Origin of the sequence: Halochromatium roseum (assembly GCF_016653315.1) — a bacterium.
Lineage (GTDB): Bacteria > Pseudomonadota > Gammaproteobacteria > Chromatiales > Chromatiaceae > Lamprobacter > Lamprobacter roseus.
Window position 1 is genome coordinate 1 of the sequence record NZ_NHSH01000081.1, and the last position, 41812, is coordinate 41812.

The 41812-nt window shown below is 62.2% G+C and carries 39 protein-coding genes, 1 rRNA gene and 1 pseudogene; 12 read left to right on the forward strand and 29 right to left on the reverse strand.

Annotation, left to right across the window (positions count from 1 at the left end):
- Together CCR96_RS22535 and tyrS are read right to left on the reverse strand one after the other, a co-directional pair.
- Window positions 1-100 (reverse strand): 16S ribosomal RNA (locus CCR96_RS22535); the annotation flags it as partial.
- A 333-nt stretch (window positions 101-433) separates the two neighbouring features.
- Window positions 434-1624, reverse strand: a complete 1191-nt coding sequence (tyrS, locus tag CCR96_RS22540) for a tyrosine--tRNA ligase (protein ID WP_201223993.1) — start codon at window positions 1622-1624, stop codon at window positions 434-436.
- A 279-nt stretch (window positions 1625-1903) separates the two neighbouring features.
- Between tyrS and CCR96_RS22545 the strand changes: the two genes are divergently transcribed.
- A complete protein-coding gene (locus CCR96_RS22545) occupies window positions 1904-2149 on the forward strand; it encodes a hypothetical protein (protein WP_201223995.1) in 246 nt (81 codons plus the stop codon).
- Window positions 2150-2535: 386 nt separating this feature from the next.
- On the opposite strand, the gene erpA is transcribed toward CCR96_RS22545, so the two are convergent.
- The 5 genes from erpA to CCR96_RS22570 all read right to left on the reverse strand — a co-directional run bounded on the left by erpA (window position 2536) and on the right by CCR96_RS22570 (window position 5463).
- Entirely contained in the window at window positions 2536-2886 is a 351-nt protein-coding gene (gene erpA / locus CCR96_RS22550; RefSeq protein ID WP_200247339.1) for an iron-sulfur cluster insertion protein ErpA, read from the reverse strand.
- A gap of 63 nt (window positions 2887-2949) precedes the next feature.
- Window positions 2950-3669 carry a DUF6776 family protein gene (locus tag CCR96_RS22555; protein WP_207192052.1) on the reverse strand — a complete coding sequence of 240 codons (720 nt, stop codon included), beginning with the start codon at window positions 3667-3669 and terminating at the stop codon, window positions 2950-2952.
- A gap of 103 nt (window positions 3670-3772) precedes the next feature.
- A complete protein-coding gene (gene argC, locus CCR96_RS22560; protein WP_201223999.1) occupies window positions 3773-4804 on the reverse strand; it encodes an N-acetyl-gamma-glutamyl-phosphate reductase in 1032 nt (343 codons plus the stop codon).
- 36 nt (window positions 4805-4840) lie between these two features.
- Window positions 4841-5203 carry a HesB/IscA family protein gene (locus CCR96_RS22565; protein ID WP_200247332.1) on the reverse strand — a complete coding sequence of 121 codons (363 nt, stop codon included), beginning with the start codon at window positions 5201-5203 and terminating at the stop codon, window positions 4841-4843.
- A gap of 95 nt (window positions 5204-5298) precedes the next feature.
- Window positions 5299-5463 carry a rubredoxin gene (locus CCR96_RS22570; RefSeq protein ID WP_200247330.1) on the reverse strand — a complete coding sequence of 55 codons (165 nt, stop codon included), beginning with the start codon at window positions 5461-5463 and terminating at the stop codon, window positions 5299-5301.
- A 277-nt stretch (window positions 5464-5740) separates the two neighbouring features.
- On the opposite strand from CCR96_RS22570, the gene hemL reads away from it, so the two are divergent.
- Window positions 5741-7027 (forward strand): glutamate-1-semialdehyde 2,1-aminomutase, encoded by a 1287-nt coding sequence (hemL, locus tag CCR96_RS22575; protein WP_201224001.1) that lies wholly within the window; start codon window positions 5741-5743, stop codon window positions 7025-7027.
- 125 nt (window positions 7028-7152) lie between these two features.
- A complete protein-coding gene (locus tag CCR96_RS22580) occupies window positions 7153-9153 on the forward strand; it encodes a bifunctional DedA family/phosphatase PAP2 family protein (protein ID WP_201224003.1) in 2001 nt (666 codons plus the stop codon).
- A gap of 117 nt (window positions 9154-9270) precedes the next feature.
- Here CCR96_RS22580 and CCR96_RS22585 read toward each other — a convergent pair whose 3' ends face one another.
- The 10 genes from CCR96_RS22585 to CCR96_RS22630 all read right to left on the reverse strand — a co-directional run bounded on the left by CCR96_RS22585 (window position 9271) and on the right by CCR96_RS22630 (window position 20505).
- Window positions 9271-9903, reverse strand: coding sequence for a flavin prenyltransferase UbiX (locus tag CCR96_RS22585; RefSeq protein ID WP_201224005.1), 633 nt, complete (start codon window positions 9901-9903; stop codon window positions 9271-9273).
- Window positions 9904-9975: 72 nt separating this feature from the next.
- Window positions 9976-11406: a UDP-N-acetylmuramate:L-alanyl-gamma-D-glutamyl-meso-diaminopimelate ligase gene (mpl, locus tag CCR96_RS22590; RefSeq protein ID WP_201224006.1), complete on the reverse strand. Its 1431-nt coding sequence runs from the start codon at window positions 11404-11406 to the stop codon at window positions 9976-9978.
- A gap of 25 nt (window positions 11407-11431) precedes the next feature.
- Window positions 11432-11995: a hypothetical protein gene (locus tag CCR96_RS22595; RefSeq protein ID WP_242519309.1), complete on the reverse strand. Its 564-nt coding sequence runs from the start codon at window positions 11993-11995 to the stop codon at window positions 11432-11434.
- Window positions 11996-12182: 187 nt separating this feature from the next.
- Window positions 12183-13766, reverse strand: coding sequence for an apolipoprotein N-acyltransferase (gene lnt / locus CCR96_RS22600; RefSeq protein WP_201224008.1), 1584 nt, complete (start codon window positions 13764-13766; stop codon window positions 12183-12185).
- Between the two features lie 54 nt (window positions 13767-13820).
- Window positions 13821-14603, reverse strand: coding sequence for a hydroxyacylglutathione hydrolase (gene gloB / locus CCR96_RS22605; protein ID WP_201224010.1), 783 nt, complete (start codon window positions 14601-14603; stop codon window positions 13821-13823).
- Between the two features lie 6 nt (window positions 14604-14609).
- Entirely contained in the window at window positions 14610-16541 is a 1932-nt protein-coding gene (gene dxs / locus CCR96_RS22610; RefSeq protein ID WP_201224012.1) for a 1-deoxy-D-xylulose-5-phosphate synthase, read from the reverse strand.
- Between the two features lie 143 nt (window positions 16542-16684).
- On the reverse strand, window positions 16685-17428 hold the full coding sequence (locus CCR96_RS22615; protein ID WP_201224014.1) for a glutaminyl-peptide cyclotransferase: 744 nt from the start codon (window positions 17426-17428) through the stop codon (window positions 16685-16687).
- Between the two features lie 126 nt (window positions 17429-17554).
- Window positions 17555-17902: a chaperone modulator CbpM gene (locus CCR96_RS22620; RefSeq protein WP_201224017.1), complete on the reverse strand. Its 348-nt coding sequence runs from the start codon at window positions 17900-17902 to the stop codon at window positions 17555-17557.
- Between the two features lie 3 nt (window positions 17903-17905).
- Entirely contained in the window at window positions 17906-18880 is a 975-nt protein-coding gene (locus tag CCR96_RS22625; RefSeq protein WP_201224024.1) for a DnaJ C-terminal domain-containing protein, read from the reverse strand.
- Between the two features lie 152 nt (window positions 18881-19032).
- Window positions 19033-20505, reverse strand: a complete 1473-nt coding sequence (locus tag CCR96_RS22630; RefSeq protein WP_201224032.1) for an AAA family ATPase — start codon at window positions 20503-20505, stop codon at window positions 19033-19035.
- Between the two features lie 342 nt (window positions 20506-20847).
- On the opposite strand from CCR96_RS22630, the gene CCR96_RS22635 reads away from it, so the two are divergent.
- From CCR96_RS22635 to CCR96_RS22645, 3 genes are all read left to right on the forward strand, one after another.
- Complete coding sequence (locus tag CCR96_RS22635) at window positions 20848-22398, forward strand: 2-isopropylmalate synthase (RefSeq protein ID WP_201224034.1); 1551 nt, start codon at window positions 20848-20850, stop codon at window positions 22396-22398.
- 221 nt (window positions 22399-22619) lie between these two features.
- The gene (locus tag CCR96_RS25695; protein WP_420827291.1) at window positions 22620-23930 is read left to right on the forward strand and encodes a uracil-DNA glycosylase family protein; all 1311 of its coding nucleotides are present in this window, start codon (window positions 22620-22622) and stop codon (window positions 23928-23930) included.
- Window positions 23931-24017: 87 nt separating this feature from the next.
- Entirely contained in the window at window positions 24018-24254 is a 237-nt protein-coding gene (locus tag CCR96_RS22645) for an AAA family ATPase (protein WP_207192053.1), read from the forward strand.
- A gap of 205 nt (window positions 24255-24459) precedes the next feature.
- Here the strand turns inward: CCR96_RS22645 and CCR96_RS22650 are convergent, their stop codons facing one another.
- Genes CCR96_RS22650 through CCR96_RS22665 form a run of 4 tightly spaced genes read right to left on the reverse strand, consistent with a single transcriptional unit; the run spans window position 24460 to window position 26724 of the window.
- Complete coding sequence (locus CCR96_RS22650) at window positions 24460-25188, reverse strand: LrgB family protein (RefSeq protein WP_201224036.1); 729 nt, start codon at window positions 25186-25188, stop codon at window positions 24460-24462.
- Window positions 25181-25546, reverse strand: coding sequence for a CidA/LrgA family protein (locus CCR96_RS22655; RefSeq protein ID WP_201224038.1), 366 nt, complete (start codon window positions 25544-25546; stop codon window positions 25181-25183). Before CCR96_RS22655 ends, CCR96_RS22650 begins: the two co-directional genes overlap by 8 nt.
- 13 nt (window positions 25547-25559) lie before the next feature.
- Window positions 25560-26102: a hypothetical protein gene (locus CCR96_RS22660; RefSeq protein WP_201224040.1), complete on the reverse strand. Its 543-nt coding sequence runs from the start codon at window positions 26100-26102 to the stop codon at window positions 25560-25562.
- A gap of 28 nt (window positions 26103-26130) precedes the next feature.
- Window positions 26131-26724: a DNA-binding protein gene (locus CCR96_RS22665; protein WP_201224042.1), complete on the reverse strand. Its 594-nt coding sequence runs from the start codon at window positions 26722-26724 to the stop codon at window positions 26131-26133.
- Window positions 26725-26843: 119 nt separating this feature from the next.
- Here CCR96_RS22665 and CCR96_RS22670 point away from each other — a divergent pair, with 119 nt between their 5' ends.
- Entirely contained in the window at window positions 26844-27674 is an 831-nt protein-coding gene (locus CCR96_RS22670; protein WP_201224044.1) for an ion transporter, read from the forward strand.
- Between the two features lie 27 nt (window positions 27675-27701).
- On the opposite strand, the gene CCR96_RS22675 is transcribed toward CCR96_RS22670, so the two are convergent.
- The 5 genes from CCR96_RS22675 to CCR96_RS22695 all read right to left on the reverse strand — a co-directional run bounded on the left by CCR96_RS22675 (window position 27702) and on the right by CCR96_RS22695 (window position 30521).
- Window positions 27702-28481 (reverse strand): phosphodiester glycosidase family protein, encoded by a 780-nt coding sequence (locus CCR96_RS22675; RefSeq protein ID WP_201224046.1) that lies wholly within the window; start codon window positions 28479-28481, stop codon window positions 27702-27704.
- Between the two features lie 150 nt (window positions 28482-28631).
- The gene (locus CCR96_RS22680) at window positions 28632-29417 is read right to left on the reverse strand and encodes a ProQ/FINO family protein (RefSeq protein WP_201224048.1); all 786 of its coding nucleotides are present in this window, start codon (window positions 29415-29417) and stop codon (window positions 28632-28634) included.
- Window positions 29404-29658 carry a PIN domain-containing protein gene (locus tag CCR96_RS22685; protein WP_201224050.1) on the reverse strand — a complete coding sequence of 85 codons (255 nt, stop codon included), beginning with the start codon at window positions 29656-29658 and terminating at the stop codon, window positions 29404-29406. Before CCR96_RS22685 ends, CCR96_RS22680 begins: the two co-directional genes overlap by 14 nt.
- A complete protein-coding gene (locus CCR96_RS22690) occupies window positions 29655-29918 on the reverse strand; it encodes an AbrB/MazE/SpoVT family DNA-binding domain-containing protein (protein ID WP_201224052.1) in 264 nt (87 codons plus the stop codon). The genes CCR96_RS22685 and CCR96_RS22690 overlap by 4 nt, the downstream gene beginning before the upstream one ends.
- Window positions 29919-30101: 183 nt before the next feature.
- On the reverse strand, window positions 30102-30521 hold the full coding sequence (locus CCR96_RS22695) for a hypothetical protein (protein WP_201224054.1): 420 nt from the start codon (window positions 30519-30521) through the stop codon (window positions 30102-30104).
- Between the two features lie 142 nt (window positions 30522-30663).
- Here CCR96_RS22695 and CCR96_RS22700 point away from each other — a divergent pair, with 142 nt between their 5' ends.
- The 4 genes from CCR96_RS22700 (at window position 30664) to CCR96_RS22715 (ending at window position 32947) form a co-directional block, all read left to right on the forward strand.
- Entirely contained in the window at window positions 30664-31320 is a 657-nt protein-coding gene (locus CCR96_RS22700; RefSeq protein WP_242519311.1) for an ankyrin repeat domain-containing protein, read from the forward strand.
- Between the two features lie 214 nt (window positions 31321-31534).
- Window positions 31535-31846: a hypothetical protein gene (locus CCR96_RS22705; RefSeq protein ID WP_201224056.1), complete on the forward strand. Its 312-nt coding sequence runs from the start codon at window positions 31535-31537 to the stop codon at window positions 31844-31846.
- 96 nt (window positions 31847-31942) lie between these two features.
- Window positions 31943-32686 carry an SDR family oxidoreductase gene (locus tag CCR96_RS22710; RefSeq protein ID WP_201224058.1) on the forward strand — a complete coding sequence of 248 codons (744 nt, stop codon included), beginning with the start codon at window positions 31943-31945 and terminating at the stop codon, window positions 32684-32686.
- 54 nt (window positions 32687-32740) lie between these two features.
- Window positions 32741-32947, forward strand: a complete 207-nt coding sequence (locus tag CCR96_RS22715; RefSeq protein WP_201224060.1) for a hypothetical protein — start codon at window positions 32741-32743, stop codon at window positions 32945-32947.
- 192 nt (window positions 32948-33139) lie between these two features.
- Here CCR96_RS22715 and ppdK read toward each other — a convergent pair whose 3' ends face one another.
- Window positions 33140-35914 (reverse strand): pyruvate, phosphate dikinase, encoded by a 2775-nt coding sequence (gene ppdK / locus CCR96_RS22720; RefSeq protein ID WP_201224068.1) that lies wholly within the window; start codon window positions 35912-35914, stop codon window positions 33140-33142.
- 502 nt (window positions 35915-36416) lie between these two features.
- Here ppdK and CCR96_RS24900 point away from each other — a divergent pair.
- A complete protein-coding gene (locus tag CCR96_RS24900) occupies window positions 36417-39635 on the forward strand; it encodes a valine--tRNA ligase (protein ID WP_242519312.1) in 3219 nt (1072 codons plus the stop codon).
- A 151-nt stretch (window positions 39636-39786) separates the two neighbouring features.
- On the opposite strand, the gene CCR96_RS22740 is transcribed toward CCR96_RS24900, so the two are convergent.
- Together CCR96_RS22740 and CCR96_RS24270 are read right to left on the reverse strand one after the other, a co-directional pair.
- Entirely contained in the window at window positions 39787-41604 is a 1818-nt protein-coding gene (locus tag CCR96_RS22740; protein WP_201224075.1) for an AAA family ATPase, read from the reverse strand.
- A 14-nt stretch (window positions 41605-41618) separates the two neighbouring features.
- Window positions 41619-41812, reverse strand: a pseudogene (locus CCR96_RS24270) (RNA-guided endonuclease TnpB family protein); the annotation flags it as partial.

Consider the following 41812-nt stretch of genomic DNA (forward strand, 5'->3'; position numbering starts at 1 on the left):
CGTCCGCCACTCTACTCACCCGAAGGCTTTCGCGTTCGACTTGCATGTGTTAGGCATGCCGCCAGCGTTCAATCTGAGCCAGGATCAAACTCTTCAGTTCATCTCTTCTCGGCCACCGAAGTGGCCCGATCCTTGGCTCGACAGGCGTCTCTTTTGTAGACGTCCGTCGAGTTGCGATTCCTCGCACTCCCACAACGGAGCATCCACACAAGCTGACTTGACGTATTGTTAAAGAACTTAACCCTCAGAGATACTTCGTCGCTTAGCAGCTCGAAGCATTTCCTCGCTGGGCAGACCGACAAGTATACGGACTTTTCGAAGACTGTCAAACTTTTTTTGCCAGAATCTTGGGAAGCCCCTAATCGGCACGACGAAGGTGCCGTTAGCGTAAAACAAGCGCGTTCTCGTCCGGAGTGACGACGCACCATGTACGTTAGCTCAGCGTCACCCGCGCAAACCGGCGCTTGCCGACCTGGACTAGATGGGTCTCACCGCGCAAAAACGACTGCTTAGCATCAGCAAGCCGCTTCCCATCGACCCGCACTGCACCTTGAGCGACAAGGCGAAGACCCTCTGAAGTACTACTCACAAGCCCAGCGTCCTTAAGCAGGCGCGACAATGTCAGTCCTTCCTGACTAACCTCCAGTGTCAGCTCAGGCATGTCCGCGGGCAACTGCCCACGCTGGAACCGGTTGAGGAAATCATCGCGCGCCGCGACAGCAGCCGAGGCACCATAAAAGCGCGTCACCAGTGTCACCCCGAGATCAATCTTGATGTCGCGTGGATTCACGCCAGCCGCAACAGAATCTCGCATCACCTGAAGTTCCGCCGGCGTACGCGACGTTAGCAGATCGAAGTAGCGCCACATCAGCTGGTCTGATATCGACATCAGTTTGCCGAACATCTCTCCCGGCGGATCATCGATGGCGATGAAATTCCCCAGCGACTTCGACATCTTTTGAACCCCGTCAAGCCCTTCCAGGATGGGCAGTGTCATCACCACCTGAGGCTCCTGGCCGGCCTGCTCTTGAAGTTGCCGACCGACCAGTAGATTGAACTTTTGATCGGTTCCGCCCAGTTCAACATCGGCCTCCAGCGCTACCGAGTCGTAACCTTGAATCAACGGGTACAGAAATTCGTGCACCGCGATCGGCTGATGCTCACGATAACGCTTTGCAAAATCATCCCGTTCGAGCATTCGAGCAACGGTGTGCTGAGCCGCAAGCCGGATCAATCCTTCCGCCCCAAGCTGGTTGATCCAGGTCGAGTTGAAAACCACATCGGTCTGCTCAGGCTCGAGCACCTTAAAGACCTGCGCCTGATAGGTCTCGGCATTGGCCACGACCTCCTCACGTGATAGCGGTTTGCGGGTCACATTCTTGCCGGTCGGATCACCGATCATGCCGGTAAAATCGCCGATCAAGAAGAGCACACGATGCCCTAGGTCTTGGAATTGGCGCAGCTTGTTGAGCAGCACCAGATGTCCAAGGTGAAGGTCAGGGGCAGTAGGATCGAATCCTGCCTTGATCCGCAAGGGCCGCCCTAGAGCGAGCTTTTTTCGGAGAGCTTGGTCAGTCAGCACCTCATCAGTGCCATGCACGAGTTGATCGAAGGAGTCGGACATTCAGCTAGACAACCGCGGTTGTGCCCCGGCCCCAAAATAGGCTTAGGCAGAAAGTGAAGAAATGTCCTGAAAGTCTGCCACGGAATCTAGGGCCGCGGCTAGGCGAGTGGAGGTTGGGCACCGGTGAGCAGCTGGCAGCACCCTCTAAGGAGACAGCCTCATAAAATTTGCACTGTCAGCTGGGTATCATCCCGACAACCCCTTCCGCCCCAACTCCGCGTTCTCTACACTTGAGCGTCTGAGAGAGAAACCCTTCGAAAACGCAACTGGGGCCAAATCATGCGAGACTACAAAGGCAGCGGGAGCTTGACCTTCAGAAAACGTCGGCGCTTTCCGAGCACACTCGTAGCATTGATCCTGCTCCTCATCGCGTCGGCGATCGTCGGGTATATCGTTTTCACCCAAGGCCCGACGGCACCCGAAGCAACCGCTCCCGCAGCAACCAAGGCCTCATCAGGACGCGACGTCATCCCACTCAAGATTCCTGGCCAGAGCCCAAGCTCGGCGCAAGAGGACGACAGCTAAGGCCAGAAGATTCTAAGTCGAATCCGAAGCTATGATCATCCCATAACCCGCCTAGCGAGACCGATCAAGACCAATGACCAGCAAGCCAACAGACTGATTTTCAATCCAAAATGAGAAAGTTGTTGGCACGGCTTGGTCATGAGAGAAGCGACGATTAGGGCCAAATCTCGTCATTCCTTGCTCCTCTCCTCCCCTGCCTTCCTGGTGGCGTCATCGGCGATAGGTCATCACACCCAGTTGTGTCCCGACGACACCTGAAGGGATATCCATCTGATAGCATCGTTCGATGCGTATCCTGTGTAAGCTCGAAACACCCGCAGGGTCAAATCGCCACATCCGAACCAGGCGGGAACAGCGCTCGCATCAGCCGCAAGCCAAACCTGATTTCAGACGCCAAACGATGAACCGCAGCCGCAGGTCGTCGTCGCGTTCGGATTGCGGATCACGAACTGTGCTCCTTGCAAGCCTTCGGTATAGTCGATCTCAGCACCAGTGAGGTATTGCAGACTCATCGGGTCGACGAGCAGCTTAACGCCATCCGTCTCGATCTCGGTATCTCCATCCTGAACCGACTCGTCAAAGGTGAAACCATACTGGAATCCTGAGCAGCCACCCCCCTGGATGTAGACTCGGAGCATCAGCCCAGGTGAGTCCTCCTGTTCAATCAAGGTCGCAACCTTCGCCGCGGCCTGTGAGGTGAAGACCAGTGGCGCATCGAGGGCAACGGCTTCTGTCATTGTTCAATACCTCAGTAAATTACTCTGTCTTAGTGTGCCAGAGAGTGGGGGCCTCAGGCCAGTTCATTCAACCGCTTCAGGCTCAACACGTTCGGTCGGCTCGACCAGCGGGCTTGGCGAACAGGCATCGCCCGGCTCATCTGGCCACAAAAAGCCCTCAGAAGATCGAGCCATCGATGCGCCCTCGGGCTGAATGTCAACGATGAACTGCTCGAACTCGGCCCCTTCAGGCAACACGATCTCCCCCGAAATGGCCTGAAAATGTTCAAAGTCAATGAGCACCTCGGCTGGTGACGACCCAGGTAGTGCATCTAACGACAGCGTTTCTTGCTCGCCATCGCGAGAGAGCACAACGCTGACACTGACTCGTCCACGTGTCCGTTCTTCCTGCGGCACAAGCTGACTGAGCAGCATCTCGAAGCGGACGCTACCCGGTTCCGAGCCCTCACGCAGCAGTAACTCCTTAACCTCGACGATCCCCGCCTGATCGTCACGCACCAAGCGCTGCAGATAAGAGACGCGCTTGATCAGGTCAAGGCGCTCTCGCTGCAGATCAGCGAGCGACGCCTGCGCCTGCCGCTTCGCCTCGCGATCCATCTGATGGGCGCGCTCCAGACGCACACGCTCCTCGCGCGCCCGAGCAACCTCCTCCGACAAGTGACCCACTTCCGCTTGCAGCGCGCCAACACCAGCGAGGGCCTTGACCGCATCGTCACGACCAAGCCAGTAGCCAAACGCAAAGGTTAATCCGATCACCAGCAGCCAACCGAGGGTGATCAGCACTCGAAACCGACGCCTTGAGCGCTGAGCCCTCAGGTTGCGGTAACCGTGAGACTCGCGATCGTTGCCGAGGTTGCCGACCCGCTGGTTACTGGCCACCGAGATCCTAGGGTGCCAATGCAGACAATGCCAAGCCGGTGGCCTCGTCCCACCCGAACATGATGTTCATATTCTGTACCGCCTGCCCCGCGGCGCCCTTGACCAGATTATCGATCACCGACTGTACCACCACGACCCCTGCTCCTTGCGGCTCCAATACCGAAAGCCGACAGAGATTGGTGCCCCGCACAGAACGCGTCTCGACGGAACAGCCCGTTGGCAGCACATCGACGAAAGGCTCGTTGCGATAACGGGTCTCGAATAACGACTGCAAGTCCAGACCAGACTGCTGAAGCGTTGCGTACAAGCTCGCCTCGATACCCCGCACCATCGGCACCAGATGCGGCACGAACGTCAGCCCAACATCCACCCCGACGGCGTGCCGCAGATTCTCGCAGATCTCCGGCTGGTGGCGATGCCCGCCGACGCTGTAGGCCTTAAAACTCTCTCCGCACTCGGCCAAGAGCAGTGCGGTCGATGGCTTTCGGCCGGCGCCACTCACGCCAGACTTAACGTCCGCAATCAAGCGCGCGGCATCAACGACTCCAGCCTCCAGCAACGGCAGCAAGCCAAGCGTGACAGCCGTCGGATAGCAACCAGGATTGGCGACCAGGCGCGCCGTCGCGATGGCCTCACGATTGACCTCGGGCAAGCCGTATACCGCCACCTCAACCAAGTCGGGCGCCGCGTGTGTCATGCCATACCAGCGTTGCCAGACATCCAAATCCTTCAGGCGAAAATCCGCAGCCAAGTCGATCACGCACACGCCAGCGTCGAGCAACGCCGCAGCCTCGCTCATCGCCGTTCCGTTCGGGGTCGCGAAGAAGACCAAATCGCAGTCCGCAAGCCCGGCCGCCTCGGGCGTTGTAAAGGCGAGATCGATCTCGCCACGCAACGCGGGATGGAATTCGGCAACACCGGTTCCGGCATCAGACCGCGACGTCACTGCGGTGATCTCAACCTGCTCGTGCCTCACCAGCAACCGCAGCAGCTCAGAGCCGGTATAACCGGTCCCCCCGACGATACCGACCTTAATCATTCGTCAGTACCCCCAAGCGCGATCAGCAATCCTGGCTCAGCCACAGCTGCCACCAGCCGAGCCACAGCTGCCGCAGCCGCCACCGACTGATGGAAGATTGTTAAAGACGAAGGTCGCATTACCATCGCCAGGGTCGACGAAGTCGATCTCGACGCCACGGATATGCTCCAAGGTCCCGTCATCGACCACGACCTTGTAGCTGTCGAAATCCCTGATACCGTCATTCGGGTTGACCACATCGGTAAAGGTCATGCCAAAGCTGACGCCACTGCAGCCACCGGAGGCCGCATAGACACGAACACCCTGGATCGCATCGTCAACATCCTTGAAGAGCTCAGCCAGTTTGGCTTGTGCTGTGGGGGTCATGGAGAGATCAGTCTCAGTGATGAGGTTTTGCATGATGATGCTCTGCTTCAAGATCGCTGGAAACCCTGCAATGTACAGCAGGCTAGGACCCCATTGCCAGGCGCTGAGGCCGTCTGCAACGAACGCTGTCAGATCTCCACCATCTCAAAATCCTCCTTTCCCGCACCGCATTCCGGGCATTTCCAGGTCAAAGGCACGTCATCCCATGCCGTTCCCGGGGCAATCCCGTCCTCGGGCCAGCCTTCTGCCTCGTCATAGATCAGCCCACAAATCACACAGATATATTGCTTCATTATCCTCAGTCCGCCCCTCTACGGATGCTCGTTTCTTGCTTAACCGTGTAGCAATCAGGGTTGAGGCCTCGATTTTCAACGCGGCACCAGGACGCCGGCCACATGGTGGTTGCCATCAGCGCCAGGTCGCCAGAAAATGGCCTATTCTCGCCAGCTGTCGCCCGCTGCTGCTCGCTGCAAGACCGATCGACTAGCTCAAGCGCGCCGCTCACAGGCAACAACAGAACCACTGCAACGCCTGCCACCCTTGTTTCAGACCCTATTCAGGAGCGAACTGATGTCCCGATCCCACGACCTCTTCACCGCGGCACAACGACACATCCCTGGCGGTGTCAACTCGCCGGTGCGTGCCTTCCGCGGCGTCGGCGGGGACCCGGTGTTCTTCGAATCAGCCTCTGGCGCCTTCGTCACCGACGCCGATGGTAAGCGCTACATCGACTATGTCGGCTCCTGGGGCCCGATGATCCTCGGCCATGCCCATCCCGAAATCCTCGCCGCAGTCACCGAGCGTGTCGCCATGGGACTGTCGTTCGGCGCCCCCACCGAACTCGAAACACTGATGGCCGATAAGGTCTGCGAGCTGGTACCGAGCATGGACCTCGTCCGCATGACCAGCTCCGGCACCGAGGCCACCATGAGCGCAATCCGGCTCGCACGTGGCTATACCGGCCGCGACAAGGTGATCAAATTCGAAGGCTGCTACCACGGCCATGTCGACTCCCTGTTGGTCAAGGCCGGCTCTGGCATGCTCACCCTGGGGGAGCCTAGCTCACCCGGCGTTCCCGCCGCCCTCGCCGAGCTGACCATCACCCTGAGCTACAACGCTATCGATCAGGTGCGCCAGACCTTCGCCGATATCGGCAATCAGATTGCCTGCATCATCGTCGAGCCCGTGGCCGGCAATATGAACTGCATCCCGCCCGTGCCCGGGTTCCTTGAGGGACTGCGCGAGGTCTGCGATGAGCACGGCGCGGTGCTGATCTTCGACGAGGTCATGACCGGATTCCGAGTCGCCCTGGGCGGCGCCCAGGAGCACTTCGGCATCACCCCGGACCTGACCGCACTCGGCAAGATCATCGGCGGCGGTATGCCGGTCGGCGCCTTCGGCGGGAAACGCGCCATCATGGAGCACATCTCCCCACTCGGACCGGTCTATCAAGCCGGCACCTTGTCCGGCAATCCGATTGCGATGACCGCGGGCCTCAAAACCCTCGAACTGATCGGCGAGCCCGGCTTTCATGACCGAGTTGCAGCCCAAACCGAGCGCCTGACCAACGGCTTGGAAGCGCAAGCACGCGCGGCCGGCATTGGCCTCAGCACCAACCGCGCCGGCGCCATGTTCGGCCTCTTCTTCACCGACGACGGCCCGGTCACCAATTACGCCCAGGCCACCGCTTGCGATCAGGAGCAGTTCCGCCGGTTCTTCCATGCCATGCTCGATCAGGGCGTCTATCTTGCGCCCTCGGCCTTCGAGGCAGGGTTTGTCTCTGGCGCCCATGGCGATGCCGAAATCGATGCAACGCTAGAGGCCGCCAGCAAGGCCTTCGCTGACCTCGCACGCTGAGCCAACCGCGTCAGCCTCAGGCCAGGCCAGTAGCGCTGCTTGCAATGAGCGCTACTGACATGAGCACTGCTGCCAATAAGCCCTCCTCGCGCAACAGCTGTCTGATGCTCGGCGTCTGATGCGCCATGGAGGCTTCACTCAACCAACTCCTCAGCTGGATCGGCACAAACCCGGCCTGGGCCTACCTGATCGTCTTCTTGGTCTCCTTCGCGGAGTCAGTCGCCGTCATCGGCGTCGTCGTGCCGGGCGTGATGATCCTATTCGGCGCCGGCGCGCTGATCGCATCCGGCGAACTCGCCTTTTGGCCCACCGTCAGCCTGGCCATTGTTGGCGCCATCAGCGGCGATAGCCTGAGCTTTTGGATTGGCTACCGCTACCGCGACCAGATTCGGGCGCACTGGCCCTTCAGCCGACATCCGAAACCCCTCGATCGTGGCATCGTCTTCTTCGAGAAGCACGGCGCCATGAGCGTCGCCTTTGGTCGTTTCGTGGGTCCAGGTCGAGCCATCATCCCGATGGTCGCTGGCATGATGCAGATGCCGCGGACACGCTTCGCCGCGGCCAATATCAGCTCCGCGATTGCTTGGGGGCCGGCCTATCTGGCGCCAGGAATTGTCTTCGGTGCCTCCCTCAAGCTCGCCGCCGAGGCCGCCACGCACCTCGCCATCCTCATCATGATCCTGCTTTCACTGCTCTGGGCGGCGGCCTGGTTGGCTTGGCGACTGTTCTTCCTGCTCAGTCCGCACGCCTCGCACGGGGTGCAAACACTGCTGCGCTGGAGCAACCTGCACCCAGTGTTCGGTCGCACCGCGCAAGCGCTCGCCGACCCTGATCATCCGGATGCTGCCACCCTCACTGCGCTCGCACTCGCGCTCGTCGCCGCGGTCGCCCTGCTGGGCATGTCGCTGAGCGCCGACCTCTTCGGCGCGCAGGATATGCGCATCAATCAGTTCGCGCTCGACCTCGGACAAAGCCTGCATACACCGCTCGCCGACCAGCTCATGGCCGGACTGAGCCGCCTCGGCGAGCCAGTGGTCACCATCCCGCTGGTCATCGCGATCCTCGTCTACCTGAGCCTTAGCGGCCAGCAGCGCGCGTTGGAATACTGGCTCGCGGCGCTTGCCTTCACGCTGTTGGTCACGCCAACGCTAGGCTGGCTGGTGCGCATCCCAAGGCCCGAGCTCGGGCTCGATCTGCGCTGGCCCTGGTCATTCCCCAGTGGACAGGTCTTGAGCGCAACCGTGCTCTACGGTTTTCTCGCACTCTCAGTCTCGCGTCCCCTCGCGCCTCGCTGGCGTTGGACGCCATACGCCCTCGCTGCCGCCCTGATTACCGCCGTCGCCCTCGCGCGGCTCTATGTCGGCGCAGCCTGGCTCACGGATATCATCGCCAGCATCGCCCTCGGGTTGCTTTGGATCGCTGCCCTCGGGCTCGCCTTTCGGCGCCATACTGAACCGTCCGAACAGGTCGCTGGTCTCGTCCTCGTCACCCTGATCGCCGCCAGCGCGGCCTTCACCGCCGCCACGCTGACACAGCAACCGCTCGACATCGCGCGTCACCAACCAACTCGGCCGCTCATCACGCTGACCCTGACCGAATGGCGTACGCGCCAGGATCTGCCCATCGCCAGGCACCGCGAAGATCTCTGGCACCGCAATCAGCGTCCCTTCGATGTCCAGTACGCCGGCCCGCTCAATCGCCTCTCCCAGATCCTTGCCGGGCAAGGTTGGGCGCCCGCCGAGAAGCTCAGTTGGAGTAATGCAATCAAGCTGCTCTCACCGTCGTTAACGCTCGCGGAGCTGCCGGTCGTCCCGCATGTTCACGATGGACATCACGATGATCTGATACTGGTTAAGGATCTACCGGATGGGAGACGCCTGGTGCTGCGGCTCTGGGGCACGCAGGTCCAGCTTACTTCTGGCGCGCCCATCTGGGCCGGCAACATCACCGAAGTGATCAAGGAGCAGATCGTTCATCTGCTGGCATTACCAATCACCGTTCCAGTTGACGCAAGCGGCCAAGCGCATTGGCTGACCGACCTAGCGCAATCGCCGGAGATGAGCATGGAGATGGGTGCGCCGACCTTGCTAGCGCCAAAAGAGCTTGATTTACTCACGGACAAGTAAGCCGGCAAGGGCGAGCCACCGAACAGCGAGTTGCTAGCAAGCAATCCAAATCGCTGCGGCTAAGGCGATGGCCGAGAAGGCCGACCCGAATGGTGCTGAACCTTCCCGAACGGCCTTTCAGGGTTCCGCGCCCCAGCGTGCCGAGAGGCGGTGCGGAACACCCAGATGATCAAGCACGCGAGCAGCCATGAAATCGATCACCTCATCGACACTCTGTGGATTGAAATAGAAACCCGGATTCGCGGGCATGATCACCACCCCAGCACGCGCCAAGCGCAGCATGTTCTCGAGATGGATGGTCGTGAAGGGGGTCTCGCGCACCACCAAGATCAGCTTACGGCCTTCCTTCATCGTCACATCGGCTGCGCGATCGATCAAATCTTCGCTCAGGCCGGCAGCAATGTTGGCCAGGGTTCCGGTGGTGCAGGGAACGATCGCCATCGCGTCTGGAGGATTGGTTCCGCTGGCCACCGGCGCCGTCCATTGCTGGCGACCAAACACGCTGAGCTGGCCCTCCTGCGCCCCCAGATAATCGCAGAAGAAGCGCTCGGCCTCTTTTGGTCGGCTCGGCACCTCGAGCCCCGCCTCCATGCGCAACACCACCTGCGCCGCCTGCGAGATCAACAAATAGACGCGCACCTCGGCGTCGATCAAGCCCTTTAACACGCGTAGCCCATAGCCCGTCCCCGAGGCTCCGGTCAGTGCGATGGCGATGGTCTGCTTCCAGCGGGGTAGGGTCGGTTGGGTCATGCGAGACTCAGGCAGTGGCGTTATCGAAGACGGATTTCGGAGAAGCGTCGCTGTGCACCGATGCGCAAACGCTCAATCGCCAGCCGCCGAGGATGCAAGGCGCTTGAGGATTCGCTGATGGATGCCCCCAAACCCACCGTTGCTCATGACCAACACATGATCCCCTGAGCGCAGCTCGGCCGTGGCAGCGGCCAAGATCTGATCGAGCTCCGTGCAGAGGCTCAAACGATCACCGAGAGGGGCCAGCGCCGAGGCCGCATCCCAGGCCAAATCTGGCGGGCTATAAACGACGACGCGATCCGCCACATCCAATGACCCTGCCAACGCCCCGGTATGCGATCCCATGCGCATGGTATTCGAGCGCGGCTCCAACACCGCGATGATCCGCGCCTGCCCCACTTGCCGCCGCAGCCCAGCCAAGGTGCTCGCGATCGCTGTTGGATGATGGGCGAAATCGTCATAGACGCGCACACCGGCCTCGGTTCCGCGCAGCTCCATCCGCCGCTTTACACCCTGAAAACGCGACAGGGCTGTGATCGCCTGCTCGGGCGCGATACCAATGTGCTGCGCCGCGGCAATGGCCGAGAGGGCATTCTGTACATTATGCAGCCCGATCTGCGACCACTCGAGCCGCCCCTGCGGCTGCCCTTGGAAAGAGAGACGAAACGCCGAGCCATCGCTAGCGCACAGCTCGGCCTGCCAATCGCAGCCGGACCAGCCCAAAGCCGCGCGATGGTGGACCTCGGGGTCCTCATCCTCGGAGCTTGCGGCCGCAATCCCAGTCGAGACACAAGGCGTCCAGCAGCCCATGTCCAAGACCTCGGCAAGCGCCACATCCTGCTGCGGATGGATCACCCTGCCGGTGCCGGGGACGGTCCGAACCAAATGATGAAACTGCCGCTGGATCTGCGCGAGATCGTCAAAGATGTCAGCGTGATCAAACTCGAGATTGTTCAGTACCAGCGTTCGTGGGCGGTAATGAACGAACTTGGAGCGCTTATCGAAGAAAGCGGTGTCGTACTCGTCCGCCTCGATCACGAAGTATGGCCCGTCGCCAAGCCGCGCCGAGAGACCAAAATCCAGCGGTACGCCGCCAATCAGGAAACCCGGTTTAACCCCGGCAGCCTCCAAAATCCAGGCCAGCATGCTCGCCGTCGTGGTCTTGCCATGGGTTCCCGCCACCGCCAGCACATGTCGGCCGCGCAGGCCCTGCTCGGCCAGCCACTGCGGTCCAGAGTTGTAGGACAGATTGCGATCGAGCATCGCCTCGACTACCGGCAGCCCACGCTTCATCGCGTTACCGACGATCACCAGATCCGGCGTTGGCTGCAGATGCTCAGCGGCATAGCCTTGCATCAGGTCGATACCAGCGGCCTCGAGCTGGGTGCTCATCGGCGGGTAGACATTGGCATCGGAACCAGTCACCCGATGGCCGAGCGCGCGGGCAATCAGCGCAAGCCCGCCCATGAAGGTACCGCAAATACCAAGGATATGGAGATGCATCGAAGGTCGAATCCTGAATCAGCCGTCAGCGGGCGCCATCGATCACGCCACCAACGATCACAAACGAGAGCAGATCGAAGCCGATGGCAATCGCTGCACCCTGCAACAGGGATAGGCTGAAGGCGTGGCGCAGGATATGACCAACCGCCAGCACACTCCAGACCACGAGTAGCAGAAATAACACGCCGGCCAGCGCCAGCAAGCCGCTCTCACTGTCGACCGGACGCGCCATCCCAACCGGCAACAAGGCCAGCAAGGTGATCAAGGTATCCACGCCCACCAACGCCGTCGCCGTCTGCAGGAAACGCTGCTGGCGCTCGACCAGCCTGAGCGCCAGCGACAAGGCCCCCAGCGTCAGCGCCAGATCCAACAGGCTTTGCAACAGGCCATCGCCAAGATCGACACCTGCGGTGATCGCCAGCAAGGAGCCCGCACCAAGACCAACGAGCAGCACCAACAGCAACAGCGCAGGCGACGCGGGCAGGTCCTGCGGCGCCCGTCGCAGCAGTGCGAGATCGATAAAGAAGTTGATGATGACCAGCACAGCGATGCGTCCGAAGCAGCAATTGAGGCCGAGCATGATAGCCATGCAGCAGCACTTAGGGAATCGCAGCAGGACCTGATAGGCGGGCGGCGAATCAGCGCTGTTAGCCCTTGAAACCAAGCAGGCGGGCTCAGGGTGAGCCTTCACAGCTCCACTCTTAAGAAAACACCGATCAACCGTCCCGCCTCGCGTGCCATTATCCGACAATCATCGGTACAGAGAAAATGAACCACTACTCAGGAATTCGCTCTGCCGAGTTTCGCGACTGTAGACGTACCCGCAGCGCCAACACCAGCCCAGCGAGCAACATCAGCGCCGCCATACTGAGCGGAACCTGACTGCCAAAGCGCACGAAAGGGGTCGATCCGACGCGCGCCTCTAAGGTTCCCGTCAGTGCCGCACGCTCGAAGAGTGGCAGCTGATCGCGCACCTGACCGTGCGAATCGATGATCGCCGAGACCCCGGTATTGGTCGCCCTGATCAGCCAACGACCAGTCTCCAACGCCCGTAAGCGCGCGAACTGCAGATGCTGATGTGGTGCCAGCGAATCACCAAACCAGGCGTCATTACTCACATTGATCAGAAACGCCGCCTCCGGTAGCGCCTGTCGGACCTCATCCGGAAACACATCTTCGTAGCAGATCGAAACCCCGACCGGCCAGACCCCAACCTGCAGCAACGGGCGCGCCGCATCGCCGCGGCTGAAATCCGACATCGGCACCTCAAACCAATCGATCAGTGGCCGCAACTGGGCCTTGAACGGCAAAAACTCACCGAACGGCACCAAATGGCGCTTGAAGTACCGATCTTTACTGCTGCCGAGGCTGACCAAGGCGTTGTAGTAGCGACCATCGGGCTCCATCACGGGCAGCCCGATAACGACCTCGGTGCCGGTCTCGCGCGCGGTCACGCCGAGCGGCTTCAGCAGCGGCTCCTCGACGCGGTCGAAAAACTCCGGAATCGCGGTCTCCGGCCAGATGATCAGGTCGCTCTCCAGGTGCGCCTTGGTGAACGTTAGATAGATATCCAAGGTCGGCAGCAGTCCATCCGCATCCCACTTCACCGCCTGCTCCACGTTACCCTGAATCACGGTCACCCGAATCGGGCGCTGCTCCGCATTCGGAGCCGGCCGCGTCCACTCGATCTGCCAAAGCATGCCGGCGCAGACCCAGGTCAGCAAGAACCCCGCCGCTGCCCGCCAGCGCGCCTCTCCGCCCCAGCGCAACAACCCCCAGAGCAGCCCCGCGGAAACGGCAACCGCCAGGCTCAACCCATGGACACCGAGCACCGGCGCCAGTCCAGCCAGGGGGCCGTCGAGTTGTCCATTGCCCGCAAACAACCAGGGAAAGCCGGTGAACAGCCAACCGCGCACCCACTCCATCAGGACCCAGATCGACGGCAGCAGCAGCAGCGGTCCTGCCCATCGCGGCATGGCATCGGCCGCCAGCCGATGCTCAATCAAACGGATCAGCCAGGCTGTCAGGCCGTAGTAGAGGGCCATGACCGCCACGAACAGGAGCATCAGCAGGTTGGCGACCGGCGCCGGCATGTTGCCGAACTCGTTCAGGCTGATCCGCACCCAGGCAACCCCAGCACCAAACAGTGCTAGCCCAAACAGCCAGCCAAGGCCAAAGGCGCCGGCACCATCACGGCCGCGCAGCACCAGATAGAACCCGAGCAGAGACACCACCGCCAGCGGGTAGAGGCCGAACGGCGCGAAAGACAGCACCATCAGGGCCCCAGACAACAGCGCTATGAGCGCCGCTAGCCAGCCGTAACGCTGCCGCCCTTGTTTCACGATAGCGCGGTGCCCCATGAGCGCAGCAGGTCCACGCAGATCTGCTGCCACCGAGCGCCTATGCGCTCAGCGTCAGTCATAGCGCTCATCTTTCCAGCGACGTAGCGCGGTAAAGACTTGCGCCTGTCCGTCCAGCGGCGCACCGGCGAAGTGCTCTGCGGCGGCAATCACCACAGGCTCCGCAGTCCGCAAAAAGGGATTCACCGCGAACTCCTCGGCCAGGGTCGTCGGCACGGTTGGCTGATCCAGCGCACGCTGTTGCTCAGCGGCGGCGATTGCTGCCGTGACAGCCGTGCTCTCAGGCTCGACCCAGCGCGCGAAACCGAGATTGGCCAAGGTATATTCATGCGCACAGTAGCAGCAGGTCTGCGCCGGCAAGGCCGCAATCCGTCGCAACGAAGCCGCAAGCTGCTCGAAGGTGCCATCAAAGACGCGTCCACAACCAGCCGCAAACAGGGTATCGCCGCAGAACAGATGCGCGTCATCGAGATAGGCGATGTGCGTCGAAGTGTGCCCCGGAACCGCCATCACCTCGAACTCAAGCTTGAGCCCAGCCAGATTAATGCGATCCCCATCACCCACCACCTGCGTCACCCCGGTGATGCGGTGATCCGCTGGCCCAAAGACCTCGGCCTGCGGCCACAGCCGCCGCAGATCCGCCACACCGCCGATATGATCGCCATGATGATGCGTGATCAGAATCGCATCCAAACGCAACCCCTCGCGTTGCAGGCGCTCGATCACCGGCCGAGCCGCGCCGGGATCGACCACCGCACAAGACGGATGGCCAGGCCGATGCAGTAGCCAGATGTAGTTGTCGTCGAAGGCTCGAATCGGCTCGATGATGAGGCTCATGTCAGCTCAGCCAGCACTCGCGTCTTTCAGTCGCGTCTGCTCCAGCCCCAGGTCGCGCATCTCTGCGCGCACCGCTTCCTCGATGCCGGCATCATCCAGTCCACAAGCGGCGAGCTGCTGCACATGACTGGCCTGCTCCTGGCAGCGATCCGGCAGGCCAAGATGCAGACAGCGCACCAATACGCCCTGCTCGGCCAACAGCTCTGATACCGCCGAGCCGGCACCACCGGCGACCGCGTTCTCCTCCACCGTCACCAGCAGTTGATGACGCTCGGCCATCTGCAGAATCAGCAGATCATCCAGCGGCTTCACAAAGCGCATGTTGACCACGGTCGCATTCAAGCGCTCGCCGACCACCTCAGCGGCGGCCACCCGACTGCCAAAGGCCAGCAACGCCACATCCTGTCCCTCGCGCCGAACCTCGCCCTTGCCGATCGGCAGCAGCGCGCCACCGGTCTTGTCGACGGCAACCCCAGGACCAGTGCCGCGCGGATAGCGCACCATCGCTGGGCCGTCGTAGGCATAAGCGGTCTCGAGCATCCACCAGCATTCATGCTCATCAGCAGGCGCCATGATGACAATATGTGGCAGCGGCCGCGTATAGCTGTAGTCGAAGGCACCTGCATGCGTCGGGCCATCCGCCCCGACCAGCCCAGCACGATCGACCGCAAAGGTCACATCCAGCCCCTGCAGACAGACATCGTGCACCAGCTGATCGTAGCCACGTTGCAGGAAGGTCGAATAGATCGCCACTACCGGCTTCATCGCCTCACAGGCCATGCCCGCGGCCAGCGTCACCGCGTGCTGTTCGGCAATGCCGACATCAAAGTAGCGCTCCGGGAAACGCTCAGAGAAGCGCACCATGCCCGAACCCTCGCGCATCGCCGGGGTGATGGCGAGCAATCGCGAATCGGCCTCGGCGCGGTCACAGAGCCAGTCACCAAAGATCTGGGTATAGCTCTTAGCGCCGCCCTTTTTCGGCACCGCGCCGGTCTTCAGATCAAAGGGCGTCACGCCGTGATAGGTGGTCGGCGCATGCTCCGCCGGCTCATAGCCGTGGCCCTTCTGGGTGATCAGGTGCAGCAGCCGTGGCCCAGGCATCTTCTTCATGTTACGCAGGGTCGCGACCACGGCATCCATGTCGTGCCCATCCACCGGGCCGATATAGTTAAAGCCGAGCTCCTCGAACAAGGTGCTCGGCATCACCATGCCTTTCACATGCTCTTCCCAGCGGCCAACCAGCTCGCGCAACTGCGGCATCCCCCGCAACGCGGTCTTACTCCCTTCACGCATCTTGGTGTAGAGGCCGCCAGACAGCAGCCTAGCCAGATGGCTACTGATGGCACCCACCGGCGGCGAGATCGACATCTCATTGTCGTTGAGGATGATCAGCAGATCCGGATCGAGCGGCCCACCGTGATTCAAGGCCTCGAAGGCCATGCCGGCACTCAGCGCGCCATCGCCGATCACGGCGATAATCTGGCGCTGCTCGCCCTTCTGTTTGGCGGCAATCGCCATTCCCAGCGCGGCGCTGATCGAGGTACTGGAATGCCCCACACCGAAGGTGTCATAGGGGCTCTCAGCGCGCTTCGGAAATCCTGAAAGCCCGCCCTGCATCCGCATCCGCGCCATCCGCTCGCGTCGGCCGGTCAGGATCTTATGCGGATAGGCCTGATGGCCAACGTCCCAAACCACACGGTCATGCGGCGTGTCGAAGACGTAGTGCAAACCGATGCTCAGTTCAACCACACCTAGGCCAGCAGCCAAATGACCACCGGTGCGGGAGACACTCTCGATCAGGAAGCCGCGCAGCTCTGCCGCCAGCTGTTTCAGATCGCTCGCGGGCAACAGCCGCAGATCATCAGGGTCATCAATGGTCGAGAGCAGTGGAAAGCTGGTCTCGGAGGCGCTGGGCGAGCCGTGGGCTGTATCGGACATACTGAGGTAACCGGATGATCAAACAGGCAGTAATGGCGGATCGGCGCACGGAAAACCCTGGCGGATTCCGTTAAGCCTGGCGGGATTCTAGTGCATCATTGCGCGCCCCGCATGTTTCGGACTCAACAGAGTCGAGATCCGGCTCAGTCGGTGGCGCTTTCGACGACCTCGATTTGATAAAGCCAAGGCCAGCGCTTGCCGGTTACAAAGAGGTCACCGGTCTGCGGATCAACGGCGATGCCGTTCAGGACCTGATCATGCCGGCGTGGTTGATCATCGGGCCAAAGACCACCGAGATCGACATAGCCGAGCACCTGCCCGGTGGCGGGATCGATCCGCACCAACCGATCCTCGTACCAGAGGTTGGCCCAGACCTCACCACCGACATATTCAAGCTCATTCAGCCGCCGCACCGGTTTGGGGCCGTCCATCACTCGCAGTCGGCGCAACTCACGACCATCAGCGGGATCGAGAAAGCGCAGCTCAGCGCTGCCATCACTCATGATCCAATGCCGACCGTCATGCGTCAGCCCCCAACCTTCACCCCTGATCGAGAACCGACCAAGCGGCTCAAGCGTTGCCTTGTCGTAACGCAGGCCAACACCCGCACGCCAGGTCAGCTGAATAAGTTCATCCTGCCAGTCGGTGATGCCCTCGCCGAACCAACGATCAGAGAGCTCGACCTGCGCTAGCACCCGCCCCGTCTTGAGGTCAACACGCCGCAACACGGACTCCCCATAACCGCCGGTGCCTTCGTAGAGCTCACCATCGGTGATCACCAGACCTTGGGTAAAGGCATTAGGATCATGCGGAAAACGCGCGACGACTCGCACCTGAGAGACCGGCGCCTGGCTCGCTTGCGCCGAACTCAAGCCCAAGCTCGCCATAAGGCCTAGCGTAACGGCGAGCACAGCGCGTGCCACAACCCAGCAGGTTGGCCACCGAACACGAAGCCCGAGCCGTTCGCCAACCCACCCGCAGCCGAGCCAATCGCCCGCCTCGCGACCGCTCACTCAGCCCGGACCTTCAGCATCAGAAAGCGCGCCGAGCTGCTGCTCGAGACAACGCACCCGGCTCCGCAGATGCTCGACTTCGTCAAGCAGATCCAAGGCCAGCGCCACACCGGCCAGATTCAGCTCCAGATCCTGCTGCAGGCGCAGCGCCCGTCGAGTGCGCCGGACCTCGACCCCGGTAAAGCGCCAATGTTCAGGCGCCCGTCCCAGCGGATGCAGCATCCCCTCGCTGACCATCAAGCGCACCTGATCGAGACTCACACCACAGACACGGGTCAGCTCGGTCAGGGTCACCACCGTGCGCTCGTCTAGGATCACGCCTTCGACTGTGATGATCGTTTCAGCCATGGCTCAGACCCCCAGCTTTGCTCGCGGATTGAAAGACTTGAAGCGCTCGGCCAATGCATCGAACGCGGCCCGCGCGTCGTCAGTGTCGGCGGGCGGATTGGTGATCTCGAGCTGGACAAAGGCATCCCCAGCCGGCTTGCCTGGCAAACCCCGCCCCTTCAACCGTAAACGCTGACCACTTTGCGAGCCGGCCGGAATCTTCAGACTCACGGTCCCACCAAGCGTCGGCACCGGCACCGTCGCGCCGCGCGCGGCCTCCCAGGGTGCGATGGGCAGCTTCAGATGGATTTCTTTGCCTTCGCTGCGAAACAGGGAATGCGGCTCAAATTCGACCTCGAGGAAGAGATCGCCCGCCGAGCCAGCCTGACCAGCGCCACCGAGCCCCGCCCCGCCTTGCCCAGCAAGACGGATCTGCTGCCCCTCGGTCACGCCCGCCGGAATGCGCACATTCAGGGTGCGAGCACGCATCTTCACCTGCCCCTGCGCATCGATCTCCGGCACTTCGAGCCGCAGCTGCCGGGTTCCACCCTTGAAGGCCTCTTCGAGCGAGATGCGGATGCGCGCGGTCTGATCGCGACCACGTCCGCTAAAGGGATCAGCATGCATACCGGGACCACCGAATCCGCTGGACCGGCTGCTGCGGCCACCGCCCATACCACCAAAAATGCTGGAGAAGAAGTCGCTGAACTGAGCCGCCTCCTCATCCGAGAAATGATCACTGCGCCGCGCGCCCGGGGGTGGACGGAAATTGTCTCCCGCATGCCAACCGCTGCCGAGCGCATCGTACTGCGCTCGTTTCTCGGCGTCTTTCAGGACCTCATTGGCCTCATTGACCTCTTTGAAGCGCGCCTCGGCATCCGGCTCCTTACTGACATCCGGATGATACTTGCGCGCAAGCTTGCGATAAGCCGCCTTGATCTCATCCGCTTTAGCGTCGCGCGAGACCCCTAGGATCTTGTAGTAATCCTTATATTCCATCGTGACTCTCGACTCGAAGAAACCTGCATCAAAAAGGTTGCACCTGGCACAATCTTAACCCGAGCATCGATCCGACCCTGACTCCGGCCCAGCTTTGTGCAACTCAGCTCGGCGCAGTCCAGATCAACACGACCCAGCTAAGGCCGGCCAGCTTAAGCGGCTACGGTACGCCCTCGCGCCCACTGCCGAAGCCCAGCGATCTGCGCTTCCATCACCACCGCAAGCGGCTGCGTCGCGCCCAACTGGCCGCGGATTGACTCCGTGCTCGGCTCCTGATTGCTGGCGCGAGCCGCATAGATGGCCGAGACAATGGCCTGCTCAATCCCAGCGCCGGTAAATCCCTCACTCGCTGCCGCCAGATCATCCAGACTAAAGCCGCTCGGGTCCAGACCGCGCTTGTGCAGATGGATCATAAAGATCTCGCGACGCACCTCGGGTTCTGGCAGATCGATAAAGAAGATCTCATCGAGACGCCCTTTTCGCAACAGCTCGGGTGGCAGTTGTGCGATATCGTTTGCAGTCGCGACCAGAAAGACAGCCGTCTTGCGCTCCGCCATCCAGGTCAATAGCGAACCGAGCAGACGCCGTCCTGGCCCCTCAGCACCGGAATCAACCGCTAACCCCTTCTCGATCTCATCACACCAGAGCACACAGGGCGCCATCACATCGGCAGTGCGAAGCGCATCGCGGAGTTTACGCTCGGTCTCACCGATATACTTGTCATAGAGCCGACCAAAATCGAGCCGTAACAACGGTACCCCAAAGCGCCCAGCCACCGCCTTTGCGGCCAGGCTCTTGCCGCCGCCTTGCACCCCAAGCAGCATCACACCCTTTGGACAATCGGCCCCTTGCTCCGCGGCCAAGAAGGGCCCGCGGCGCAGATCGACCCAGGCCTTGAGCCGCTCGAGACCGGCAACCTCGGCAAAGCTCGCGGTATCGTACTCGAACGAGACCGCACCCTCTGGACTCAGCAGTTGGTACTTGGCCCGGGTAACCTCGGTGACATCCGATTCAGTGATCGCGCCATCCTTGATGATGGCATTGCGAATCAACCGGCGCGCATCGGACTCGGCCACGCCCAGAAGGTTACGCGACAGCTGCTCAACCGCACTGCGGCTCGCGCGGAAGCTACGCTTCGGATCAGCGTACTGCCAGCGCTGCGCCTCTTCGCGGATCAATGCCAGCAGCCGCTGCCGATCGGGCAGCCGCAGTTCGAAGCGCGCACAAAGATGTCTGAGTTCCGGCGGACTCTCCAACGCATGACTGACCAGCACCAAGCGCCGCGGCGCCGACTCATTGAAGCCCTGGGCAATCTCTTTCAGCAGCCGCACATGCAGCGGATGCTCCAGAAATGGATGAAAATCCAGCAATAAATAGAGACCAGGGCGCAGGGTCGCCTTGATATGGCGCAACAGATCAGGCGGATCAGCCTGCGCCCCGCTCGGCACCGCCCGACCGCCTAGCGGCCGAAGTCCATCGGTCAGAGTCCAGCAGTACACCGGCAACTGCAGCCGCAATCCGATCTCGCCAAGCAGTTCCAGCAGTCGCGGCTCTTCCAACGACTCGATCATCAGGATCGGCGTCTCCGAGCGCAGGACCACTTCAAGATCGTGCAAGTCGTTCATGGAACGCAGCCAGTGTGTTGGTCAAGTCGCGATAAGATGCCAGGCAAGCAGACCCGGCGCTGGTAGAGCTTAGCGCAAAGCCCAGCACAAGTTGCGCCAAACTGCACCGAGAGAAGGCCATACCCAGCCGGGCCGTCCTGCAAGCGTGACCGAGTCAGTGCGAACCATAACAGCATCGGCAATGCTGCCGGGTGCGGTTAAAATCGTCGAACATAGAATCGCCGAACAAGGTTGTCGCCGATTGTCTCGAGCCGACGCAATGACTATGGTCCTAGCGCAAGCGGCAGCATTCTGACTCGCGCCGAGTTCACTTGATCCGACCCGACCCGACTGAGACCCATCATGACCGACAAAGAGCATTTGATCATCTTCGATACCACGCTGCGCGACGGCGAGCAGAGTCCGGGCGCCTCGATGACCCGCGACGAGAAGGTGCGCATCGCCACCGCTCTGGAACGACTGCGGGTCGACGTCATCGAGGCCGGCTTCCCCGCCGCCAGCAACGGCGACTTCGAGGCGGTGCAAGCGGTCGCCCGCGCCATCAAGGACAGCACCGTCTGCGGCCTCGCCCGCGCGCTCGATCGCGACATCGACCGCGCTGGCGAGGCGCTCAAGGACGCCAACGCCGGGCGCATCCACACCTTCATCGCCACCTCGCCGATCCACATGGAGAAGAAGCTCAAGATGAGCCCGGATCAGGTGGTCGAGCAGGCGATCCATGCGGTCAAGCGCGCGCGCCAATACTGCGACGATGTCGAGTTCTCGCCCGAGGACGCCGGCCGCTCCGAGATCGACTTCCTGTGTCGCATCCTCGAAGCGGTGATCGACGCCGGCGCGCGCACCATCAACATCCCAGACACCGTCGGCTATGCCGTGCCGCATCAATTCGGCAGCCTCATCGGCCAGCTCCGCGAGCGCATCCCGAATGCCGACAAGGCGATCTTCTCGGTGCACTGCCACAACGACCTTGGCCTCGCCGTCGCCAACTCGCTCGCCGCGGTACAGCACGGCGCGCGTCAGGTCGAGTGCACCATCAACGGCCTCGGCGAGCGCGCCGGCAACGCCGCGCTGGAAGAGGTCGTGATGACGGTGCGCACCCGCCAGGACAGCTTCGACTGCGACACCCGGCTCGACACCACCCAGATCGTCAACTGCTCGCGGCTGGTCTCTGGCATCACCGGCTTCCCGGTGCAACCGAACAAGGCCATCGTCGGCGCCAACGCCTTCGCCCATGAGTCCGGCATCCACCAGGACGGCGTGCTCAAGCATCGCGAGACCTACGAGATCATGCGCGCCGAGGATGTCGGCTGGCAGCAGAACCGGATGGTGCTCGGCAAGCACTCGGGCCGCAATGCCTTCCGCGCCCGCCTTGAGGAGATCGGTATCCAGTTGGGCACAGTCGAAGAGCTGAACGAGGCCTTCCGCCGCTTCAAGGATCTCGCCGACAAGAAGCACGAGATCTTCGATGAAGACCTGCAAGCACTGGTCACCGACACCACGCTCACCAGCGCCAACGAACGCGTCAAGCTGATCTCGCTGAGGGTCTGCTCCGAGACCGGCGAAACCCCACGCGCTGAACTGGTCCTGAGTGTCGACGGCGAGGAGGAGCCCGGCACCGCAATTGGCGGCGGTCCGGTCGATGCCACCTTCCGCGCCATCGAATCGATCGTGAACAGCGGCAGCACGCTCAAGCTGTATTCGGTCAACGCGATCACCAGCGGCACCGATGCGCAGGGTGAGGTCACGGTCCGGCTCGAGAAGGGCGGACGCGTGGTCAACGGCGCCGGCGCCGACACCGACATCGTCATCGCCTCCGCCAAGGCCTATCTGAACGCGCTGAACAAGCTCAGCACCGTTGCTGAGCGCGCCCATCCGCAGACCGGAGATGTCTGAGGCTGTGCGCGAGATGAGGCTGGTGCTTGCCGGGTCAGGGTCAGGGTCCGAACCCGAACTCAAGCTAGAGTTCAAGGATGAGTTCACGTTGCGACCAGGCTTGCAGGGTCGATCTGCTCGACAGCCTGCCTCGCAACCAGACCCAGGGCTGCTTGGCTGCTCCTCGCGGCACTGCCATGAGCTTCGCCGTCATGAGCATCGCCGTCATGAGCATCGCTGTCATGAGCAACCCATACACGAGCGGCAATTTCAAGCGCTGCAAACTCAAGACCGGCGTTGTCATGGATGAATCCCACCGCCTGTACTATCTGAAGGCCATGGGTATCCAGGTCTGGCAGCCGCGTATCGCTGGCGAGTCGCTTGCAACGCCAGCACCGGTCGTGCTCGCGCATAACGCGCCGCAGCCGGCGCTTACCCAGCACCCAGCGCCCGGGACCGAGTCGCAACTGGGTCCAGATCAGGGTCGCAAGCCAAGTCCGACATCGACCACAAACCCGGCAACAGCGACGAGTGCGACCGGCGCCCAAGCAGCCTTGCAAGCCATTGCGCGCGCCTCAGCAGCCCGCAAGGCAAGAGACGGGAAGGCAGCAACAGCGACAGGTTCGTCACCCGCCGTGAGCGCAAGCGCCAGCCGGCAAGCAGCGACCCGGCCCGCAACAGCGAGCACCGTGCCGCCGGCCAGTCCGCCAGCCTCAGCCCTATCAACGCTCTCGCAGCCTGCTGCGCAAACCGCAGTGCCGCTCCAGCAACCGACAGCGGCTCCGGCTTCGACAGCATTCTCGTCATCCTCTGCCGAATCCAGCCAGCCTCCGCCCTGGCTCGACGAGCCACCACCTTGGAGCGATTACGAGCAACTGCCTTGGCCAAGCGAGTCAGAGCTTCCAGACATCGCGCAGGATCTCGATCCAGGTGCCAGTATGCCGGCTCCTGACTTAGCCGCCGAACAGCACACCATCGCCAACCTCGACTGGGAGGCGCTCGCAGCCAGCGTCGCCGAATGCCGCCGCTGCAAGCTCTGCCAGACCCGCACCAAGACCGTCTTTGGCACCGGTGACCGCCAGGCCGAATTGCTCTTCGTCGGTGAAGGCCCCGGCCAAGATGAGGACCGACAGGGCGAGCCCTTCGTCGGCCGCGCCGGCCAGCTGCTGAACAAGATGCTCGCCGCGGTCGGGCTGACCCGCGAGCAGGTCTACATCGCCAACATCGTCAAATGCCGGCCACCGGGTAACCGCAATCCAGAGCCTGACGAGGCCAACGCCTGCCGCCCCTATCTGGAACGCCAGATCGCGCTGATCCAGCCCAAGCTCATCGTCAGCCTCGGCGCCGTCTCCGCCAACAACCTGCTCGGCAACACCGAAGCCGTCGGTCGCCTGCGCGGCAAGCCGCATCAGTACCAGCCCGGCCAAGGCGCCGCGCCGATCCCGCTGATCGTCACCTATCACCCGTCATATTACCTACGCAGCCCGGCCGAGAAGGCCAAGGGTTGGCAGGATCTGCAGCGGATCATTAAAGCCCTCCGACCATCTGCTTGAACCGATCGAAACCGTCCTCTTACTGCAAACTCTTACTGCAAACTCTTACTGGAACCTCTTACTGGAACAACGAACCACGGAGCAGCCATGACGATTGCGTTTCCCTACGGCCTCGCCGATTATCGCGCGCTGATCAAAGAGGGCTATCTCTACATCGATCGCAGCGACCGTCTTCCACTGATTGAGCAGACAGGTCGGCAATTGATTTTCCTGCGCCGGCGGCGATTCGGTAAAACCCTGTGGCTATCGCTGCTAGCCCGAATGCTTCATAAACCAGCTAGTCAGGGCAAGCACCGGCCACCGAGGGGCAAATATCGAGCCTGACAACGGCTATCGGCGGACACCGGAGCGCGCGACCTCACCAATCCAGCCTGGCAGGCGATCACGACCACTGGAGCACGAGCCGATTTGACGGTCTGCAGGCCAAATGTCCGGTGATCGCCGAGGACATCGGCGTGCCGACCGGCAGCGTCATCATCGAGGCGAGTGACAGGTTGCGGGCGCAGGCGGCTGTTGGCTGACCGATCGCTCAGCCCGACCCGATCCAACCGAGCAAGGGCGGCAACAACAGCGCCGTGGCAAAGGCCGAGAGCGCCATCGCCAGTCCAGCGAAGGCACCCATGGTGGCATCGACCTGAAACGCCCGGGCGGTCCCAAGACCATGGGCGCTGAGGCCGAGCGCAAAGCCCTGCACCGCCGGGTCTTGGCAGCGCAGCAGGCGCAGCACGGCGGTGCCGAACACCGCCCCGACCACGCCGGTGCTGATCACCAGCACCGCGGTCAGGGTCGGGATGCCGCCGATCTTCTCGCTGATGCCCATGGCCACCGGCGCGGTCACGGATTTCGGTGCCAGAGACAGCAGGATCGCAGGCTCGGCGCCGAACAGCGCCGCGAGGCCGATCGCGCTGAGGCCGGCCGTGGCGACCCCGACCGGCAAGGCGACCAGGATCGGCAGCGCGAGCGCACGCAACCGATGACGTTGGCGATAGAGCGGGATGGCGAGGGCCACGGTGGCCGGGCCGAGCAGGAAGTGGATGAACTGAGCCCCCTCGAAGTAGATCGGATAGGGGGTGTCGGTGAGCCAGAGCAGGCCGATCAGCAGGGCGATGGCGACCATCACCGGATTGAGCAGCGGCGTGCTGCCGGCCAGGCGATAGAGGCGCAACGCGATCAGGTAGCAGGTCAGGGTCGCGGTCAGCCACAGCAGCGGCAAGGCAGCGAGATAGACCCAGATGTCACTCAAGCGCGCGTCAGCCACCGCTCGGTCTCCGCCACCAAGCCATGAGGCGACGCATGCCGGCCATCGTCAGCGCGGTGACCACCAGGGTGATCAGGGTGCCGAGGACGAGGGCCAGCGCGAGCGCTTGCCAGTGTTCCCGCACCCGCTCCCAATGCAGCATGACGCCGACGCCGGCGGGCACGAACAGCAGCGACAGGTGGGCGAGCAGTGTATCGGCGGTGCGTCCGACCTCATCGGCAACGCCACCGTGCAGGAACAGCCAGCCGAGCAGCAGGAGCATCCCGAGCACTGGTCCAGGGATTGGCAGCGCGGCCAGTTGGACCAAGGTCTCGCCAAGCAGTTGGCAGAGGAGAATCAGCAGCAGGGCTTCGAGCATTCGGGTAATGATCTCAGGCCTGTAACGACGCCTCAATCAATTGCGCCACCTCCTCGGTGATGCGCTGGTTGTTCTCCTCGGGCAGCTCCAGGCGATCGTAGAGTTCGTTCATCTGATCGAACAGCTGCAGCAACACGCGGCTGATCTCGCTCGGGTCATCGAACTGCCAGCCAACGATTCCCTGTTGGCGCCGCTCGACATGACCCCGGCAGAGCAGGCGCAGCACATGCGGGATGCTGTCGCCGGTCTTCTCGGCGAAGTGCAGCCAATAGGGCCATTCGGCGGTCAGCGCGGCGAAATAGGCGCGGATCTCGGGGATCTCGGCGGTCTCGTGCGGGTCGCGGTCCCAGCCGCCGAAGTAGAAGGTCAGCCTGCCCTCCCAGTGCAAGGCGCTGGGCGCGTCCTCGCTGAGCAGCTCGAGCTTGCCGAGCAGCGGTTGGATGTCGCGGCACTCGACCGACTCGCGGGTGATCTCGATCGCCAGCAGCTCATCCTTGGCCGGTGACAGGCGGGCGCGGGGATAGCGGGGCTGGTACTGGGGTGCGGCTGTCGACATGGCGAGGCTCCGGTGTGGGTCGCAGTGATCAATGCTCGGTGGGTTGCGGCTGACCGCGAATGGTCTCGATCAGCTGGGTCAGCTGTTCCTGCTGAGACGCGCGCTCACGCAGGGTGGCGAGCTCGATGCGCAGCTCAGCAAGCTGTTGCTCGGCCTGCTGGCGGGCCAGGCGCTCTTCGTCAAGGCGATGTTCAAGGGCACGGAGCGTCTGCCCGCTGAGCGCCAGGGTCTGTTTCGCTTGGCGCTGCGTGTCCTGCTCACGCGCGGCCTCGGCCTGCAGCCGGGCGACCTCTTCGCTGAGCCGATCGCGTTCGCGCTCGAGCGCCTGCTGCTTGCCGGTAAGTGCTTGGCGCTCGCGGGTCAGTTGCGCCTGTGCCTGTTGCCAGGCGAGCGCCCAGAGATGGCGGATGGCGTGATCGATGGATCGGGGGATTTCGGGGGGATCGTCGACCTGCAGCTTAGGTTGCGCCGCACGCCACTCAGCGAGCCAGGGGGTGATCCGATTCGGCGAGCCGCCGCCCAAGCGCGCACGCACCGCCTGCACGGTCGGATGCACACCCTCGGCCGCAAGGCCATCGGCAGCCTGCAGCACTTGCTCACGGGTGACACCAGTGCGGGGCATGAGTGGTCCCTGGCGGTTGACGGATGCTCATAACATAGCATAACGAATCGGTTATGTTATGATCCGATGCCCTGTTTTCCTCCCTTTCCTCCCCCTTCCGTGTTCTGGAGTACCTCCCGATGTCCTCGTTCTCGTCGTCGCGTCAGCGCCTCGGCGTCTGGATCGAATCGGCGCCGATTCAGCGGCTGATCATTGGCCTGATCATCTTCAACGCCATCACCCTCGGCCTGGAGACCTCGGCGACGGTCACCGACGCCATCGGTCCGCTGCTGCGGCTGGCCGATGGACTGGTGTTGACGGTCTTCGTGCTCGAGATCGCCATCAAGCTGTTCGCCTTTGGCGGGCGCTTCTTCCGCAATCCCTGGTATGTCTTCGACTTCATCGTCGTCGGCATCGCCCTGGTGCCGGCCGGTGGGCCGCTGGCGGTGTTGCGCGCGTTGCGCGTGCTGCGGGTATTGCGACTGGTGTCCACAGTGCCGCAGTTGCGCTTCATCGTCGATGCCTTGCTCAAGGCGATCCCCGGCATCAGCTCGATCGCCGGCTTGATGCTGCTGCTGTTCTACGTCTTCGCGGTGATGGCGACCAATCTCTACGGCGAGCGCTTCCCGGAGTGGTTCGGCAGCATCGGTGCATCGATGTATACCCTGTTCCAGATCATGACCATGGAGAGTTGGTCGATGGGCATTGTGCGCCCGGTGATGGAGGCCTATCCGCTGGCCTGGCTGTTCTTCATCCCGTTCATCCTCATCGCCACCTTCACCATGCTGAATCTATTCATCGGCATCATCGTCGACACCATGCAGACCATGCACGAGGCCGAGCATCTGCATGAGCGAGAAGCATTCGAGGTCAGCATGCACGCCGATACCGACCGGGTGCTGGAGGAACTCTCGGCGCTACGGCGGGAGCTGGCGGACTTGCGGGCGAATCTGCCGTCAGGCGCGCAATGAGCGATGCCTTGATCGCTGCCAATCCACTTAGTCTGGCAGCGGGCGGACGACGCCAAGGATCGGTCCTAGCGGATGCCGGTGATCATTTCGCCCAAGCCCTTGGGCGTAGAGGCTCGAGACCGAGCCGTCGAGGTAGAGCGCATTGTCGCAGCCGAGCCCGTCGCGGAAGAAACGGGCGAAATCGTAGAATCGTACCCGTTGTTCAGAGAGTGCGAACACCACCTGCCCCGTGTCCGTGATGCCCACGCCATTGCGGATTTTCAGACTGTCGCTGCGGGGCAAAAAGCGCGGGTGAAGCTGGCCATCGATGACCAGCATCGGACCGGACTGGGTCGCGAAGTCAGCCGGAAAGCGGGACTGGAGATAGGCCTTGGTCTCGCGGACCACGGCCTGTCGGTCACCGACGGCAAACACCCCGTTCGGGAGCAGGTGGAAATTGCCGAAGCCGGTGTTGGTGTTGGCCGCCTTGAGCTGTACCCCGTTCTCGACAGCAAGGCCCACCGGCGCGAGCGCATGGTCATACATGCCTCCATTCACCGCGAACACGAGCATGAGCCGCTCTGTGCGCAGCTGTGCCACCAACCGATCGAAGCCGCCATAAGGCACGCCGTGCGGGTCCTGGTTGAAGAGCATAATCCGATCCCTGGCTGGATCGGCATAGCAGACGCTATAGTTCACGGCTTCCCAGGTCACCGAGCGGCAGTCGGTTGCAAGCGGCGCGGCCCTGCCCGATCCAGCTGTGGCGAGCAGCAGGATCAAGCCGGCCATGATGCGCCAACCCGGTCTCAGGCGCTCAGCGATACGCATGGTTGGACTGCTCAACACCCAAGGCAGCGCGTCTGTACCAGTCCGATGCCTCAGCGGTGACCCCCAGCCCGAGCAGCATTGCGCAAGCGAACGGGGGTAAACGCCCATAACCTCTTCTCGTACCCAGCGGTCGTTTTCATCTGTGGTTCCTCAAGCTGGCGTCGCCGGCTTCGCCTTCTTCTCGAACACCTGCAGGTTCGGCTCCTGCAGGATGATCGCTGGCCCTTTGTCCGTCGGCACCTGGGCGCCGAGCTTGCCACTCAGTGCCGCGACCCACTGCGGCCAGTCCGTGTTGGCCTTGGTCAGCTTCTTCCATGCCTTCGGGCGCAGCGTGGCGACCACCAGCGCGTTGTCGGTCTGGATGCCGATCTTCATGCCGTCCTTGATCTGTACCGCCTTGGGCAGTTGGTTGAACTTCAGGGTGAGTTCGAGGCGACCGGGCACGATGGCGTCCTCCGTCAGTGGGGCATCTTTGGGGAGTTTGGGGGCAGGCGGAGTCGGTGGCTTTGACGACGGCGACTTGGGCGGTTTGATCTCACCGCGCAGCTGTGCTGCGGCTCGCTCCGACTCGCGCGTGTTGACCTCACCGGCGGCTGTTCCGTCGAGGTCGATGCGGGGCATCCCCTCGCGCATCGTTTCCAGATAGGCTGGCTGACTGCAGTAGTGGGTCAGCGCTTGCTTGAGCATGCGGCTCAGCACCCATTTGGCGGTTTCCCGTTGGCTCTTGGTTGTGCCTTCTACCGGGATCAGCTCAGTGGCGAGTCGCTTGAGCATGTCCTTATGGACCTTGAGCTTGAGCGGCCGCGGTTGGGCTAAGTCGAAGCACGCTGGAAAGTGTTTGAGCAGGTCCAGAGGCTCGAGACCTTCAGGCAGTGCTCGAGGCGTTGTTGGGGTCGCCTGCTCAGGCTCGGGTGTGGTTGATTCAGGGTCGGTCATGGCGGAAACAGAACATGGATACTGCCGAGCTCAGACTGGAGCGCTGTCGCTCCAGGGCGCTCGTCGGCTTGGGGCAGGTTAGCAAGACCCATTCGAGCTCGAGCGTCACCGTGAGCGGGACGAACAGACTCGGACTGTCCATCAGGATGCGCCGGGCGATGGGACGCTGTTTGGCCGCTTCAGGATCGCCAGGATCATCCACGTAAAAGCGCGCCAGGATGTTGGTATCAAGGGCTATCATTCCGCAGCCTGTTGCGCTTGTTCGCGCATCGCATTGGCGACATCGAAATCCGCTAACCGCCGCTCGCCGGGCCGTTCGCACAGCAGGAGTCCGTAGCCATCCTCGGTCCGCGATCGGGGGATCGATCTCAGTGGCCGGACCCGAATGCTATCGCCTTCCAGCTCGAAATCGAGCTTGCTGCCTGGCTCGAGACCAAGCCGCCGGCGAATGGCGGCGGGTATGACGACTTGGCCCTTGTCGGATATCGTCACAGTTGACATCGCCGCTCCAGATTCTTACTCGGTAAGACAAGGACTGTATTCTAGCAAGCACTCGCATGGCCCGCTGCAGGCGATGCCTATTCCTGATCCACGTCGTCAGCCGCCAACCCAATACCCACCAGCTCGGCGAATCACTTTAGGGCATAGCCGTCACCGGACGTTGTCTTTTCCTGCTGGTCCTCACTAGCGCTCGATCTGGATCAGACGCTCCATCTCAGCGATCTGTATTCGGCGCCCGTCGAGGGTGACAAAGCTACGTTGCGAGATATCACTGCGTTGCGCCTCATAATGCTCAACCTGGCCGCTGTAGACATTCACCACCTGCAGCTGAACGATCTCGCGCGCATGCTGCCAATCTTGAAACAGATAGAGTGCCGTGCCAACCAACATCAGGATCACCACCCCATAGGCGGCGAGCTTGACGGCACCTCGCGGCATCAGCGGCCCCAAGGCCGCTGAGCGCTGGGGAGATCGAGCACCCGGCTCAGCGCCGGACTCGACCCCCAGGCGCGGGCGCTCATCGTCATCAGCCCGCCAGCGGTTGCGGACGACTAGCCAGGCCACCAGAATGACGGTGGCGGTGAATAGGAGCTTGGTAAACATGGTCCGATTACGCTATCACGAGCACCAACGGAGCGTCATGCTAAAGCTGAGTCAGCGAACAACAACGCCTTGTCCGATCTCGGAGTCGCGGCTTAACATCCGCTGTTCGCTCGTTCCAGCTGAGTCCGCCATCCATCATCCTATGTCGTTGCCTCGGTCGTTGCTTCGCGCCTTGGTCATCGCGCTCGCCCTCATCGGCCTTTTGACGGGGTGCGACGAGCCGCCACAGCCGACGGTCAATCTGTACCGAGCAGTGCATTCCGGTGACCTAGATCAGATCAAGCGGCATCTGTTCTGGAAGACAGACATCAATCAGCCCGGTCCCGATGGCGATTATCCCCTGCATGTCGCTGTCAGCCAGGGTCGTGTCGTCATCGCGCGCGAGTTACTCAGCCATGGTGCACGCATCGATGCCCGCGATGCGCTCGGCCGCACGCCGCTGCATGTCGCACTAGCCAACGGCAAGATCCAGGCAGCACAGTTGCTGTTGGAACGGGGTGCTGACGATGACCTGCAGGCCTTGCTGCTGGACCTGGCCAACGCGCAGGCCCTCGACCGCGATAGCATCGAGCTGCTCTCGGCCCGTGGCGTCAATCTCAATGCCGCCAACTCCAAAGGCCAGACACCGCTGCATCTTGCCGTCGCTGCTGCTAATCTGAAGCTCGCCAAGCAGCTGATCAGCGCGGGCGCCAAGGTTAATCTGACCGACAGTAGCGGCAAAACCGCCCTCGACATCGCCGAGGAGCAAGGCGAGCCGACCCTGGTCACCCTGCTCGAACAGTATGGGGCTGAGCGCTGATGCTGAGATGCCAACCTATCTCAAGCACAGATTGGAGCAGATGCTGCAGCGCAGCCTGGCGCCAAGCAAAGCGCATCCGCCATCGCCGCGATGATCGGCGTGATGATCAGCGCCATGATCGACATAGCCATCAACGATCAGGCACAGCAGTGCTGGGATACCCCGTGCACTGACCACACTCGATAACCAGAGAACCAACGACAAGGAGCCCAGCATGGCCGAAAAGGTGGAAGATCTGACCGTGACCTACACCGAGGGAGACCTTGAGACGGTCAAGGAGCTTGATAAGGTCATCCTGTCCAAGGGCAGTTGGGCCACTGTGCTCTTTCGCTACCAAGACTGGGATCGGGCCAAGGAGGTCTACGGACCCGAACGTTACACCATCCGGCGCTACCAGAAGCGCGGTGGCGAGTACCGGCAGCAGTCAAAGTTCAACATCTCCAGCCGAGCCCAGGCGCAAGCACTGGTCGACGCGCTGCAGGGCTGGCTGACGAGCCCAGCTGAGTCTGATGGCGAACCGCGCTGAGACGCGGTTGATCCACTCCGCCTCAGGCGCATAGCGCAGCACCACCCCGGACAATGAATCGCGTGAGATTCACGTTAAACCGAAAAGGCTCCTTGAATGATCGATCTCTCCAATAAGGTCGCCCTGATCACCGGCGCCAGCCGCGGCCTCGGCGCCGGCCTTGCCGAACGTTTCCTCGAGCACGGCCTGCGGGTCGCGGTCTGCGCCCGAAGCCAGCCCAAGCTCGAAGGTGCCCCCGACAAGATCCTCAGCGTCGCTGCCGATGTCACCGACGCAGCGGCCATGCAACAGCTCTGTGATACGGCCGTCGCGCGCTTTGGTCACATTCATCTCTGGATCAACAATGCTGGGCTGCTAGCGCCCATCGGCCCACTGCGTGATAACGACCCTGCTGAATTCGCCCGCCATATCCAGGTCAACGTGGTCGGCGTGTTCAATGGCAGCCGCGCCTTCATTCGCCATCTGCGCCAGCGCGGCGGCGATGGGGTGCTGCTGAACATCAGCTCAGGTGCTGCACGCAATGCCTATGCTGGCTGGTCCGCCTACTGCGCCGGCAAGGCGGCCGTGGATCGGATGAGCGAGTCGATCGCGCTCGAAGAGGCCGACAGTGGACTGCGCGTACACGCGGTGGCGCCCGGCATTATCGACACCGACATGCAGGCAATGATCCGCAACTGCTCGCCGGAGCAGTTTCCTCGCGTGCAAAAATTCCTCGACCTCAAAGCCAACGAGGGCTTTAGCTCACCCGCCTTCATCGCTGATCGGCTGCTGGATCTCGCTTTTGATCCCCGCGCAGCCAAAGAGGCCGTCGCCATCAGCCTGCCGCTTGAGAAGGCTTAATCAGCGGTGGGCGATGCTAAACACCCTGATGACAGAGACTCGAGGATGACGACGATGTTGATCTGGTCACGCTTCTCGAATTTTTTCCGGCCGCTAGCGCTCGTGATACTGCTCTTTGCAGCCCTGTTTTTCATCTACTTTGCACTCTCACCGAGCATCGAGCTGCTACCCGGAGGGATGGATCTGCTTGTCGGACTCCTGTTTGCTCTCTTCATCCTCATCTTGCTCATCAGCCTCAGCAGTCAACACCGGCGGCGCTGAGTCCCCAGAAACGCGCATAAGCCAGACCAGATCAGGCAAGGCGCAAGGCCAGGCCAGGCAACAAGGTCAAGCAGCGGACATAAAAGCAGCGGACATAAAAAAGGGCCCGCCGAATCGCTTCAGCCGAGCCCTCAAGGCGTGACGATCGGCCGGCACAAGCCCGGCCCGACCACCGCCTTGAGCAGGAAACGACTACTGTGGCCGGTGCTTCAACGCCGCCTGTGCGGCTGCCAAGCGCGCAACCGGCACGCGCGGACCCGAGCAACTGACATAGTCGAGCCCCGCCTGGTCGCAGAACGAGATCGACGCCGGATGGCCACCATGCTCACCGCAGATGCCGACATGGAGATCGGCGCGCACACTGCGGCCCCAATCCACGGCCAGTTGCATCAGCTTGCCAACGCCCTTCTCGTCTAGGACCTCGAACGGATTGTCTTGCAGGACATTCGATTGGTTGTAGAGCGGCAGGAACTTGTTTTCGGCATCCTCGCGCGAGAATGAGAACACGGCCTGAGTCAGGTCATTAGTGCCGAAGGAGAAGAATTCGGCCTCGGCGGCCAAGGACTCGGCACGCATGCAGGCGCGCACCACCTCGATCATGGTACCGAACTTGAACTTGACCGGCTGGCCATGCTTGGCCTGCACCTCGGCATGGGCCTCATCGACATAGGCCTTCACGCGCTTCAGCTCCTGCACCGTACAGACCTGCGGCACCTTGATCTGCGGCTGGATGTCGATACCGGCCTGGGCACATTCGGCCGCCGCCTCCAGGATCGCGCGCACCTGCATCTTATAGATCTCTGGGAAGGAGATCCCTAAGCGCACACCGCGATGGCCAAGCATCGGGTTGGTCTCGTGCAGCGCACGCACCTTCTTCAGCATCGCCTCCTTCTTCGCGATCGCCTCCTCGACCATCATCGGATCCATCACCCGGCGCACCGCGTCGAACTCGTCGCGCGCCTTATCGGGCGTATGCAGCAGGCCCATCGAGCCGGCCAACGCGGTCATGCCACGGGTCGCGCCGGCGAGTGCCCGCAAATCGGCCAGGTCTTGCTCGAGCTGATGCTCATCCGGCAGGAACTCATGGATCGGCGGATCGAGCAGCCGAATGGTCACCGGATTCGGTGCCATCACCTCAAACAGCTCGCGGAAGTCCTGCCGCTGCAGCGGTAGCAAGGCCTCAAGCGCCTCATCGCGCTTTTCTGGGGTCTCCGCGACGATCATCTCGATCACCAACGGCAGACGATCGGTGGCGTTGAACATGCGCTCGGTGCGCGCTAAGCCGATACCGACCGCGCCATACTTGCGGGCGTTACGGGCATCCTCAGGGGTATCGGCGTTGGCCATCACCTTCAGCCGCGCGACCTCGTCGGCCCATTGCAGCAAGGTCGAGAGCTCAGGCGTGAAGTCAGGCTCGACGGTCGCGATCTCACCGAGATAGACGCGGCCTGAGGAGCCATCGATGGTGATGGTGTCGCCTTCTTTGAAGCTGGTCGCACCAACGATCGCCTCGCGCCGCGAAACATCGACACTGATGCCCTCAGCACCCGCAACACAGGGCTTGCCCATGCCGCGCGCCACCACCGCCGCATGCGAGGTCTTACCGCCGCGTGCGGTCAGGATGCCCTCGGAGGCGAAGAAGCCATGGATATCCTCAGGCTTGGTCTCCTCACGCACCAGGATCACCTTCTGGCCTAGTTCATGGCCGAGCTGATGGGCGCGATCGGCATCGAACACCGCAATACCGGCCGCGGCGCCCGGTGAGGCTGGCAGGCCTTGAGCGACCGGCTCCACCTTCGAGTTTGGGTCCAGACGCGGGAATAGCATCTGCTCTAGACTCAGCGGCTCGATACGCTGCAGCGCCTGTTCCTTGCTGATCAGGCCCTCTTGCTCCATCTCCACTGAGGTGCGCACCATGCCATGCGCGTTCATCTTGCCGTTGCGCGTTTGCAGGCAATAGAGCACACCGCGCTCAATGGTGAACTCGAAGTCTTGCACCTCGCGGTAATGCGTCTCGAGCTTCGCGCGCAGCTCGGCCAACTCCTCGGCCATCTGCGGCATCTCGACCGTCAGCCGATCGAGCGGCTTCGGGGTGCGGATACCGGCGACCACGTCCTCACCCTGGGCATTGATCAGGTACTCGCCGTAGAGCTTGTTCTCGCCCGTGCCGGGGTTACGGGTGAATCCGACCCCGGTGGCCGAGTCGTTACCGCGGTTGCCGAACACCATGGTGCAGATGTTCACCGCGGTGCCATTGGCCATCTCGGGCGTGATATGGAACTGGTTGCGGTAGTCAACCGCGCGGCGCCCCATCCAGCTGTTGAAGACCGCCTTGACCGCGATCTCGAGCTGAACCATGGGGTCAGAGGGGAACGGCTTGCCGGTGTGCTCCTCAACCACCTTTAAGAAGCGCTCACTCATCTCCTTGAGATCAGTCGCCGAGAGGTCGACGTCTTGCTTGGCGTGCGCGGCCTCCTTGACGATGTTGAACTCATGGTCGAAGGCCTCGTCAGAGACGCCGAGCGCCACCTTGCCGAACAGCTGGATGAAACGCCGATAAGAGTCGTAGCCAAAGCGCTCATCGCCAGTGGCCTTGATCTCGCCTTGCAGTGTTTCCGCGTTCAGGCCCAGGTTTAGGATGGTATCCATCATGCCCGGCATCGACATCGCCGAGCCCGAGCGCACCGAGACCAGCAGCGGATTATCAGGGTTACCGAAGCCCTTGCCGGTCTTACGCTCAAGCGCCGCCATCTGCGCCTGCACCTCATCCATCACGCCGGCCGGCAGTTGCCGATCAGGCGTCTCCAGATACGCCAGGCAGGCCTCGGTGGTGATGACGAAGCCGGGCGGGACGTTGAGGCCAATCTGCGTCATCTCACAGAGGTTGGCACCCTTGCCGCCGAGCAGCTTTTTGTTCTTGCCATCGCCTTCGTCGAAGGCAAATACCCATTTGGTCGTCTCGGTCATGTTTTCAGTCCTCGGGTTAGGGGAATGTGGAGGGTCGGGGTTATCAATGCTGTGTATTTGAACCAGCACAGCTGCAGTTGGGAAGTGTCCGAAATCAATTGGTCGCAGAGTAACATGCCATATTCTGATGTTGGATGACATAAGGGAGTCAGACACCATTGAAAAAATGATTTTACTCTGACCCCTTTGGAAAAAATTGCCTATCTTAAGCCTCTTCACCACCAGCGACAGCCTCCGATAGCCATTCACACAGACTTGCGCACAGACTGAGCCTGCAAGTCCTGATATTTTTCGTGCACTTTATCGCTCATCAGCGCTCATCAGCGCTCATCAGCCTTCATCAACAGGAACGGCTGTAGCAGCGTGAACCCCGACTCGGGGCCTCGAGCCGTTTATACTGCAGGCCTTCACTCCAGACCTGATCACCCTCGTCGTGCAACCAGGGCCGGCAAAGACATCGACACCGCATCAGCGCCACATCAAGACGCGCAGGATTCCCGCCATGTTGGACAAGACCTACGACCCCAAAACCATTGAAACCCTCTGGTATCAGCACTGGGAGCAAGCCGGCTGGTTTGCACCAGACCTAGGCGCTGGAGCCAAGTCCGATGTCCACGGCGGTGGCGGTGAGCGACGCGGTAACCGTGAACGCGGAAGTGAAGGTCGCGGCGAGACGAGCGTCGAGGGCCAAAGCGCCGCCGCGCCGCCCTTCTGCATCATGATCCCGCCGCCAAACGTCACCGGCAGCCTGCACATGGGCCACGGCTTCAACAACGCGATCATGGACGCACTGGTGCGCTACCACCGCATGCGCGGCGAGCCGACCCTCTGGCAGCCGGGCACCGACCACGCCGGCATCGCCACCCAGATGGTGGTCGAGCGCCAGCTTGAGGCGCAGGGTCAGAGCCGCCATGACCTTGGCCGCGAGGCCTTCATCGAGCGCATCTGGGAGTGGAAGGCCGAATCCGGCGGCACCATCACCCAGCAGCTGCGTCGGCTCGGCTCCTCGCTCGACTGGCGGCATGAGCGCTTCACCATGGACCAAGGGCTGTCCAAAGCCGTGATCGAGGTCTTCGTGCGGCTGTTCGAGGAGGGCTTGATCTACCGCGGCAAGCGGCTGGTGAACTGGGACCCGGTGCTGCACACCGCGATCTCGGATCTGGAGGTGATCGCCGAGGAAGAGGCCGGACACATGTGGGATCTCAAGTACCCACTGAGCAACGGCACCGGCGCGATGATCGTCTCTACCACTCGCCCGGAGACCATGCTCGGCGACTGCGCGGTGGCGGTGAACCCCGAGGATGAGCGCTACAGGCACCTGATCGGCGAGACCGTGGAGCTGCCGCTGACCGGGCGGCGCATCCCGATCATCGCCGATGAGCATGCCGACCCGGAACTCGGCACCGGCTGCGTGAAGATCACCCCGGCGCATGATTTCAATGACCATGCGGTCTGGCTACGTCATCGCGACGAGAGCCCGATCGCCGATCAGCCGCACGGCGGCCTGATCAATCTGTTCACCGTCGACGCCGCGATCCGCGCCAACACGCCCGAGGAAGGCGAGCTGATCCCGAGCGCCTATGTCGGTCTCGATCGCTATCAGGCGCGCGCGCGCATCCTCGCCGATCTCGAGGCGCAGGGGCTGCTGGTGCAGGAGCGCGATCACCGGCTGCCGGTGCCGCGCGGCGACCGCTCCGGGGCCGTGGTCGAACCCTACCTGACCGATCAGTGGTATGTACGCATCGAGCCGCTGGCCAAGCCCGCCATCGAAGCGGTCGAAAAGGGTCAGATCCGCTTCGTTCCGGACAACTGGAAGAACACCTATTTTGAATGGATGCGCAATATCCAAGACTGGTGCATCAGCCGCCAGCTCTGGTGGGGCCATCGCATCCCGGCCTGGTACGACGACCAAGGCAACATCTACGTCGGCCGCTCCGAGGACGAAGTGCGCGACAAGCACAGGCTGAGCGCGGATTACGCGCTGCGCCAAGACGAAGACATCCTCGACACCTGGTTCAGCTCCGCACTCTGGCCCTTTAGTACGCTCGGCTGGCCGCCTGAGCACACTGCCGAGCTAACGCAGAACAACCAGCAGAGACAGGGCAGCCAGCAGACGCAACACAGTCAGCAGGCACAGGACAGCCAGCAGGAGGCGAACAAGCAGCAAGAGCCGGGCGGCCAGCAGCAGACACAGCTCGACCGCCTTGCCACCTTCTACCCGACCTCGGTACTGGTCACCGGCTTCGACATCATCTTCTTCTGGGTCGCCCGGATGATCATGATGGGACTCAAGTTCATGGGCGATGTGCCGTTCCGCGACGTCTACATCCATGGCTTGGTGCGCGATGCCCAAGGCAATAAGATGTCGAAGTCCAAGGGCAACGTGCTTGACCCCATTGATCTGATCGACGGCATTGAGCTTGAGCCCCTGGTTGCCAAGCGCACCAAGGGCATGATGCAGCCGCAGCTCGCCGACAAGATTGCCAAGCAGACGCGCAAGGAATTCCCCCAGGGCATCCCCGCCTTCGGCACCGACGCACTGAGATTCACCTTCGCCGCGCTCGCCACCACCGGCCGCGACATCAAGCTCGACCTCGGCCGCGTCGAGGGCTATCGCAACTTCTGCAATAAGCTCTGGAATGCCTCACGCTATGTGCTGATGAACACCGAGGGGGAAGATTGCGGCAGCGGGTTGATCGCCGCCCCAGCGCTGGAGCTGAGCGCCGCCGACCGATGGATTCGGAGTCGCTTGAACAAGACTATCGGCGTGGTGCGTGAAGCGCTGGACGGCTACCGCTTCGACCTCGCCGCTCAGGCCATCTATGAATTCACCTGGAGCGAGTTCTGCGACTGGTATCTCGAACTCTGCAAGCCAGTCCTGACCAGCGAGACCGCTTCCGAGGCCGCCAAACGGGGAACCCGTTGGACCCTGGTGCAGACGCTTGAAGGTCTGTTACGCCTCACCCATCCCTTCATGCCTTTCATCACCGAGGAGATCTGGCAGAAGGTGCGGCCGCTGGCCGCCCTCCGCCATGTCGACAACAGCCATCGTGCCGATGGCACACAGGGCAGCGATCAACATGACGGCGGAACCCAGGTAGGGGCATCGGGAGGGGCATCGGGAGCCAGAGCGAGTAGCGCGCCGATCAGCACGACAGGCAGTTTCAAGCCTAGCGATCAGCACGAGACCATCATGCTCGCACCCTACCCGATCCCGGACAACGCCCTCGAGGATGTCGAGGCCGAGGCCGAAATCCGTTGGGTGCAACAGTTCATCCTCGGCGTGCGCCGCATCAAAGGTGAGATGAACATCGCACCCTCAAAACAGCTCCCGGTGCTGATCGCCAACGCCCATGAACGCGACCTGCAATGGCTCGAACAGGCCCGCCCCTATCTCGACTTCCTCGCCCGCACCGAGTCGATCCGCTTGCTCGATGACGAAACCGAAGCGCCCGAATCCGCCATTGCCTTGGTCGGCGCAATGAAGATCCTGATCCCGATGGCCGGTCTGATCGACAAGGACGCCGAACTCAAGCGGCTCGACAAAGAGATCGCCAAACTCAAGGCCGACATCGAGCGCATCGAGGGCAAGCTCGCCAATCCTAACTTCGTCGACAAGGCCCCGGCGGCGGTGGTCGACAAGGAACGCGAGCGCGTCGCCGAGCAACAGGCCGCGCTTGATAACCTGAGCCAGCAGCGGGAGCGGATCGCGGCGTTGTGAGTGCACGCCCGCTCCGAGGTGCCACCGATCTCACCGGCGGCAGCGCCTTGAATATCAAGGCCGAGTCCTAGCGTCTGGGGAATTCTCCGAGGCAGATAGCCGCGCCCTGCTGTCCGAGCACACCCAAGTCACCAAGGGGCATGCAGCCGATTCAGGGCACCACCCGCCAGACCAGCCGCTCAAAACCCAGCGCGACGATGGCGAAGGCATGCAGCTGTTGCAGACCATGGCGCTCGCGCAAGGTAGCGCCATAGGCGCGCACCTGCACTTCGGCCTCATCGAGCTTGGCGGCCACCGCTGGCCGTTCGACTAGCGCCTCGCGCGCTTCGGCCCGCGCCTGCTCGCCAGTCAGACCGAGGTCTTTCAAGCTCAGGTACTTGAATTCGAGCAGCAGATCCAAGGCGGCAAAGCGGCGCATCTCCGGGCGCAGGATCAACGCCAGATCAGCATAACCGCGCTCGGTCTCGAGCTCGGAGACGACCAGGTAGAGCCGATCCTCGAACAGCAGGGTCAGGAAGGCGAACTTGACCAACAGCTCGTTGCTCCAGCGATAGTCACGATTGGAGAGCACGGCGAAATAACGTTGCTCGATGAAGTCGCACAGCGGCGCCAGATCGGCCCGCAGATAGAACGCCTCGGCGGCTTGCTGTCCCTGCGCGCGTCCCTGTTCAGCGGGTAGCCAGCGCGCGCGCAGGCGCTCGACATAGAGCGCGCGAGTGACCAAGTTGGGGATGCGCAGCTTGAGTTTGCCGAGTAGGCCTTCGCCAGCCAGGGTGAGGATGCCGAAGAAGTACAGCAGCGAGGCCATGAACGGCTGATCCTTGACCGCGGCAAGCACGTCGGCGACACCGAAGCGCTGAACCAGCTCAGGGATGGTCACGCGGTCATCGCCGCTCAGGGCGTCGATCAACAAGGCTTCGCCACCCGGCAATTGGGCGATATAGATCAGCTTGTTGCGATCCATGGCCAGGTTTTCATCGAGCAGACGACGGGGCGCGTGGCCCTGCGTGGCGAGCGCCTTGAAAAAGTACAGGCTCAGAGTCGGGTTGTAGAGGCTCTCGCTGGCCTCTTCGCTGAAACGATAGCCGTTGTAGGCGGTGCGCATAGTTTGTAGCGCCTGATCGGGTGACGTCTGATCGGGCCATCCGTCGCCGCCCTGTCCGACCTGCCCGCCCTCCTCGGCCTGCCCGGCCAGTTGTTGCAAGACGGCGACGACTTCAGGCTCGGTGAAGCCGCAGAGGTCGTTGAACTGGGGCAGCAAGTAGATGTCTTCGCCGACGTTGTAACCTCTGGTCATGTCGCTAAGGACAATGGGTGAGACGCCAGTGATGAAGACCCGGTCCAGTCCCATGCCGCCGGCGGCGGCCTTGACGGCTTTGAGGACAGTCTTGAGCAGTCCCTCGCCGTAGAGCAAGACCTCATAGCGCGACTGGCTACCGTCGCGCCGGGCCATCAAGACCTCGTTGGCGAAGTTGTCGTATTCGTCGATCAGGAGGTAGAGCTTATGCGGGGTTTGCTGCACCGCGACGAGCAGGGAGCGCCAGGAGGACAGGGCGTTGTCGGGATGGATCTCGATCGGGCTTGGCAACTGCTCGCGGTAGTGCGCGATAAAGGCCTTGACGCAGTCGTTGAGATGATCATGCACGGCCCGTTCGATATCGCCGACCTCGCCATGCGCGGGCACCAGTGAGAAGTCCCACTTCATAATGTAGAACTGGTTGTGCAGCGGGGTCGGCGCCCGGCCGATGGCGAGATCACCGAACAGCACCTCAAACTCATCGGCGCGCTTGAGATCGTAGTAGTGCTCGAGCATCGACAGCAGCAGGCTCTTGCCGAAGCGCCGTGGGCGCAGAAAGATCAGCTGACGGCCGGCGGCCTCGAGCTGCGCGATGCGGTCACTGCGATCCTGGTACCAGTAGCCGTCCCGTCGCAGGGTGCCGAAGTCGCTCAAGCCGTAAGGGAATTGCATCGGAAGACCTGCTCCTAAAAACCTAAACAAAGTTGCTCATGGTGGTTTTTCGGTGATTCGCTCTCCGTTGATAGCGCCCTGGCGGGCGAGCAACTGGAGTCCGGGTTGGGCAGTCTCAACCGGAGGCGCTCAGTCCGCGCTTGCAGGATCGCCTTCACCTGTCGATACGGCGTGAACCGCTCGATGTCCGGATCGGTTAACCGTGCCA

Bases quoted from the DNA above. Each gene is read 5' to 3' on its own strand.
- tyrS (WP_201223993.1), bottom strand. From the start codon at position 1,624: ATGTCCGACTCCTTCGATCAACTCGTGCATGGCACTGATGAGGTGCTG.
- CCR96_RS22545 (WP_201223995.1), top strand. From the start codon at position 1,904: ATGCGAGACTACAAAGGCAGCGGGAGCTTGACCTTCAGAAAACGTCGG.
- erpA (WP_200247339.1), bottom strand. From the start codon at position 2,886: ATGACAGAAGCCGTTGCCCTCGATGCGCCACTGGTCTTCACCTCACAG.
- argC (WP_201223999.1), bottom strand. From the start codon at position 4,804: ATGATTAAGGTCGGTATCGTCGGGGGGACCGGTTATACCGGCTCTGAG.
- CCR96_RS22565 (WP_200247332.1), bottom strand. From the start codon at position 5,203: ATGCAAAACCTCATCACTGAGACTGATCTCTCCATGACCCCCACAGCA.
- CCR96_RS22570 (WP_200247330.1), bottom strand. From the start codon at position 5,463: ATGAAGCAATATATCTGTGTGATTTGTGGGCTGATCTATGACGAGGCA.
- hemL (WP_201224001.1), top strand. From the start codon at position 5,741: ATGTCCCGATCCCACGACCTCTTCACCGCGGCACAACGACACATCCCT.
- CCR96_RS22580 (WP_201224003.1), top strand. From the start codon at position 7,153: ATGGAGGCTTCACTCAACCAACTCCTCAGCTGGATCGGCACAAACCCG.
- CCR96_RS22585 (WP_201224005.1), bottom strand. From the start codon at position 9,903: ATGACCCAACCGACCCTACCCCGCTGGAAGCAGACCATCGCCATCGCA.
- mpl (WP_201224006.1), bottom strand. From the start codon at position 11,406: ATGCATCTCCATATCCTTGGTATTTGCGGTACCTTCATGGGCGGGCTT.
- CCR96_RS22595 (WP_242519309.1), bottom strand. From the start codon at position 11,995: ATGGCTATCATGCTCGGCCTCAATTGCTGCTTCGGACGCATCGCTGTG.
- lnt (WP_201224008.1), bottom strand. From the start codon at position 13,766: ATGGGGCACCGCGCTATCGTGAAACAAGGGCGGCAGCGTTACGGCTGG.
- gloB (WP_201224010.1), bottom strand. From the start codon at position 14,603: ATGAGCCTCATCATCGAGCCGATTCGAGCCTTCGACGACAACTACATC.
- dxs (WP_201224012.1), bottom strand. From the start codon at position 16,541: ATGTCCGATACAGCCCACGGCTCGCCCAGCGCCTCCGAGACCAGCTTT.
- CCR96_RS22615 (WP_201224014.1), bottom strand. From the start codon at position 17,428: ATGGCGAGCTTGGGCTTGAGTTCGGCGCAAGCGAGCCAGGCGCCGGTC.
- CCR96_RS22620 (WP_201224017.1), bottom strand. From the start codon at position 17,902: ATGGCTGAAACGATCATCACAGTCGAAGGCGTGATCCTAGACGAGCGC.
- CCR96_RS22625 (WP_201224024.1), bottom strand. From the start codon at position 18,880: ATGGAATATAAGGATTACTACAAGATCCTAGGGGTCTCGCGCGACGCT.
- CCR96_RS22630 (WP_201224032.1), bottom strand. From the start codon at position 20,505: ATGAACGACTTGCACGATCTTGAAGTGGTCCTGCGCTCGGAGACGCCG.
- CCR96_RS22635 (WP_201224034.1), top strand. From the start codon at position 20,848: ATGACCGACAAAGAGCATTTGATCATCTTCGATACCACGCTGCGCGAC.
- CCR96_RS25695 (WP_420827291.1), top strand. From the start codon at position 22,620: ATGAGCAACCCATACACGAGCGGCAATTTCAAGCGCTGCAAACTCAAG.
- CCR96_RS22645 (WP_207192053.1), top strand. From the start codon at position 24,018: ATGACGATTGCGTTTCCCTACGGCCTCGCCGATTATCGCGCGCTGATC.
- CCR96_RS22655 (WP_201224038.1), bottom strand. From the start codon at position 25,546: ATGCTCGAAGCCCTGCTGCTGATTCTCCTCTGCCAACTGCTTGGCGAG.
- CCR96_RS22660 (WP_201224040.1), bottom strand. From the start codon at position 26,102: ATGTCGACAGCCGCACCCCAGTACCAGCCCCGCTATCCCCGCGCCCGC.
- CCR96_RS22665 (WP_201224042.1), bottom strand. From the start codon at position 26,724: ATGCCCCGCACTGGTGTCACCCGTGAGCAAGTGCTGCAGGCTGCCGAT.
- CCR96_RS22670 (WP_201224044.1), top strand. From the start codon at position 26,844: ATGTCCTCGTTCTCGTCGTCGCGTCAGCGCCTCGGCGTCTGGATCGAA.
- CCR96_RS22675 (WP_201224046.1), bottom strand. From the start codon at position 28,481: ATGCGTATCGCTGAGCGCCTGAGACCGGGTTGGCGCATCATGGCCGGC.
- CCR96_RS22680 (WP_201224048.1), bottom strand. From the start codon at position 29,417: ATGACCGACCCTGAATCAACCACACCCGAGCCTGAGCAGGCGACCCCA.
- CCR96_RS22685 (WP_201224050.1), bottom strand. From the start codon at position 29,658: ATGATAGCCCTTGATACCAACATCCTGGCGCGCTTTTACGTGGATGAT.
- CCR96_RS22690 (WP_201224052.1), bottom strand. From the start codon at position 29,918: ATGTCAACTGTGACGATATCCGACAAGGGCCAAGTCGTCATACCCGCC.
- CCR96_RS22695 (WP_201224054.1), bottom strand. From the start codon at position 30,521: ATGTTTACCAAGCTCCTATTCACCGCCACCGTCATTCTGGTGGCCTGG.
- CCR96_RS22700 (WP_242519311.1), top strand. From the start codon at position 30,664: ATGTCGTTGCCTCGGTCGTTGCTTCGCGCCTTGGTCATCGCGCTCGCC.
- CCR96_RS22705 (WP_201224056.1), top strand. From the start codon at position 31,535: ATGGCCGAAAAGGTGGAAGATCTGACCGTGACCTACACCGAGGGAGAC.
- CCR96_RS22710 (WP_201224058.1), top strand. From the start codon at position 31,943: ATGATCGATCTCTCCAATAAGGTCGCCCTGATCACCGGCGCCAGCCGC.
- CCR96_RS22715 (WP_201224060.1), top strand. From the start codon at position 32,741: ATGTTGATCTGGTCACGCTTCTCGAATTTTTTCCGGCCGCTAGCGCTC.
- ppdK (WP_201224068.1), bottom strand. From the start codon at position 35,914: ATGACCGAGACGACCAAATGGGTATTTGCCTTCGACGAAGGCGATGGC.
- CCR96_RS24900 (WP_242519312.1), top strand. From the start codon at position 36,417: ATGTTGGACAAGACCTACGACCCCAAAACCATTGAAACCCTCTGGTAT.
- CCR96_RS22740 (WP_201224075.1), bottom strand. From the start codon at position 41,604: ATGCAATTCCCTTACGGCTTGAGCGACTTCGGCACCCTGCGACGGGAC.